General features: G+C 64.0%; 48 protein-coding genes, 1 tRNA gene and 1 riboswitch (2 of these 50 running past the window's edge). Of the genes, 30 read left to right on the top strand and 19 right to left on the bottom strand.

The window, feature by feature from the left end:
• Positions 1-28 carry the 5' end (the start) of a citrate synthase family protein gene (locus AC3G2C_RS12935; protein ID WP_488385023.1) on the bottom strand. The gene continues 1,187 nt to the left of window position 1, outside the view, so 28 of the gene's 1,215 nt are visible here — the first part of the coding sequence; the start codon lies at positions 26-28; its stop codon lies beyond the left edge, outside the window.
• A 149-nt stretch (positions 29-177) separates the two neighbouring features.
• Here AC3G2C_RS12935 and prpB point away from each other — a divergent pair, with 149 nt between their 5' ends.
• From prpB to AC3G2C_RS12900, 7 genes are all read left to right on the top strand, one after another.
• Positions 178-1,068, top strand: coding sequence for a methylisocitrate lyase (gene prpB / locus AC3G2C_RS12930; protein ID WP_488385022.1), 891 nt, complete (start codon positions 178-180; stop codon positions 1,066-1,068).
• A gap of 74 nt (positions 1,069-1,142) precedes the next feature.
• A complete protein-coding gene (gene prpC / locus AC3G2C_RS12925) occupies positions 1,143-2,288 on the top strand; it encodes a bifunctional 2-methylcitrate synthase/citrate synthase (protein WP_488385021.1) in 1,146 nt (381 codons plus the stop codon).
• Positions 2,289-2,774: 486 nt separating this feature from the next.
• The gene (locus AC3G2C_RS12920; RefSeq protein ID WP_488385020.1) at positions 2,775-3,740 is read left to right on the top strand and encodes a hypothetical protein; all 966 of its coding nucleotides are present in this window, start codon (positions 2,775-2,777) and stop codon (positions 3,738-3,740) included.
• A gap of 125 nt (positions 3,741-3,865) precedes the next feature.
• A complete protein-coding gene (locus AC3G2C_RS12915; RefSeq protein WP_488385019.1) occupies positions 3,866-4,282 on the top strand; it encodes a hypothetical protein in 417 nt (138 codons plus the stop codon).
• A complete protein-coding gene (locus AC3G2C_RS12910) occupies positions 4,279-4,965 on the top strand; it encodes a C39 family peptidase (protein WP_488385018.1) in 687 nt (228 codons plus the stop codon). The genes AC3G2C_RS12915 and AC3G2C_RS12910 overlap by 4 nt, the downstream gene beginning before the upstream one ends.
• A 9-nt stretch (positions 4,966-4,974) precedes the next feature.
• Positions 4,975-5,526, top strand: coding sequence for a hypothetical protein (locus AC3G2C_RS12905; RefSeq protein ID WP_488385017.1), 552 nt, complete (start codon positions 4,975-4,977; stop codon positions 5,524-5,526).
• Between the two features lie 108 nt (positions 5,527-5,634).
• A complete protein-coding gene (locus AC3G2C_RS12900) occupies positions 5,635-7,119 on the top strand; it encodes a coiled-coil domain-containing protein (RefSeq protein ID WP_488385016.1) in 1,485 nt (494 codons plus the stop codon).
• Positions 7,120-7,162: 43 nt separating this feature from the next.
• On the opposite strand, the gene AC3G2C_RS12895 is transcribed toward AC3G2C_RS12900, so the two are convergent.
• Together AC3G2C_RS12895 and AC3G2C_RS12890 are read right to left on the bottom strand one after the other, a co-directional pair.
• Positions 7,163-7,774 carry a glutathione S-transferase family protein gene (locus AC3G2C_RS12895; protein WP_488385015.1) on the bottom strand — a complete coding sequence of 204 codons (612 nt, stop codon included), beginning with the start codon at positions 7,772-7,774 and terminating at the stop codon, positions 7,163-7,165.
• Positions 7,775-7,834: 60 nt separating this feature from the next.
• The gene (locus tag AC3G2C_RS12890) at positions 7,835-8,521 is read right to left on the bottom strand and encodes a TerC family protein (RefSeq protein WP_488385014.1); all 687 of its coding nucleotides are present in this window, start codon (positions 8,519-8,521) and stop codon (positions 7,835-7,837) included.
• A gap of 294 nt (positions 8,522-8,815) precedes the next feature.
• Here AC3G2C_RS12890 and AC3G2C_RS12885 point away from each other — a divergent pair, with 294 nt between their 5' ends.
• The 4 genes from AC3G2C_RS12885 to AC3G2C_RS12870 all read left to right on the top strand — a co-directional run bounded on the left by AC3G2C_RS12885 (position 8,816) and on the right by AC3G2C_RS12870 (position 13,974).
• A complete protein-coding gene (locus AC3G2C_RS12885; RefSeq protein ID WP_488385013.1) occupies positions 8,816-10,267 on the top strand; it encodes a bifunctional 2-methylcitrate dehydratase/aconitate hydratase in 1,452 nt (483 codons plus the stop codon).
• A 209-nt stretch (positions 10,268-10,476) separates the two neighbouring features.
• Positions 10,477-11,586: an OmpA family protein gene (locus AC3G2C_RS12880; RefSeq protein WP_488385012.1), complete on the top strand. Its 1,110-nt coding sequence runs from the start codon at positions 10,477-10,479 to the stop codon at positions 11,584-11,586.
• Between the two features lie 409 nt (positions 11,587-11,995).
• On the top strand, positions 11,996-13,087 hold the full coding sequence (locus AC3G2C_RS12875; RefSeq protein ID WP_488385011.1) for an OmpA family protein: 1,092 nt from the start codon (positions 11,996-11,998) through the stop codon (positions 13,085-13,087).
• Positions 13,088-13,212: 125 nt separating this feature from the next.
• Positions 13,213-13,974 (top strand): pseudouridine synthase, encoded by a 762-nt coding sequence (locus AC3G2C_RS12870; protein WP_488385010.1) that lies wholly within the window; start codon positions 13,213-13,215, stop codon positions 13,972-13,974.
• 118 nt (positions 13,975-14,092) lie between these two features.
• Here the strand turns inward: AC3G2C_RS12870 and kbl are convergent, their stop codons facing one another.
• The 3 genes from kbl to tdh form a co-directional block, all read right to left on the bottom strand.
• Positions 14,093-15,286 (bottom strand): glycine C-acetyltransferase, encoded by a 1,194-nt coding sequence (gene kbl, locus AC3G2C_RS12865; protein WP_488385009.1) that lies wholly within the window; start codon positions 15,284-15,286, stop codon positions 14,093-14,095.
• Between the two features lie 274 nt (positions 15,287-15,560).
• Complete coding sequence (locus AC3G2C_RS12860) at positions 15,561-19,235, bottom strand: DUF748 domain-containing protein (RefSeq protein WP_488385008.1); 3,675 nt, start codon at positions 19,233-19,235, stop codon at positions 15,561-15,563.
• A gap of 206 nt (positions 19,236-19,441) precedes the next feature.
• Positions 19,442-20,476, bottom strand: coding sequence for an L-threonine 3-dehydrogenase (gene tdh / locus AC3G2C_RS12855; protein WP_488385007.1), 1,035 nt, complete (start codon positions 20,474-20,476; stop codon positions 19,442-19,444).
• A 140-nt stretch (positions 20,477-20,616) separates the two neighbouring features.
• Between tdh and AC3G2C_RS12850 the strand changes: the two genes are divergently transcribed.
• The 3 genes from AC3G2C_RS12850 to AC3G2C_RS12840 all read left to right on the top strand — a co-directional run bounded on the left by AC3G2C_RS12850 (position 20,617) and on the right by AC3G2C_RS12840 (position 27,468).
• Positions 20,617-22,746 carry a hypothetical protein gene (locus AC3G2C_RS12850; RefSeq protein WP_488385006.1) on the top strand — a complete coding sequence of 710 codons (2,130 nt, stop codon included), beginning with the start codon at positions 20,617-20,619 and terminating at the stop codon, positions 22,744-22,746.
• A 156-nt stretch (positions 22,747-22,902) separates the two neighbouring features.
• Positions 22,903-25,056 carry a S46 family peptidase gene (locus tag AC3G2C_RS12845; protein WP_488385005.1) on the top strand — a complete coding sequence of 718 codons (2,154 nt, stop codon included), beginning with the start codon at positions 22,903-22,905 and terminating at the stop codon, positions 25,054-25,056.
• A gap of 240 nt (positions 25,057-25,296) precedes the next feature.
• On the top strand, positions 25,297-27,468 hold the full coding sequence (locus tag AC3G2C_RS12840) for a S46 family peptidase (protein ID WP_488385004.1): 2,172 nt from the start codon (positions 25,297-25,299) through the stop codon (positions 27,466-27,468).
• A gap of 197 nt (positions 27,469-27,665) precedes the next feature.
• On the opposite strand, the gene AC3G2C_RS12835 is transcribed toward AC3G2C_RS12840, so the two are convergent.
• On the bottom strand, positions 27,666-28,106 hold the full coding sequence (locus tag AC3G2C_RS12835) for a DUF2000 domain-containing protein (protein WP_488385003.1): 441 nt from the start codon (positions 28,104-28,106) through the stop codon (positions 27,666-27,668).
• A 387-nt stretch (positions 28,107-28,493) separates the two neighbouring features.
• Here AC3G2C_RS12835 and AC3G2C_RS12830 point away from each other — a divergent pair, with 387 nt between their 5' ends.
• From AC3G2C_RS12830 to AC3G2C_RS12790, 9 genes are all read left to right on the top strand, one after another.
• Entirely contained in the window at positions 28,494-29,252 is a 759-nt protein-coding gene (locus AC3G2C_RS12830; protein ID WP_488385002.1) for a carbonic anhydrase family protein, read from the top strand.
• 54 nt (positions 29,253-29,306) lie between these two features.
• Complete coding sequence (gene miaA / locus AC3G2C_RS12825; protein WP_488385001.1) at positions 29,307-30,254, top strand: tRNA (adenosine(37)-N6)-dimethylallyltransferase MiaA; 948 nt, start codon at positions 29,307-29,309, stop codon at positions 30,252-30,254.
• A 319-nt stretch (positions 30,255-30,573) separates the two neighbouring features.
• Entirely contained in the window at positions 30,574-30,843 is a 270-nt protein-coding gene (gene hfq, locus AC3G2C_RS12820; RefSeq protein ID WP_488385000.1) for an RNA chaperone Hfq, read from the top strand.
• 154 nt (positions 30,844-30,997) lie between these two features.
• Positions 30,998-32,311 (top strand): ribosome rescue GTPase HflX, encoded by a 1,314-nt coding sequence (gene hflX / locus AC3G2C_RS12815; protein WP_488384999.1) that lies wholly within the window; start codon positions 30,998-31,000, stop codon positions 32,309-32,311.
• A 216-nt stretch (positions 32,312-32,527) separates the two neighbouring features.
• Positions 32,528-33,709: an FtsH protease activity modulator HflK gene (hflK, locus tag AC3G2C_RS12810; protein WP_488384998.1), complete on the top strand. Its 1,182-nt coding sequence runs from the start codon at positions 32,528-32,530 to the stop codon at positions 33,707-33,709.
• A complete protein-coding gene (hflC, locus tag AC3G2C_RS12805; protein ID WP_488384997.1) occupies positions 33,706-34,575 on the top strand; it encodes a protease modulator HflC in 870 nt (289 codons plus the stop codon). Before hflK ends, hflC begins: the two co-directional genes overlap by 4 nt.
• A 12-nt stretch (positions 34,576-34,587) precedes the next feature.
• Positions 34,588-34,773, top strand: coding sequence for a DUF2065 domain-containing protein (locus AC3G2C_RS12800; RefSeq protein WP_488384996.1), 186 nt, complete (start codon positions 34,588-34,590; stop codon positions 34,771-34,773).
• Between the two features lie 191 nt (positions 34,774-34,964).
• Positions 34,965-36,257: an adenylosuccinate synthase gene (locus AC3G2C_RS12795; protein ID WP_488384995.1), complete on the top strand. Its 1,293-nt coding sequence runs from the start codon at positions 34,965-34,967 to the stop codon at positions 36,255-36,257.
• A 313-nt stretch (positions 36,258-36,570) separates the two neighbouring features.
• The gene (locus AC3G2C_RS12790; RefSeq protein WP_488384994.1) at positions 36,571-39,222 is read left to right on the top strand and encodes a M1 family metallopeptidase; all 2,652 of its coding nucleotides are present in this window, start codon (positions 36,571-36,573) and stop codon (positions 39,220-39,222) included.
• Between the two features lie 280 nt (positions 39,223-39,502).
• Here AC3G2C_RS12790 and AC3G2C_RS12785 read toward each other — a convergent pair whose 3' ends face one another.
• A complete protein-coding gene (locus tag AC3G2C_RS12785; protein WP_488384993.1) occupies positions 39,503-41,098 on the bottom strand; it encodes a carbohydrate-binding protein in 1,596 nt (531 codons plus the stop codon).
• Positions 41,099-41,551: 453 nt separating this feature from the next.
• Between AC3G2C_RS12785 and AC3G2C_RS12780 the strand changes: the two genes are divergently transcribed.
• Complete coding sequence (locus tag AC3G2C_RS12780) at positions 41,552-41,983, top strand: hypothetical protein (protein ID WP_488384992.1); 432 nt, start codon at positions 41,552-41,554, stop codon at positions 41,981-41,983.
• A gap of 67 nt (positions 41,984-42,050) precedes the next feature.
• On the opposite strand, the gene gcvP is transcribed toward AC3G2C_RS12780, so the two are convergent.
• Positions 42,051-44,942, bottom strand: a complete 2,892-nt coding sequence (gcvP, locus tag AC3G2C_RS12775; RefSeq protein ID WP_488384991.1) for an aminomethyl-transferring glycine dehydrogenase — start codon at positions 44,940-44,942, stop codon at positions 42,051-42,053.
• Between the two features lie 38 nt (positions 44,943-44,980).
• A riboswitch (glycine riboswitch) is annotated at positions 44,981-45,085 on the bottom strand.
• A 200-nt stretch (positions 45,086-45,285) separates the two neighbouring features.
• On the opposite strand from gcvP, the gene AC3G2C_RS12770 reads away from it, so the two are divergent.
• Positions 45,286-45,714, top strand: coding sequence for a VOC family protein (locus AC3G2C_RS12770; RefSeq protein ID WP_488384990.1), 429 nt, complete (start codon positions 45,286-45,288; stop codon positions 45,712-45,714).
• A 16-nt stretch (positions 45,715-45,730) separates the two neighbouring features.
• Here AC3G2C_RS12770 and AC3G2C_RS12765 read toward each other — a convergent pair whose 3' ends face one another.
• The 5 genes from AC3G2C_RS12765 to AC3G2C_RS12745 are packed head-to-tail and all read right to left on the bottom strand — an operon-like array spanning position 45,731 to position 49,891.
• Positions 45,731-46,330: a cytochrome c3 family protein gene (locus AC3G2C_RS12765; RefSeq protein ID WP_488384989.1), complete on the bottom strand. Its 600-nt coding sequence runs from the start codon at positions 46,328-46,330 to the stop codon at positions 45,731-45,733.
• Positions 46,331-46,332: 2 nt separating this feature from the next.
• Positions 46,333-46,908 (bottom strand): nitrate reductase cytochrome c-type subunit, encoded by a 576-nt coding sequence (locus AC3G2C_RS12760; protein WP_488384988.1) that lies wholly within the window; start codon positions 46,906-46,908, stop codon positions 46,333-46,335.
• Positions 46,909-46,920: 12 nt separating this feature from the next.
• A complete protein-coding gene (gene napA / locus AC3G2C_RS12755; protein WP_488384987.1) occupies positions 46,921-49,416 on the bottom strand; it encodes a periplasmic nitrate reductase subunit alpha in 2,496 nt (831 codons plus the stop codon).
• Positions 49,413-49,703 carry a chaperone NapD gene (locus tag AC3G2C_RS12750; RefSeq protein WP_488384986.1) on the bottom strand — a complete coding sequence of 97 codons (291 nt, stop codon included), beginning with the start codon at positions 49,701-49,703 and terminating at the stop codon, positions 49,413-49,415. Before AC3G2C_RS12750 ends, napA begins: the two co-directional genes overlap by 4 nt.
• Positions 49,704-49,729: 26 nt before the next feature.
• Positions 49,730-49,891 carry a periplasmic nitrate reductase, NapE protein gene (locus tag AC3G2C_RS12745; protein ID WP_488384985.1) on the bottom strand — a complete coding sequence of 54 codons (162 nt, stop codon included), beginning with the start codon at positions 49,889-49,891 and terminating at the stop codon, positions 49,730-49,732.
• 171 nt (positions 49,892-50,062) lie between these two features.
• On the opposite strand from AC3G2C_RS12745, the gene AC3G2C_RS12740 reads away from it, so the two are divergent.
• Complete coding sequence (locus tag AC3G2C_RS12740) at positions 50,063-50,554, top strand: molybdopterin-dependent oxidoreductase (protein ID WP_488384984.1); 492 nt, start codon at positions 50,063-50,065, stop codon at positions 50,552-50,554.
• A gap of 222 nt (positions 50,555-50,776) precedes the next feature.
• Here AC3G2C_RS12740 and AC3G2C_RS12735 read toward each other — a convergent pair.
• Positions 50,777-50,861, bottom strand: a tRNA-Leu gene (locus AC3G2C_RS12735).
• A 145-nt stretch (positions 50,862-51,006) separates the two neighbouring features.
• Between AC3G2C_RS12735 and rnr the strand changes: the two genes are divergently transcribed.
• The 4 genes from rnr (at position 51,007) to sugE (ending at position 55,087) form a co-directional block, all read left to right on the top strand.
• Positions 51,007-53,604, top strand: coding sequence for a ribonuclease R (gene rnr / locus AC3G2C_RS12730; RefSeq protein ID WP_488384983.1), 2,598 nt, complete (start codon positions 51,007-51,009; stop codon positions 53,602-53,604).
• Positions 53,601-54,347, top strand: coding sequence for a 23S rRNA (guanosine(2251)-2'-O)-methyltransferase RlmB (gene rlmB, locus AC3G2C_RS12725; protein WP_488384982.1), 747 nt, complete (start codon positions 53,601-53,603; stop codon positions 54,345-54,347). Before rnr ends, rlmB begins: the two co-directional genes overlap by 4 nt.
• Positions 54,344-54,634: a CBU_0592 family membrane protein gene (locus tag AC3G2C_RS12720; RefSeq protein ID WP_488384981.1), complete on the top strand. Its 291-nt coding sequence runs from the start codon at positions 54,344-54,346 to the stop codon at positions 54,632-54,634. The genes rlmB and AC3G2C_RS12720 overlap by 4 nt, the downstream gene beginning before the upstream one ends.
• A 129-nt stretch (positions 54,635-54,763) precedes the next feature.
• Positions 54,764-55,087, top strand: coding sequence for a quaternary ammonium compound efflux SMR transporter SugE (sugE, locus tag AC3G2C_RS12715; RefSeq protein ID WP_488384980.1), 324 nt, complete (start codon positions 54,764-54,766; stop codon positions 55,085-55,087).
• A gap of 66 nt (positions 55,088-55,153) precedes the next feature.
• On the opposite strand, the gene phoU is transcribed toward sugE, so the two are convergent.
• The 4 genes from phoU to pstC all read right to left on the bottom strand — a co-directional run.
• Positions 55,154-55,879, bottom strand: a complete 726-nt coding sequence (gene phoU / locus AC3G2C_RS12710) for a phosphate signaling complex protein PhoU (protein WP_488384979.1) — start codon at positions 55,877-55,879, stop codon at positions 55,154-55,156.
• Positions 55,880-55,973: 94 nt separating this feature from the next.
• Positions 55,974-56,789, bottom strand: coding sequence for a phosphate ABC transporter ATP-binding protein PstB (pstB, locus tag AC3G2C_RS12705; RefSeq protein ID WP_488384978.1), 816 nt, complete (start codon positions 56,787-56,789; stop codon positions 55,974-55,976).
• On the bottom strand, positions 56,782-57,657 hold the full coding sequence (gene pstA, locus AC3G2C_RS12700) for a phosphate ABC transporter permease PstA (RefSeq protein WP_488384977.1): 876 nt from the start codon (positions 57,655-57,657) through the stop codon (positions 56,782-56,784). The genes pstB and pstA overlap by 8 nt, the downstream gene beginning before the upstream one ends.
• Positions 57,657-57,671: the 3' end of a phosphate ABC transporter permease subunit PstC gene (gene pstC / locus AC3G2C_RS12695; protein WP_488384976.1), read on the bottom strand. Its footprint extends 1,005 nt past the window's final position; only the last 15 of its 1,020 coding nucleotides appear in the window; its start codon lies beyond the right edge, outside the window; the stop codon is at positions 57,657-57,659. The genes pstA and pstC overlap by 1 nt, the downstream gene beginning before the upstream one ends.

The following is a 57,671-nucleotide window of genomic DNA, read 5'->3' as shown; positions in this document are numbered from 1 at the left end:
CGCGGGCGGTGAGGTATCGGGTGCGCATGGCGACATATTGATCGTATGGATCAAGATTGATCAATACATCGGACGGTGACAGAGTGCGCCTCGCGACGGCGCCCGCAACCTTCTTAGTGCGCCGCGACATGGCCTTGCCATGGCATCGCCTACAATATGAGGTTTAGGAGAACCCCCATGTCCCTACCCGAATCCGCCGGCGCCCGCTTCCGCGCCGCCGTTGCCGCCGAAAGCCCGCTCCAGGTCATGGGCGCCATTACGGCCTATGCTGGCCTGATGGCCAAGCACGTGGGCTACAAGGCGCTGTACCTTTCCGGCGGTGGCGTGGCGGCCAATTCGCTGGGCATGCCCGACCTGGGCATTTCCACCATGGAAGACGTGCTTACCGACGCGCGCCGCATCGTGGACGCTACGCAGATGCCGTTGCTGGTGGACATCGACACCGGTTGGGGTGGCGCTTTCAACATTGGCCGCACGATCCGCTCATTCATCAACGTCGGCGTGGCAGCGGTGCACATTGAGGACCAGGTGGGGCAGAAGCGCTGCGGCCATCGTCCCGGCAAGGAAGTGGTCGCCAAGGAAGAAATGGTCGATCGCGTCAAAGCTGCGGTGGACGCGCGCACTGACGCCGGTTTCGTGATCATGGCCCGCACCGATGCCGCCGCCGTGGAAGGTATCGACGCCGCGATCGATCGCGCCTGCGCCTACGTGGAAGCCGGCGCCGACATGATCTTCCCCGAGGCGATGAATTCGCTGGAGGACTACCGTCGTTTCCGCGCCGCCGTGAAGGTGCCGATCCTGGCCAACCTCACCGAATTCGGTTCCACTCCGTTCTTCACCACCGACGAATTGCGCTCGGCCAATGTGGATATCGCGCTGTACTGCTGTGGCGCCTATCGCGCCATGAACAAGGCTGCGCTGAATTTCTACGAGACCGTGCGCCGCGAAGGCACGCAGAAGAACATCATCGACACGCTGCAGACGCGTGCGGAGCTGTACGACTTCCTCGGGTATCACACCTACGAGGACAAGCTCGACGCGCTGTTCGCCCACCAGAAAAAGGCCTGACACGGCCAATCCGTTCGCCAGGCCGTGGCGATGCCGCGGCCGGTCGAATCGCATGCATTGAGGAGACGTATCCGATGAGCGAGCAAACCCTTCCCAAGCCCAAGAAATCCGTCGCCCTGTCCGGCGTGGCAGCCGGCAATACCGCGCTGTGCACGGTCGGCCGCAGCGGCAACGACCTGCACTACCGCGGCTATGACATCCACGATCTGGCGGCCAAGGGTTGCTTCGAGGAAGTGGCCTACCTGCTGGTGCACGGCGTGCTGCCGAACTGGGCGGAACTGAACGCCTACCGCGCCAAGCTCAAGCGCCTGCGCGGCTTGCCTGCGCCGGTGAAGGGCGCGCTGGAACTGCTGCCGGCCGCCACCCACCCGATGGACGTGCTGCGCACCGGTTGCTCCGTGCTGGGCACCGTGCTGCCGGAAAAGGACGACCACAACCAGACGGGGGCGCGCGACATCGCCGACCGCCTGATGGCTAGCTTCGGCTCGATGCTGCTGTACTGGTACCACTTCAGCCACAACGGCAAGCGCATCGAGACGGAAACCGACGACGAATCGATCGCCGGTCACTTCCTGCACCTGTTGCACGGCAAGAAGCCGAGCGAGTTGCATGCCCACTCGCTGGACAAGTCGCTGATTCTTTACGCCGAGCATGAGTTCAATGCCTCCACCTTTACCGCGCGCGTCATCGCCGGCACGGGTTCGGACATGTACTCGGCCATCACCGGCGCCATCGGCGCGCTGCGCGGCCCCAAGCATGGCGGCGCCAACGAAGTGGCGATGGAGATCATCGCGCGCTACCGCAGTGCGGCCGAGGCCGAGGCGGATATCCGTGCCCGCGTGGAGCGCAAGGAAATCATCATCGGCTTCGGCCACCCGGTGTACACCGGGTCCGATCCGCGCAACGAGATCATCAAGGAGATCTCGCGCAAGCTCTGCTCGGAAGGTGGCAACCCCACGCTGTTCGACGTCTCGGAGAAGATCGAGAAGCTGATGTGGGAGCAGAAGAAAATGTTCCCCAACCTCGACTGGTTCTCGGCCAGCGCGTACCACATGATGGGCGTGCCGACCGCCATGTTCACGCCGCTGTTCGTGATCGCGCGTACCTCCGGCTGGAGCGCGCATGTGATCGAGCAGCGCGAGGACGGCAAGATTATCCGCCCGAGCGCCAACTACACCGGTCCGGAAGATCAGGTCTACGTGCCGATCGAAAAGCGCTGAGCTGTCGAATACGGCTGAAACGGAAAAGGGAGCCCTCGGGCTCCCTTTTGCTTTCGGGGCGTGGCGATTTGCCTCTGACGCTTGAGGCAGGCCCATCTTTCGTTGTGGTTCAGGAGCCTGTACGAAATTGCTAGCAAATTGTATGTAGGGGTGTAACACGCTTGATACGCCTGTTCCAGGCGTAAGGCGAGTCGCTACAAAGTCACCCAAGCTACTGATCTGGTGGCTCATATCCGCTTGTTTATGAATGTCGCGTCGAGCGTCGCTCCGCGAGGGGTGTAACGCACATGTATCAGTCGAGCATTCTCGCGTGTTGACCACACGCAGACTCATTGGCCATGAGTCTCGTCAAGTCGCTGATTTGCGTGCTGTCGCACTGTGTCATGCGCCAATCGGAGCGGTGGCACAGGGTTTGCGTTAGTGACGTGCTGGGTCGGCAATACCAGCTACACAGGGGGTCACCGCATCGCTCCAGGAGTAATGACTATGCGTAAGACTCTTATTGCAACGGCAATCGTTCTGGGTCTTGGCTTGGCGCTGCCCGCTTTCGCAGACAGCACCTCCAATGAATCCCATGGCAGCAGCTCCATCACCAATACGAGCAACAACTCCAGTACGCACTCCAATAGCAACTCCAGTACGCACACCAAGACCTTCACCGATGCGTTCAATTCCGGTGACGCCAGCGCTTCTGGTCAGGGCGCTTCGTCAGCCAACAACGGTGGCACGTCCACCTCGTCTATTGCCAACTCCTTCAACACCAGCACCGCCGTAGCCAACAGCGAACTCGATGGCTCCGTGAGTGGCGTGTCGGTCAGTGGTATCGGCAACTGGGCGCAGAACAATGGCGACGCCAATGGCGGCCGCGGCGGTAGCGGCGGCAAGGGCATCGGTGGCAAGGCCATCGGCGGCAATGGCGGCGACGGCGGCGATGGCGGCAGCGCTCATGCCCGTAGTGGTCGTGCAGGCGGTAGCGGCGCGGCCAGTGGCGACGCCGGTGCAGCATCGCTGGCATCGGGCGGCGACAGCAATGGCGATAGCTATGCCAACGCTCGCTCGCGCAACCATGGCAGTGGCAGCAGCGGCAGTGCTACTGGTGGCAGCGGTAGCTGGACGGGCGGTGCGGGCACTTCGGGCTCGGCAAGCGCCACCAGCGGCAACCCGTCGGCAACCGGCGGCACCAGCGGTGCGGCGGATGCCACGGCAGGTATGGGCGGCGCAGGCGGTTCGGGCACCGGTGGCACCGGTGGCGCGGGCTCCGGCGGCGCAGGCGGTGCGGGCGGCGCGGGCGGCACGGCTTATGCCGACGCTGGCACGTTCGACATGTCGAACCAGATGAACGGTTCGGCAGCGGCAGCCGCCGGCGTGTCGATCCTTGCACAGAACAGTGGCGCGGCTTCGCTGATCCAGCAGAGCGTCAATGTGCAAGCCAACCTGAACTTCACTCACTAAGCCAAGGCCGCGAGTTGGCGGGAATATCCCGCCAACTCGCGTTGGCGTGAGGGCTCGGCCTTGAAGGATCGCGACGCAGAAACGTCGTGGCCGGAGGGGCCCGGATGCGCTAGGGAGACACGGCCATGCGGGTGATGGGTTGGCGAATGGGATTGCTGGTGTTGTCCCTCGTGGCGACACCTTATGTAGTGTGCGCGCAAGGCGCGGCACCCTCTTCGACTTACATGGCGGGTAGTGAGCACTCGCCGATGACGGTTTATGTTCAAGCAAGCCAGGCGCGGCCTGCACTGACGGATGATCTTGGTCAAAGCGTGGATACCGCCACGCTGGCGGGTATGACCGGCGGAACGCTGGTGATTCAGAACACCACGCTTAACGGCACGGTATCCAACAACAGCGCCACTTACGTGCAGACGGGCGACAACGTCATTATGGGTGGGTCGCTGAGCAACGCCACGGGCATTCCCACCGTCATACAGAACTCGGGAAGCAACGTTCTGATTCAGAACGCCATGGTTCTCAACGTCGAGTTCAAGCAATGAAAGCGATGGCGGCGCTGCTGGTGGTGTTGGCGGCGCTGCCGCTGGGGAGTCATGCCGAGACGCCGGTGGCGGTGACCGGTAACTCCGGTGGGCTCTATACCGTGCATCTGACCAGCCTCAAAGAGGCTCGCTACAAGAGCACGATCCACCAGCGGTACGACTTCAGCTGCGGCTCGGCCGCGGTAGCCACGTTGCTTACCTATCAGTACGGCTACCCCGTCAACGAGCAGGTGGCTTTCGAGCAGATGTACCAGCACGGCGACCAGGCCAAGATCAGCAAGGAAGGTTTTTCCCTGCTTGATATCAAGCGTTTTCTTGAAGCCAATGGATTCGAGGCCGATGGCTTCAAGGTGCCGATCGACAAGCTGGAGCAGGAGAATTTGCCGGCGATCGTGCTGATCGACGAGCGTGGCTATCACCATTTCGTGGTGATCAAGGGGCTACGCAACGATCGCGTGCTGGTGGGCGACCCGGCGCGTGGCACACGCGTCATCTCGCGCGGCAAATTCATGACGCTGTGGAGCAACGGTTTGGTCTTCGTGATTCATAACCGGCGCAATCTTGCCGTGTTCAACAGTCCCAACGACTGGAAGGTGGCGCCGCCGGCGCCGCTCAACATGGGCATCGATCGCAATGGTCTATTCAACACAGTGATGCCCAAGAAAGGGCCGGACGATCTTTGAGGGCGGGCGATGAAAGCGATCAATCGATGGATCGTGGTTGCGGTGATGGTGTCGGCGACGGCGCCCTGCTGGACGCCGGGCGCCCTAGCCCAAGATGGTGCGCCTCAGGTCGCGCCCCAGCCAGCCGCTGCCAATGATGTAACGACCTGGGTGCCGGTCAGCGAGCAAGCGCTGGATGCAACGCGTGGCGGCTTCGATCTCGGCAACGGGCTGCTGGCATCTTTCGGTATCGATCGCGCGGTTTACGTCAACGGCAACCTGGTGACCTCCACCAGTTTCAATGTGCCCGACATCGCGCATATCACCGCCGGTCAAGCGGCGGCGATGTCGGCGGCGCTCAACTCCGTATCGGTCACGCAGGTCGGGCCGAATAACACCTTTGATCCATCGTCGCTGGGCAACAAGGTATCGGCGGCGACGGTGGTGCAGAACACGCTCAATAACCAGAACATTCAAAGCGTCACCACGCTCAACACATCGGTCAACACGCTCAACGCATTTCGCCAGGCGAATTTTCAGGACGCGCTGCAGGCGGCGCAGTTGCAGTCATTGGGGCACTGAAGATGGGACGCGCACCTCCAGCGGTGGCACTCCGCTGCGAATGCGCCGCGGCTTCGGCCGCGGCGCGTTTGTTTGCGCGCAACGACAATCCGTAGGACATGGGGAAGGATGATGCGACATGCAGCGTGGCGATACGTGTGGTCGGCGGGTTGCGCAGGCTCGGTTCTGCTCGGCCTGCCGGTGGCGGCCCAGCAGGGTGGGGCAACTCCGTCGGGCGTGATTGGCGCGCAGCCGGCGGCGCCGAGTGACGTCCCCACGGCCGTGGTCGGGGCGCCCGCAGAAGCGGCTGGCGCGCCCACGGATGACCTGAAAAAGAAGGTGACGGAACAAGGTGAACGTATCGACGCAATGCGCAGCCAGATCAGCGCGCAGATCGAACAGTTAGACGCCATGAAGCGCGCGCTGGCCGCGCAGGAAGCCGACTACCAGGCCTTGCGTCACGCCGTAGGCATGGATGAGCTGGACAAGCAGAGGGCTGGCAATATTGCCGCCGGTGGCCCTGGCGCGTCGGCATTGCCGATGCCGGCCGCTCAGGCCGTGGCCGCCAGTGCGCCAACATCCGACGGCGCGGCGCCCCAGCAGCCCGTGGGTGAAGCACCCAAGCAGGACACCCGGCCGCCGGAGGTCGCGCCGATCTTCCAGCAACCAGGTGTGCTCACGCCCAAAGGGCGGTTCATTATCGAACCGGCCTATCAGTTCGGCTATTCGTCGGTCGATCGTGTGGCCCTGGTGGGCTACACGGTGATACCAGCGATCCTGATTGGCTTGATCGACGCGCGACAAGTGAAAACCACCACGCAGATCGGCTGGCTCACGGGTCGCTATGGCATCACCAATCGCCTGGAGGTGGAGCTGCGCGTTCCTTATGTGTATCAACACACCGATACCGTGAGCCGCGAGATCTTCACCGGCACCGCTACGGATAACGCGTTTGGTTCGAGCGGCCACGGTCTGGGCGATATCGAGGCCACGGCGCGCTATCAGATCAACGTGGGTGGGCCGGACAAAGCGTTTTACGTGGGCTGGTTGCGCGTGAAGTCGCACACGGGCAGGGACCCGTTCCAGGTCACGACGGACTGCATCCAGCGCTGTGTGGAGAACGTGATCAACGAGGTGGATCTTTCCGCCACGGGCACCGGTTTGCCTCTGCAGCAGCCGACGGGTTCGGGTTTTTGGTCGATACAGCCGGGCCTGACCTGGCTGTATCCCACCGACCCGGTCGTGTTCTTCGGCAACGTGAGCTATCTGTACAACGTGGCCCGCACCAATGTGAGTCGAAAGATTCTGCTGGGGGGGAATGAGTTTCTGGGCAAGGTGAAGGTGGGCGACGTGGCGGACGTGAGTGTGGGCATGGGCCTTTCGCTCAACGAGCGCGCCTCGATAAGTATTGGCTACGACCAGAGCTTCGTGGGTGTGACCAAGCAGAATGGTCAAACGGTGCCGGGTTCGGTGAAGACCGTGCTGGGGACGTTGCTGCTCGGCGGTTCGTGGCGCATGAACGATAAGCGCACTTTGAACTTCACGCTGGGCGTGGGCGTGACTCGCGACACGCCCGACGCCACGGTCACCGTGCGCGTACCCATGGTGTATTGAGCCTGTGGAAAAGGGTGCGGCCCCGGCGGCCGCACCCGGTGGTTTACATGCTTTCCTTTTGCAGCACGGCCTTGACGCCGGCGTCCTGCAGCATGTGTTCGTGGAAGCGCGCCAGGTTGGACAGGCCGGTGAGGTCGGCGCCCTTGGCCTTGGCCCAATTGATCACGACGAACAGGTAAGGGTCTGCGTAGGAGCGCGTGCCGGTCAGCCATTCCCGGCCTTCCAATTGCGCGTCCAGGCGCTCGAAATAGGCACGCAGGCGCGCGACGGCGATCTGGCGTGCCTGGGCCTGTGCTTCTTCGCCGTCGATGAAGCGCTCCGGGCGGAACACCGGGCGAAAGGTCGGGTGCACGTCGGAGTTGAGGTAGGCCAGCCAGCGATTCACCTCGGCGCGGCTGCGCGGGCTGCCATCGCCGCCGAGTCCCGCCTGCGGGTACTTGTCCGCAAGATAGTTGAGGATGGCCGCGTTCTCGGTGAGCACCCAGCCATCGTCTTCTTGCAGCGCGGGCACCACGCCCGCGGGATTGATCCGCAGGTAGTCCTCCGAGCGCAGGCCTTCGCGCGGAACGCGCTGCGCCTCGTAAGGGGCGCCGATCCATTCCAGCACGATGTGGTCGGCCAGCGAGCAGGCGCCGGGCAGGTAGTACAGCTTCATGCGGTCATTTCCCGATGATGGAGAGAGGGCGCGCAGTGTCGCCTCTGCCGGCGCAAGCGCTCAAGCCTCGGCGCGTAGGCGAAGGCGGCGTCGATTCATCAGCAACCCACCTGCACAAATGCCGATGACCAGCAGCGCGTCCAACGCATAGGCGGCCCACGCGTTCGCCTCGAACCACGGTGCCAGCCAGTGGTCCTGCGCGATCATGCGCGCTGCCGTCCAGGCAATGGCAGCGGCGCCGATGTACACGATGACCGGAAAGCGTTCGATCAGACGAAGGATCAGCGACGAACCCCACACCACCAGCGGCACGCTGATGGCCAGGCCGATGATCACCAGCCCCATATGCCCCTTGGCCGCGCCAGCAATGGCCAGCACGTTGTCCATGCCCATCAAGGCGTCCGCCACGATGATTGTGCGCATGGCCGCCCAGAAGCCGGAGGCGGCGCTTACGTCATGCGCATGCTCGGCCTGTGGCTGGAGCAACTTCCATGCGATGGGCAACAGCAGCAGGCCACCCACCAGCATGAGGCCGGGCAGATGCAGCAGGTAAACCACCAGGCCGGTCAGTACCAGACGCACGGCTATGGCGCCCAGCGTGCCCCAAAGCACGGCCTTCTTCTGTATCTGGCGGGGTAGGTTGCGGGCGGCGAGGGCGATGACGATCGCGTTATCGCCCGCGAGCACCAGGTCCAGCAGCACGATGGCCAGCAGGCTGGAGAGGAAGTCGGTACCGGTCAGTTCCATAAAAACAGTCTCTGCGCGTAAGACAAATGCAGCAGCGACGGACACGCGCGGCCCGTCGCTACTGCAAAAGTCTCGTTCGCGGCAGAGCCGCCGCGGCGCCCGGAGCGTGTTGTGCGCTCGTGATGACGATCACCGCGTAGACACGTAAAGGCACGTGTCCGGAACTACTCCCTTTTGGGATCAGTATCGTTTCATTGTCGATGTTGGCCTGCATACCAGTCAAGCCAAGTTACGGATAAGACGAGTCTTGTGCCGGTACAATCGACGCTTCGCCATTGCGATGGGGTGAGCTTCATGAGCGCGCACGACATCCGCTCCGCCAGGCGTCCGCCCCCCGATCAAGTCATGGTGGACGTGGCTGACTACGTGCTGGCCGACTCGGTCGGCTCACCGGACGCCTATGACACTGCGCGCCTCGTATTACTGGATTCCCTCGCCACGGCCATGATGGCCATGCGCTTCCCTGAATGCGTCAAGCACCTGGGACCTTTGGTGGAGGGTGCCGACTTGCCTGGTGGCGCACGTGTGCCGGGTACCCGTCACGAGTTGGACCCCGCGCAAGCCGCTTTCGCCATCGGCACGCAGATTCGCTGGCTGGACTTCAACGACACCTGGCTGGCCGCCGAGTGGGGCCATCCCTCGGACAACCTGGGCGCCATTCTCGCCGTGGCGGACTACCTGAGTCGCAAGGCCGAACGCGAGGGCCGCGAACCGCTGCGCGTGCGCGATGTGCTTGGCTGGTCCATCAAGGCACATGAAATTCAGGGCTGCTATGCCCTCAAGAACAGCTTTAATCGTATCGGGCAGGATCACGTGATTCTGGTCCGCCTGGCATCCACGGCGGTTTCTACGGCCATGCTGGACGGCTCCAAGGAGCAAGTTATCGCTGCCGTTTCCCATAGCTGGATCGATAACGGTGCCTTGCGCACCTACCGGCATGCACCCAATACGGGGCCACGCAAGAGCTGGGCGGCCGGCGACGCCTGCCGGCGAGCGGTGATCCACGCCATCAACGCGGTTCATCGAGGGGAGGAAGGGTATCCCTCGGCACTCAGTGCGCCCACCTGGGGTTACTACGATGCCGCTTACGGCGGGCGGCCGTTTGAGTTCGAACGACCGTTCGGCAGCTATGTCATGGAGAACGTGCTCTTCAAGATCAGTTACCCGGCCGAATTCCACGCCCAGACCGCCGTGGAGTGCGCGATGCAACTGCATGGTGCGGTGGCGGGCAGGCTAGGGGATATCGACCGAATAACCATCGAGACGCAGGAGGCGGGCCGGCGAATCATCGATAAGACCGGCCCGCTGGCTAACTACGCCGATCGCGATCATTGCATCCAGTACATGGTGGCGGTGCCGCTGATTTTTGGACGCCTCACGGCGGAGGACTACAGCGACGGGGTGGCCGCCGATCCGCTTATCGATGCTTTGCGGGAGAAAATGACGGTCACCGAAAATCCGGATTTCACCCGGGATTATTTTGACCCCGATAAGCGATTTATCGGCAATGCCATCCAGGTGTTTTTCAAGGATGGTAGCCAGACACCCAGGGTTTCCATCGATTACCCCGTGGGTCATCGCCGGCGTCGGGCGGAAGGCATCCCCCTGCTGATGGACAAGTTCGAGGTGGCCATGCGTGGTCATCTGCCCATGCACCGGGTCGACGCCATCCTGAACGCCGTTGCCGACCCGGTTCGAATGGATGTCTTGCCCGTTCAGGTATTTATGTCGCTCTTCACGCTTTAAAGACGGCGTGACCCGAAAATGAACGAGCGTTTGGGGTCGATTTGCATTTGTTTAACTTTTGCTAAACTACTCCGCGCCCGTTTCGGGTAAACAAGCTGCACTAGGTTTGAAATCATGCTTGCGGGTTCTTAAGGAATCGGAATCCACGGCTGATGCTTTTCCCGTCTGGGGTGAACGGACGCGTACACCAATAAACGAGGAGACACCTGATGAAACGTAAGGGCTTGTACATGCTTATTGCCCTCGTACTGGGCGGCGTCGGTGCCGTTCATGCGCAGGACAACACTTCCAGCTCCGCTCCGACCTCTACGCCGACCTACGACGGTCGTTGGTACATCGCCCCGACCGTGGGTGGCTACTACAACGACTCCGACCGCAACACCAACAGCCGCCAGTTCTATTACGGCTTGGGCGTGGGCAAGTTCTTTACCCCGAACTTCTCGCTGGATCTGTTCTTCGATCGCACCAAGCGTACTGTCGACAGCAGCCTCGGCGGCGGCACCTGGTTCAACAACAATATCGGCGTGGCCGCGCGTTATTACTTCCGCGACTGGACCGATTGGCGTCCGTACATCGTGGGCGCCGTGATGGGCAGCGACCATCACAATCCCTACGACAAGGCGTGGGAGCCGGCTGCCGAACTCGGTGTAGGCGTGTCCAAGACAGTGACGGACAGCACCGACGTTCGCGTTGAAGGTGGCTACCGCTACGACTGGGACGACAAGTCGCAGGCGAGCAAGAACGGTTACGGCGACTGGTTCCTGGGTCTGAGCATCGTGTCTCGCTTCGGTGAACCGGCCGCTGCGCCGACTCCGCCGCCGCCGCCGCCGGCCGCGCCGGACTGCTCCAAGCAGTTCCGCAACGGCGTGAACCTGTGCGACAACAAGTGCCCGGATCTGCCGGAAGGCACGATCGTCGGTCCGGACGGTTGCCCGCAGAAGGTCGTGATCGACCTGCGCGGCGTGAACTTCAAGTTCGACCGTCCGAAGAAGGGCGAGAAGGACATTGCCAAGTCGCTGGCCGAACCGACCAAGGATTCCCTGGCCGTGCTCGACCAGGCTGTGGATACCCTGCAGCGCTATCCGCAGGTGCATGTCACGGTCGCTGGCTACACCGACTCGGTGGGCAAGGACGCGTACAACCAGTCGCTGTCCGAGCGTCGCGCGAAGATTGTGTACGACTACCTCACTTCGCATGGCATCGACGCCAGCCGTTTGTCGGGCCCGGTCGGTCACGGCAAGAACGACCCGATCGACAGCAACGACACCGACGCTGGTCGCGCTCGCAACCGTCGCACGGAGCTGCAGGTCCAGCAGTAATCGGATCTGTTCGCAGTACCGAAAAGCCCGGCACAAGCCGGGCTTTTCTTTTTTATATGTGCGCGCATCGTCTGGCATGACGGCCACCATATGCAGCGAATGCGCGATGCAGGACGGCGCCATGCATCGCGCATCCGATGAGTTCTGTGTCTCGGCGCGGCATGTTGTCGCATGCGTGCATGTGTAAAACGCAGCTTGCTGAACAACGCCTCACCGGATACGTCTCGCACTACGTGCGATGGGCTTAACGGTTTTGCTACACTTCGCCGCGCTTGTGATCTTGAGACTCTAGATCGGGGCGCAAAGCTGAGGGACGGGACAAGTCCCTGGATGATGAAGTCAGTTATGACGTGCGTTTTCCGTCTGGGGTGGAACGGACGCAGATACCAATAAAATGAGGAGACATCTGATGAATCGTAAGGGCTTGTATTTCTTGATCGCCCTGGCCCTGGGCGGCGTGGGTGCAGCGCACGCGCAGGACAGCGCGTCCTCGCCGAGCTATGACGGCCGTTGGTACATCGCTCCGACCGTGGGCGGCTACTACAACGACACCGATCGCAACACCAACAGCCGCCAGTTCTACTATGGCCTGGGCGTTGGTCGCTTCATTGCGCCGAACACCTCGATCGACCTGTTCATCGACCGCACCAAGCGTGACATCGACAACAACGGTGGCACCTGGGCGAACAACAACTACGGCGTGACCGCTCGCTTCTACTACGGCGACTGGAACGCATGGCGTCCGTACGCCCTCGTGGGCGTGATGGGCAGCTACCACCGCAACCCGACCGACAAGGGCTGGTCGCCGGCGGCTGAGCTGGGCGGCGGCGTGTCCAAGACCGTCACCGACAGCACCGACATCCGTGTCGAAGCTGGCTACCGCTACGACTGGGACGACAAGTCGAACACCGCCAAGAACGGTTACGGCGACTGGTTCCTGGGCCTGTCCATCGTGTCGCGCTTCGGCGAGCCGGCCGCTGCTCCGGCAGCAACCCCGGCCCCGGTCGCTCCGGTGGCTCCGGACTGCTCCAAGCAGTTCCGCAACGGCGTGAACCTGTGCGACAACAAGTGCCCGGATCTGCCGGAAGGCACGATCGTCGGTCCGGACGGTTGCCCGCAGAAGGTCGTGATCGACCTGCGCGGCGTGAACTTCAAGTTCGACCGCCCGAAGGTTGGCGAGAAGGACATCAAGAAGGCGTTGGCTGAGCCGACCGCTGACTCGATGGCCATCCTCGACCAGGCTGTGGACACCCTGCAGCGCTACCCGCAGGTCAAGGTGACCGTTGCCGGTTACACCGACTCGAAGGGTAAGGACGCGTACAACCAGTCGCTGTCCGAGCGTCGCGCCAAGATCGTGTACGACTACCTGACCGGCCACGGCATCGCTGCCAGCCGTCTGGAAGGCCCGATCGGTCACGGCAAGAACGACCCGATCGACAGCAATGACACCGACGCCGGTCGCGCTCGCAACCGTCGCACGGAGCTGCAGGTCCAGCAGTAATCGGATCTGTTCGCAGTACTGAAAAGCCCGGCGTAAGCCGGGCTTTTCTTTTTGGGGCGCGTGAGTGACGGCAGATCGCCTACCATGGCCACCCTAACCGTTTTCTTCGCTGCATCCTCTTATTCATGCGACCGAGCCGTCCGCCAAACCGAACCATCGCCGCCCATGCTGCGCCGCGCTTTGGACTGGCGCGTGTGTTGAGCAAGCTGGGCGTGTGCTCGCGCAGCCAGGCAGAGAAGGCCGTGCGCGAAGGGCGGGTAAGCGTGAATGGAAAGGTGGTGCTCGATCCGGAGCGGCCGGCCGATGCGCAGCGCCAACGCATCCTGCTCGATGGCGAGCCGGTGGCAGCGAGCACGCGTGTCTATATCGCCTTGAACAAGCCACGCGGCATCGTGGTGAGTGCGGCCGACGAGCGCGGCCGCGACACCGTCTATGACTTGCTCAAGGATGCCGGCTTGCCGTGGCTGGGGCCGGTCGGCCGTTTGGATAAGGCGAGCGAAGGACTATTGCTGCTCAGCAACGACAGCGTTTGGGCGGCAAGGCTTACCGAACCGAAGCATCACGTGGACAAGACCTATCACGTGCAGGTCGACACCGTTCCCGACCAAGCGCTGCTCGAAGCGCTGACGCATGGCGTGGTGGAGCAGGGTGAACGATTGGTCGCTCGGCGCGCCACGTTGCTGCGTCAGGGCGAGAAGAATGCCTGGCTGGAAATCGTGCTGGACGAAGGGCGCAATCGCCATATCCGCCGCTTGCTGGCAGCGCACGGCATCGATGTGATGCGGTTGATCCGCGTGGCGATTGGATCGCTGGGGCTTGGCGAGTTGGCCAAGGGCCAGTGGCGGCACCTCAGCGAGGCCGAGGTGCGAGCGTTGGGTCAGTCGTAGACAGCGCGGCCTGACATTGTCGTCACATGGTGGCTACAACGCCGTGCGCCGTGACGGCGAAGATTGAAAGCGGTGGTGTGAAGAGGGCTCTGGACGAAGCCCTCTTCGGTGCGGTGGCTTAGATCACGCCCAGCTTCTTGCCCACCTTGGTAAATGCAGCAATCGCCTGGTCGAGATGCTCGAGCGTGTGCGCCGCGCTCATCTGGGTGCGGATGCGCGCTTGGCCCTGCGGTACCACCGGGTAGAAGAAGCCGGTGACGTAGATCCCTTCCTCCAGTAGCTCCGTTGCCATCGCCTGTGCTTTCTTGGCGTCGTAGACCATCACCGGCACGATCGGGTGCACGCCCGGCTTGATATCGAAGCCAGCCTTGGTCATCTGCTCACGGAAGTAAGCCGTGTTCGCTTTCACCTGCTCGCGCAGATCGCCCGCGCTGGACAGCATGTCGAACACCTTGGTGCCCGCGGCCACCACATGCGGCGGCAGCGAGTTGGAGAACAGGTACGGACGCGAGCGCTGGCGCAGCATCTCGATCACTTCGCGGTGGCCGGTGGTGAAGCCGCCCAGCGCGCCGCCGAGCGCTTTGCCCAGCGTGCCGGTGATGATGTCGATTTTGTCGAGCACGCCATTGACCTCGGCCGAGCCGCGGCCGGTGTCGCCGAGAAAACCAGTGCAATGGCATTCGTCGATGTGCACGAGTGCGTTGTACTTGCGGGCCAGCGCCGTGATCTGGTCGAGCGGTGCGATGAAGCCGTCCATGGAGAAGGCGCCATCGGTGGTGATCAGCTTGGTGCGCGCGCCGGCGGCGTCAGCGGCCTGCAACTGCTTCTCAAGGTCGGCCATGTCGCAGTTGGCATAGCGGAAGCGCTTGGCCTTGCACAGACGGATGCCGTCGATGATCGAGGCATGGTTGAGCGCGTCGGAGATGATGGCGTCTTCTTCGCCCAGCAGTGGCTCGAACAAGCCGCCGTTGGCGTCGAAACAGGCCGCGTAGAGGATGGTGTCTTCCTTGCCGAAGAAGTCGGCGATCTTCTTTTCCAGTTCTTTGTGCAGATCCTGCGTACCGCAGATGAAGCGCACGGAGGCCATGCCGAAGCCGTGGGTATCCAGCGCCTCCTTGGCGGCGGCAATCACTTCGGGGTGATCGGCCAGACCCAGGTAGTTGTTGGCGCAGAAGTTGAGCACTTCCTTGCCGCTGTCCAGGCGGACCTTGGCCGACTGCGGCGAGACGATGATGCGCTCGGCCTTGAACAAGCCTTGCTCGCGGATCGATTCGAGTTCAGTGGCGAAGCGGGACTGGCCGGGGTAGCTCATGGGGGTGTTCCAGCGGGACAAAGGCCTATTTTGATCGCTTGGGGCGACCGTGGGAAGGAAGCGGGGAGGGCGATGCCACAAACGCTGGAGTACGGAAGGGTCGATCACCGAGATCAGCCGGCGTCCTTTGATTTCGCAGCATGGCTGCACGCCCGGGGAGGAGCGCGGCTCTGAAAAGGGGCGCAAGCGCAGTCTTTGGCATGGGGTAAAGCTGGATGCCAGTCGCGCTTGCCGCCTCATCCGGCAAGCGCATCTCCTTGACGCAGCGCTAGCCTCAGCCCTGATGCAGGCCAAACTCCACGCGCGTGGTCTTGCCCTGGTCGTCGATACCCTTGGCATCGAGCTGGGGTGGTTTCACCGTATAGCGCTTCTCGTCCAGCTTGCCCTTCAGCCAGGTCTGGACGGCCGCCGCGCGGCGATCGGCCAGGTCGTGCATGGCCTTGTCGTCCACGGGCACGTTGGTTTCCATCAAGCTGCGCATTTCGTCCGGCTCCAGCGACTTTTTCAGGCCGATGATGTTCTTGGGCTTGCCCTTGAAGTCGTCGTCCTTGTAGGCGCGCTTGAGGTATTTCTCGTATTCGTCGGGGGTGATGTTGACGGCGGCGAGCGCGGCATCGGAGGTGTCGGCGTTCTTGCCCGACTGGTCGAGCAGCTTCGCGCGGCGGACCATCGAATCCACGGTGAACTTGCGCAGGCCATCCTGATCCTTGCTCGGGTCCACGCGGCCGATGATGTCCAGGTTCAACGAGGTCTTCTGGCCCAGCATGGCGACCACCTTGCCGAGACGCTCCTGTGCCTTGTTGTCGAGCACATCCGAGCCCGGATCGAACTCCACATAGCCGAGATCTTCGTGGTTGCTACCGCCAAAGGCGGCGCCCAGCAGGCGGAACGGGGCGGTGACGGCCTTGGCAATGAGGTTGCCGATGGCGCGCCAAATCAGGCCGCCCATGCTGAATTGCGGGTCATCCAGCGAGCCGGAGACCGGCACGTTCACGTCGATGTTGCCCTCGGTGTCCTTCAGCAACGCTACGGCCAGCTTCACCGGTAGATGCTGGATGCCTGGGCTCTCGTCGCGCTCGCCGAAGGTGAGCTGGGTGATGAAGATGTGGTTGTCGGCCTTGAGCTTGCGCTGGTCGAGCATGTAGTGCACGTCCATCGTGAGCTTGCCGGCGGTGATCGGGTAACCGGTGTACTTGGTGGAGTACGCCGTGAGACGGGTGAGCTCCACCTCGTTGGCCTTGCCCTTGATGTCGAGGAAGGCCACGGGCTGTAGCGGGTTGATGGTGCCATCAATGTCCACCGGCGAGTCATCGTCCAGAGCCGCCTGCACAGAGAGATCGGCCGGCGGGTCGCCGGGCTTGGTGCCGAACGCCCCGATCTTGCCCGTCAGTTTGGTGAGGTTGGCGGTGTAGTTGGGCTTGATGAAGTTATCGGTGTAGTTGAGCTGGCCGTTGAGCAGGGTGATGCCGCCGATGTGGATGTCCGCGGCAGGCGTGGTTTCCGCGGGGGCGCTTGCCACCGTGGCGGTGGCGACCGTACTCGCTGGTGCCGGCGTCGGCTTGGTTGCCGCGGGGGTGGGCGCTGCCGGCAACGGAGCACCTTCGGCGCGGGTCACCGATACCGGCGCCTCTTCCGGCTTGGCCACCACGTCGGAGAGATTCAGCTTGCCGCTCGCGTTGACGATCATGCGCGCATAGAAAGAACTGAGCACCAGATTGCCCACGTGCATGCGTGGCGTACCCTGGCCCATGTTCACGTCGATATTGGAGCCGCTCAAGGTGCGCCAGCGCAGGAAGTCGTCGCCGGTCAGCTTGTCCTGCACGCGTACTTGTTCCAGCGCGGCATTGCCTTTAAAGGTGAGCTTGGGCTCTTCGGTGCGGCCGTCGTAATGCAGCTTGCCCTTGCTGGTGACGCGCGCGCTGGAGATGGTGACGTTCAGCGGAACGCTGATGTACGGCGCAAAGCTGGCGATGTCCACCTGTTTGCTGGACACCTCCAGGTCCGCGATGGTGGGCGTGGGTTGCACTTTGCCGGACAGGGCAAAGCTACCTTTGCCGATGTTGCCCTCCAGCGATACCTCGCGTGGTTCATTGAGGCGGTCGCTGATGTGCTCCATGTGGCCCTTGAGCGAATCGATCTTTACCTTGGCTGGCGTGCTGCCGGCAGCGAAGTCGGTGAATTGCAGACTGCCGCTCTCCACGCCCAAGTGCTCGATGCTCCAGTGCCAGGGCGTGCTGTTGGCGGCGGCACCTTTCTTGGGTGCGCCTTTGGCCTCGAAAAGATCGAGCAGGGTGATGTATTTCTTCTCGTTGCGTCGTATGTCCAGCTGCATGTCGGTGGCGATGACCTGGCCCAGCTCGGCTTGGCGGCTGGCCAAGTCGACCTGTCGGATTTCCACGTCCAGCTTGCCCCACGCCACCGGTGCGCCCTGGCCCTTGTATTGGGGTTCCAGGGCGAAGTCATCGACGCTTGCGTGTGTATTGGCCAAGTGCACATTGACGGCCTTGCCCCAGTCGAGTTGGAGCTGGCCATCGGCATCGAGCTTGCCCTTGGTGATGCGCGCGGTCAGACCCTTATAGACGACGGCCTGCAGTGGCACCGTGTCCACCTGACTTAGATGCAGCGCGCTGTCGACCTTGCTGGCAGCAAGGTCGACGGTGCCCTTGGCGCCGATGCTGCCGCCGAACAGTTCGCCACTGAGGTCAAGCTTGGCGGGCGGCGCCTTGAGCAGGCTCAGTCCGGTAAGGCTGCCGTGAAGTTTCTCCAGGTCCAGCTTGCCCTGATCGCCGTTCGCGTAGTGCACCGTGCTGCCGTCAAGGGTGAGCGTGGCGATGCGCAAGTCGGTGGGCTCGGCCTTCTTGTCGGCTTCGGCGGGTGCGGGTGCGCTGGTGAGCGTGTCCAGGTTGGTGTGACCGTCGGCCTTCTGCGTGTAGTACACCTGCGCCTGGTCGAGCTTCAGCGCACCCAGGTGGTAGCGCGACGCCAGCGGCTGCACGTCCACGAGTTCGGCGCTGCCGTGGGCCAATTTGGCAATCGCGTCACCTTGGCTGCTATTGAGGGTGAAGTCGTCCAGTTGCAGCTTGCCGGTGAGCTGCACCTGCGGCGTGGGCTGGGCCTGCACGAAGTGCAGCTCCAACTGGCCGCTCAACTGGCCTTGCGGAATAGCGATGGGCAAGGGCTTGGGTGCGTAGCCGATGTAGCGTGAAAGGTCCAGGTGATCAAGCTGGAAGCTTATGCTGGATTCGCGACTGCTGGCGAACGGCTTGGTCTGCCCGGAGACGCGCACCGGGCTGCCATCGACGCGCATGGCCAGCAGCGGCTGCACATAGACGTCCGTATCGCTGGGCAGATTGGCGAGGAAGGGAATGCCCAGCTCCAGTTGCTCAACGCGGTGTTCAGCGTGGCTGAGCTGGTCATCGAACTGGATGTCGCCGTTGTGCACGCTGATGTTGGAGAGCGCAAAGCGTGCCGGCGGTGCCTTTGGGTCCGACGGTTGGGAGGCGTAGCGCTCGATCAGGTCGGTGAAATTGAAGCGCTGGTCGGCGGTGCGCACGATGCGGATGCGCGGGTGTTGCAGCGACAGCTCGTCGAGCACCGGCGCCATGCGAAACACCGAGCTCCACGAGGCGTTGATCACCGCCTGGTCGATATCGATGAAGGCCGATTTCCCGTCGCGATCGCCAATGTGCAACTTGTCGAGCTGCACGCGCAGGGTATAGGGGTTGAGGTGCACCGCCTGCAGCGTGACCGGGCGGGAGAGCGCCGCACTGGCTCGCTTTTCGATCTGGCTGCGCAGGATGGTCGGGGCGAGCAAGAACCCTAGCAGCCCGAACACCACCAGTGCGATCACCAGAACCAGCAGGCTCTTGCGCACGCGGTGCGAACGATAGACGGCGAGGGCGCGGTCGCGTCCAGCGGCCAAATGAGGATTGCCGAATAAGTCAGCCATGCCGACGATGCTCCAGGTGACATCGCGTGCCGACCGGTGCGGGCCGCCAGGCCCCCACCTTCACAACTCCAAAGAAACTGTCGGCCGCCCAGGGCAAGAGTTTACTCGGGCGGCCGTCGTTCAAATATGCCCTTCACCGCCAGGCGGGGGCAAAAAGGCGCGGGTCGTGACGTGCGTTCAGGAACCCGAAGGCTCCCGTTCGCCGTTTAGCTCCAGGAGCAGACCACCTTGCCGCACTTGCCGGCGTCCATCAGGTCGAAGCCCTTCTGGAAGTCGTCGATATGGATCTGGTGGGTGAGCACCTTCTGCAGCGGGAAACCCGTGAGCACCATCTGGGTCATCTTGTACCAGGTCTCGTACATGCGGCGGCCGTAGATGCCCTGCAGCGTGAGGCCCTTGAAGATCACCTTGTCCCAGTCGATGCCGGCGCCCTTGGGCAGGATACCCAACAGGGCGACCTTGCCGCCGTGGTACATGCAGTCGAGCATGTCGTTGAAGGCACGCGGGTTGCCGCTCATTTCCAGGCCCACGTCGAAACCCTCCATGTGGAGGTCCTTCATGACGTCCTTGAGCGACTGGTTGGCCACGTTGACCACGCGGGTGGCGCCCATGTCGGCAGCCAGCTTGAGGCGGTAGTCGTTGATGTCGGTGACCACCACGTTACGGGCGCCCACGTGCTTGGCGATGCCGGCGGCGATGATGCCGATGGGGCCGGCGCCGGTGATCAGCACATCTTCGCCAATCAGGTCGAACTCCAGCGCGCAGTGGGCGGCATTGCCGTACGGGTCGAAGAAGGCGGCCAGCTCCGAGGGGATCTGGTCGGGGATCGGCCACAGGTTGGAGGCCGGCATGGTCATGTATTCGGCGAAGGCACCGTTGCGGTTCACGCCGATGCCGATGGTGTTCGGGCACAGATGCTGGCGGCCGGCACGGCAGTTGCGGCAGTGACCGCACACGATATGACCCTCGGCCGAGACACGGTCGCCGACCTTGTAGCCGGTGACGCCGGGGCCGATCTCCACGATGCGGCCCACGAACTCGTGGCCAATGGTCAGGCCCGGCTTGATGGTGCGCTGGGACCAGTCGTCCCACTTATAGATGTGCAGGTCGGTGCCACAGATGGCGGTTTTCTCCATCTTGATCAGCACCTCATTGGGGCCGACCTCGGGGACGGGCACTTCTTCCATCCAGATGCCCTGCTCGGGCTTGCGCTTGACCAGGGCTTTCATCATCTGAGGCATGGGGTTTCCGTGGGGAAAGGCAGGTAATCCGACATTATATGTGGGTGAACCCTTGCCGACTTCGTGCAGTGCAGCGTTGCCGGCCCTGGCGGTTCCTTCTATGGTCGTAACTTTGTGCGTCAGCGGATAGGAATAAGTGAATGCATTTGAACAAAGTGGGCACGGCCAAGACTGCGCCGGTGGGGCAGGACCGCGTGGGTAAGCGCTCGCTCCGAGGCGCCCTGCGCCGTTCAGGGTTGGCGCTCGCGTTGGCGGTGGCCGGCCTGTCGCCGGCGTGGTCGCTGCAGGCTCAGGAGGCGGGCGCCAAGGCGCCGGTGCAGTTCCGCATCACCGAGGGGCGCATCGAAAACGCCTTCTATCAACAAGGCGACGTGGCGGCCCACTTGCTGCTCAACTCGGGCGACAAGCCCCGCGTGCTGGTGGCCTTTCCGGCCGGCAACAGCGGCACGGGCGTATGGTTCGAGCCCACCGCCAAGCCGGTGAGCTGGACCCTGGGTGAGGTCAAGGGTCTGCGCCGCACGGTGGATGGGCACGCCTGGAACGGCATCGTCGCCGAGGCGAGCGTGGCGGCGGACCAGCTGGTGGTGCAGGACGCCGTGCTCAGCAGCATCCGTGTGCTGCGCGACTACCAGCTCGAACATCACTACCCCGAACAGGTGGCGGCCAAGGCGGAGCTGTCCGAGCGCTCCGTGCAGTGGCAGCGCCAGCGCGTGGATGGCGCGCCGGGCTATGCCATCGCGCTCAGCACCGACAACGGCCGCATCACCCGCGAGAACGGCAAGATCGTCTTGCGTCCGGATCGCGCCGGCCAGCCCCTGCACCTGCGCATCGAGGCCAGCACCGGCGAGACGCCGCTTACCCCATTCACCGCGTTGCTCAACGACAAGGCGCAGGCCGATGCGCGTAGCCGCAATGCCCTGCAATTCCTGAGCTACCGCGAGAAGTTCCTCGCCGGCTCCTGGCGCTTCGATACCTACTTTGGCCGCGATACGTTGATGTCGTTGCGGCTGCTGATGCCCGTGCTGCAACCGGCTGCGGTGGATGCGGGCATTGCATCGGTGCTGGCGCGCCTGTCGCCCGGCGGCGAAGTGGCGCACGAGGAAGGCATCGGCGAGTTCGCCGTTCTGCAGCATCTAAAAGAACGGGGCAAGCCATCTGACGAGCCGATCTACGACTACGTGATGGTCGACGACGACTACATGCTGCCGCCGGTGGCGGCCGCCTGGCTGCTGGAAGATGCTCGCGGCAGCAAGGGGGCGCGCGCGTTCCTCGCCAACGGCACGCCTGGTCATCGCCAGGGCGATGCGCTGGTGCGTAACCTGCTGTTCGTGGCGGGCAGCAGCGAAGCTTTTGCCAAGCAGCCGGTGTACTCCAACCTGGTGTCACTCAAACCCAATGCCCCGGTGGGGCAGTGGCGCGACAGCAACGAAGGCATCGGCCGGGGCCGTTACCCGTACGACGTCAACGCGATCTGGATGCCGGCGGCCCTGCGTGCGATTGGCCAGTTCCTGGATGCCGGTCTGCTCAATGACTACACCACGCCCGCCCAGCGCGAGCGCTTGCGCGCCGCCGCCAGTCACGCCGATGCCTGGGAGCGTGACGCTTCCGCGCTGTTCACCGTGCACCTGAGCCAGGAGCACGCTGCCGAGCAGGTACGCGCCTATGCGGCCAAGGTGGGCGTGTCGGATAAGGCGGCCCTTGCGGCCCTGGGTAACCATGCGCTGGATTTCCCAGCGATTTCGCTGGATGCGCAGGGCAAGCCGGTGCCCGTCCTGCATTCGGATGAAGGCTTCCGCCTGATGTTCGACAAGCCCAGCGCGGCGGTGCTCGAACAGAACATCGGCAGCCTGATGCGACCGTTCCCGGCCGGCCTGATGACCGATGCCGGCATGGTCGTGGCCAACCCGGCGTATGCCGACGGCGAGGTGTGGTCGCGTTTTGGCAACAACGCCTATCACGGCACCGTGGTATGGGCCTGGCAGCAGGCGATGATGGCCGCCGGCCTCAAGCGCCAGCTAGCCCGCAACGACCTCCCCGCCGATACCCGCGCGCATCTGCAGCAGGCGCAGGCCACGCTGTGGCGGGGCATATGCGGTGCGAGTGCGGTGCGTACCTCGGAGTTGTGGTCCTGGTCGTATGCAAACGGCCATTACCGCATCGAGCCGTTCGGCGCCGAAGGGGCGCACGAGGACGAATCCAACGCCGCCCAGCTGTGGAGCACCGTCTTCCTGGCCCTGCCGCCGCCGGCGGGCATGCCAGGCTGCCGCTGAGTAGAGCCCGCTACCCGTCGCGCGCAAGCGGCGGGTAGCGGATCGGCCGGGTTCCGCCGCCGTTTTGCGGCGATTCTTGTGTGCGGTGCAGCGTTGCCGCACCGGGCGCTTCGTTCTAATGTCGCAAGTTTCTGCGAACACCCATAGGAACGACGAATGCGCTTGAAGACGATGGGCCTGGCGATGGCCATGGCGCTGGCGCCGGCCGCGCAGGCCGACGAAGGCATGTGGATGCCTTCCCAACTGCCCGATATTGCCCACCAGCTGCGGGCAGCCGGCTACCAAGGCAATCCGGCCGATCTGGCCGACCTCACCAAGGCGCCGCTCAACGCGGTGGTGAAGGTGGGTGGGGCCACCGGCGCGTTCGTCAGCGCCGATGGCCTGGTGCTGACCAACCACCATGTGGCCTTTGGCGTCATCCAGTACAACAGCAACGCGCAGCGCGACCTGATCCAGAACGGTTTCGTCTCGCACAGCCGCACGGAAGAGCTGCCGGCCAACCCGGATTTCCGCCTGCGCATCACCACCGGTTTCGACAAGGTCACCGATCAGGTGCTGGCCGCGGCCCAGGGCAAAACCGGACGCGCCTATTTCGATGCCGTGGACGCCAGCAGCAAGGCGCTGGTCGCCGAATGCGAGCGCGAAGCTGGCATGCGTTGCAGCGTGGTCAACATGTTCTATGGCCGCGACTTCTACCTGGTGAAGCAGCTGGAGTTGCGTGACGTGCGCCTGGTGTATGCGCCGCCGCGCGCCATCGGCAATTACGGCGACGAAGTGGACAACTTCGTGTGGCCGCGCCATGCCGGTGACTTCACCGTGCTGCGCGCCTACGTTGGCAAGGACGGCAAGCCGGCCGACTACGCCAAGGACAACGTGCCCTATCGCCCGCCGGCGTTCCTGCCTCTCGCCAAGCAGGGCGTGCACGAGGGCGATTTCGTGATGCTGGCCGGTTATCCGGGCATTACTTATCGCCATCGCACCGCGGCTGAATTTGCCGATCAGGTGCAGTGGCGCCTGCCGGCCTCGGTGCAGGTGATGCAGCAGTTGCAGCACGTCATTGAAGAAGCCGGCCGCGACGATCGCCAGGCGGCCATTCGCTACGCCTCGCAGTTGCAGTCGCTCAAGAACGGCATCAAGCGCTTCAGTGGCGAGCTCGAAGGCCTCAAGCGCAGCGACGCGGTGAGCACTCGCCGCAAGGACGAAGACGCCATGATGGCTTGGCTGGCGTCCCAGCCGCAGGCGGCCAAACTGCGCCCGCAGATCGATCAGGTGAACACCCTCATTGCCGCCGGTAATGCCAATCGCGAGCGCGATCTATTACTCGGACTATTGCAGAGTCAGACGCAGCTGATGCGCTCCGCCATCATCTTGCAGCGCCTCGCATTGGAGCGCGGCAAGCCCGATGCTCGGCGCGAAAGCGGTTATCAGCAGCGTGACGAGGAGTTGATGGCTGGCACCTTGCGGCAGGTGCAGCGTCGCTACGATGCCGGCGTGGAAAAGCAGCTGGTCACCGCACTGCTGACGCGTTACCAGAAACTGCCCGACACGCAGCGCCTGCCGGAAGTCGACGCCGCCTTTGGCCGCACGCCCGCCGAACTCGCCGAGCGCCTCAATCGCCTTTATGGCGCCACCAAGCTGGGCGACGAAGCGCAGCGCCTGGCGTGGCTGAACGCCGAGCCGGCCGCCGTAAGCAAGGCCGACGACGCCATGCTGGCGCTGGCGGCGCAGCTGCAGCCCGCCCTGTTGCGGCTTGAGGAAGCGCGCAAGGAGCGCGAAGGCGAACTGCTGCGGCTTCGCCCTGCTTACATGGATGCCCTCATCGCCTATCGCGAAAAACAGGGCCGCGCGGTGTATCCGGATGCCAACTCCACCCTGCGCGTGAGCTACGGCAAGGTCGCCACGCTCAAGGCACGCGATGGCGTGACCTACGAAGCCGTCACCACCACCGCTGGCATCGTGGAGAAGAACACCGGGCAGGAACCCTTCGATGCACCCAAGCCCCTGCTGGATGCCATCGCCAAGGGTGATTACGAAGGCTACGCGGACAGCAAGATCGGCGCCATGCCGGTGGATTTCCTCAGCAACCTCGACACCACCGGCGGCAACTCCGGCTCTCCCGTGGTCAACGCCAAGGGTGAGCTGGTGGGCCTCAACTTCGACAGCAACTGGGAGGCGGTGAGCGCCAGTTGGATGTACGACCCGCGTTACAAGCGCGCCATCCATGTCGACATGCGCTACATGCGTTGGCTGATGGACAAGGTGTATCCCGCACCCGAGCTGCTCAAGGAGCTGGGCGTGCCTGCGCGCTAAGGATGCGCTGACTTTGACCGTCATCCCAGCGAGCCCCAAAAAGGGGCGAGAGCTGGGATCCAGCGCCTGCCAATCTTTGGACGTAAAGACGCTGGATTCCTGCGCTCGCAGGAATGACGAGCAAAACACCGCGTAGTCAGTGCTTCGCTAAGTCGGCTCCATCACATGCCGCGTCCCCGTATGCGGGGCGCGGCCCTCGTTCTTGCCCGCTCTGGCGGGTCGTTTCACCAGGAGATTTTCGTGCGTCGTCTGCTTCTTGCCGCAGCCGTGTCTGTCGGCCTTGTTTCAACCGCCCATGCCGTGGAAGGCATGTGGCAGCCCGCCCAGCTTCCCACCATTGCCGCCACGCTCAAGCAGCATGGCCTGAAGCTGGACCCCAATACGCTCACCGACCTTACCGCCTACCCGATGGGCGCCATCGTCAGCCTGGGTGGCTGCACGGCGTCGTTCGTTTCGCCGCAGGGCCTGGTGGTGACCAATCATCACTGCGCCTACGGTGCGCTGCAGTACAACTCCACGCCGCAGAAAAACCTGATCGTGGACGGCTTCCTCGCCAAGAACCATGCCGAGGAGCTGCCGGGCGATCCGAACATGCGCGTCTACGTGACCGAGGAAATCCGCGACGTCACCAAGGACATCACCGGCAAGCTCACCGACGCCATGAATGGCGCCCAGCGACACGAGGCGATCGAGCAGGCCATCAAGGCCCAGGTGAAGTCGTGCGAAACCGATGGTTATCGTTGTGATGTCTACACCTTCCACGGTGGCTACAGCTATCAGCTGATCCGCCAGCTGGAAATCAAGGATGTTCGCCTGGTCTACGCGCCGCCCGAGTCCATCGGCAAGTTCGGTGGCGACGTCGACAACTGGATGTGGCCGCGCCACACCGGCGACTTCAGCTACCTGCGCGCCTATGTGTCCAAGGACGGCAAGTCTGCGCCGTACGCCAAGGACAACGTGCCTTACCAGCCTAAGCACGTGCTCAAGCTCAATCCGCAGGGCCTGGAAGAGGGCGACTACGTGATGGTCACCGGCTACCCGGGCCGCACCAATCGCTATCGCCTCGCCGATGAAGTGCAGAGCGCTATCGACTGGACCTATCCCACCCAGATCAAGGTGTACGAGGACACCCTCGACATCATCAACACGGCCGGCAAGGCCGACCCCAAGGCGGCGGTGAAATACGCCAGCATGGTGGCCAGCCTCAACAACTACCTGAAGAACTTTGGTGGACAGTTGGAAGGCCTGCGCCGCGCGGATGCGGTAGCCGTCAAGCGCGAGCAGGAGACTCAGCTGGAAGGCTGGCTCAAGCAGCAGGGTGGTGCGCAGAACCAGGCGCTTGCCGCCGATATCGGCAAGCTGCGTCAAGCCATCTCGGACGAGAAGGCCACGCGCGAGCGCACGCTGGACATCGGCCTCATCACCCGCAGCGCCATGCTCGGCAATGCGGTGCGTGTGGTGCGCCTCTCCAAGGAGCGCAGCAAGCCGGACATGGAGCGTGCCGCCGGCTACCAGCAGCGCGACGAAGTGCGCATCGAAGGCGCACTTAAGCAGATGGAGCGCCGCTACGATCCGGCCGTGGACCAAAAGCTGCTGGCCTATGGCCTCAAGCGCTACCTGTCACTGCCCAAGGCGCAGCGCCTGCCCGCATTGGATGCATGGCTGGGCGACGCCACCAGCGATGCGCAGATTACCCAGAAGGTGGCGGACCTGTTCGCCGGCAGCCAGTTCGGCAACACCGATGAGCGTCTGAAGTGGCTCAAGGCCGATACGCAGACCATCGCGGCGAGCAATGACAGCCTGCTTAAGCTCGCCATGGCCCTGCAGCCTCAGCTGCAACAGCTGGAAGACGAGCAGGACGCGCGTGCCGGCGACATGAGCAAGCTGCGTCCGCGCTACATGCAGGCCATGATCGCCTGGAAGAACGCCCAACACCTGCCGGTCTATCCGGATGCCAACAGCTCCTTGCGCGTCACCTTTGGCAACGTGCAGGGCGTGGCTCCGCGCGATGGCGTGAACTACGCGGCCTTCACTACCGCCAAGGGCATCGCGGAAAAGGCCACCGGCAAGGAACCGTTCAACGCACCGCAGGCGGAGCTTGGCGCCATCAAGGCCAAGGCATTCGGCAGCTACGCGTCCAGCAAGCTCGGCACGTTGCCGGTGAACTTCCTCGCCGACCTGGACATCACCGGTGGCAACTCCGGGTCGCCGGCGCTCGATGCGGAAGGTCGCCTGGTTGGCCTCGCTTTTGACGGTAACTGGGAATCGGTGAGCGGCGACTGGCTGTTCAACCCCTCGCTCAACCGCTCCATCCAGGTGGACGTGCGCTACATGCTGTGGGTGATGCACCAGCTCGATCACGCCGACAATCTGCTGATGGAAATGGGTGTGCCGGCGACGCCTCCCAAGTAATACATGGGACGTGGCGTGCGCAGCCTATAGGGTGCGCACGCCTTTTCTCGGCCATCAGCAATGGCGGGTGACAACCCGTCCTGGCCGGGAGCAAGGCTGATCGAAAAGCGAGCTGCCGGTTGGGCGTGCCTGGGACGGGCCCCTTCACGCACTACATGAAACGATCCCTGAGCACGCCGGGTGGAGATCTATTGCGCTTATGGCTTGGCGGAGCGTCCCCATAGCGACAATCCGCGAGTCAACGTCTTTATTCGCTCCGTCGGGCCGTACAGGGCGACGCCGAGGTGAGTGATCTGGTCAGACGACTTGTGGCGAATGGCCTCGCGCAGATCGTCATCACTCTCGGTATGGAGCATGTCCTCTGTAAAGTGGGCAAACAAGACATCACCGTGCTCCTGCGCGAGGCGGGCGATGCTGTTGGTTTTGCTCGGGTTGGCAACCAGGGTGACGATGGCGTACTTGATGATCGCGGGACAAGCGACCCCATCGGAACTCGCGGAGGCGTTGCCCATGTCCTCATGGTCGAGTCGGTAGCCCAGCGAAACGGATAAATGCGCACAGGCGTTCGAGGCCATGCCCGCGGGCATGGCGGACGAAAGCACGATGGCCATTTTTCTATCTGAGTATGTATAGGTCATTGGCGAGTCCAGCTTGGACGGTTTGCGATGCCGCTATCCCTGCCACACCGTTGTGCGACGCAATCGCCATCGCTTCTTGGTATGCGGGTTTCGATGCGGGCGAGTGGATCGGGCATTTTGACTGCGGGACACGCGCCGGTGCAAAGCAGCTACCACCTGTGCCAGGCGGGGGTTATCCCGATTGCGAGTAAGCCCTGTTGGGTCAAACGCACTGGGTAGGGCATGTCCAACGGGCGCTTGGCCGGGCCGGTGCTGTCGTCCATTTGCCGAACGTCGCCATCCGACGCGACCCGGCGCCCGCGTGCGGATCGGCTTCACACGTGTTTCATGCCGCTTGGGCTGGAGTCGCGCCACCCGCGTTGCGGGTTATTTCACAGGAGAGCTGCCGTGACCACCTCGAACGACGAATGCTGCGGTTCCTCGCACACCGATTCCAAGCGCCGCACCGTGCTCAAGTCGGCACTGGGGCTTGCCGCGCTTGGCGTCGTGGGTGCGCTGCCCTCGGCCTGGGCGGAGCAGGTGCGCCTGATGTCGCTGACCAAGGAGCAGCGCGACCAGCTCACCCCGGATCGCATCCTTGCCCTGATGAAGGAGGGCAACGAGCGTTTTCGCAGCGGCAAGATGCAAGTGCACGACTATCTGGCGCAAAAGCGCAGCAGCGCTGGTGGGCAGTACCCGGCGGCGGTGATCCTTGGCTGCATCGACTCGCGCGCGCCCGCTGAGATCATCCTCGATACCGGCATTGGCGATACCTTCAATGCCCGCATCGCCGGCAATATCGTCAACGACGATCTGCTTGGCAGTTTGGAGTTCGCTTGTGCGGTAGCCGGCGCGAAGGTGGTGCTGGTCATGGGGCACACCGCTTGCGGCGCCATCAAGGGCGCCATCGATGGCGCCAAGCTGGGCAACCTCACGGGCTTGCTGGACAAGATCAAGCCCGCGGTGGAAGCCACCACCTTTGCCGGCGAGCGCAGCAGCAAGAATCCTGAGTTCGTGGATGCCGTGGCCGCCACCAACGTGCGCCGCACGATGGAGGAGATCCGGCGCCGCAGCGAGGTGCTGGCTGGGTTGGAGAAAGACGGCAAGATCAAAATTGCCGGCTCGATGTATCACCTGGTGGGCGGTAAGGTGGAGTTCTACGACTGAGCCCGTCGCGCGCGCTGTCTTGGGATGACGCGCGCGGCCTCTTACAATGGGCGGATGCCGATCGATCAGCGTCCGCTCGCCGTATTCCTGATGGGCCCGACCGCGTCGGGCAAGACGGCGCTTGCGTGCGAACTGAGCGAGCGTTTTGCGGTGGACCTGATCAGCGTGGACTCCGCGCTGGTCTATCGCGGTATGGATATCGGCACCGCCAAGCCCGACGCCGCCACGCTGGCGCGTTACCCGCATCGCCTGATCGATATCCGCGATCCGGCCGAACCCTATTCGGCAGCCGATTTCCGCACAGACGCCCTGGTCGCCATGCGGGACATCACGGCGCAGGGGCGGGTGCCTTTGCTCGTGGGTGGCACGGGGCTGTATTTTCGCGCGCTCCAGCAGGGGCTTTCGCAGCTCCCGGAGGCGAATGCGGCCATTCGCGAACGCTTTGCGGCGGAGGCGAGTTCGCTCGGTTGGCCTGCGCTGCATGTGCGGCTGGCCGCGAGCGACCCCGTCGCGGCGGCGCGCATTGGGCCTAACGATGCTCAGCGTATCCAGCGCGCGCTGGAGGTGATCGAGCTCACCGGGCGCCCGCTTTCCGAGCAGCAACAGGGTGGGGCAGGGCAGCGGTTTCCCTGGCGGGTGCTCAAGCTGGCGTTGCTGCCGGTCGATCGGGCACCGTTGCACGCGCGCATCGCACAGCGTTTCGACGCCATGCTGGCTGCCGGGTTCCTCGACGAGGTACGCGCGCTTCGCGCGCGCGGCGATTTGCACGCCGATCTGCCGGCGATACGTGCCGTGGGTTATCGCCAGGCCTGGGAGTATCTGGACGGCCAGACGGATGCGGCCACCTTCCGCGATCGCGGCGTGTTCGCCACGCGTCAGCTCGCCAAGCGCCAGATCACCTGGCTGCGCAGCGAGATGGATGCGCGCGTGATCGATCCCGATCGTCCGGGTTTCCATACCTTGGCCGCCGACGCTTTGGCGTTGTTCCTTGGTCGTACCTGAGTACGTTTGAGCGGCCGTTGATGAGGAAACTCTGATTTTGCTCGCAATTTTCGCGATGGAGGCGTGCGCATCTTTCCATGCCGCAAGGCGAGTCATCCAGCGCCGCCGGTTGCAGAAGCTTGACCACACGGCATCGCGGCATTCGCGCAGATGATGGCGATGGTTCCGCGTATTCGTGAACGTCTTTTTCACACATGCACAAAGCGTGCATGTGCCCTTTCATCAACGATTTAAAAGTGGTTAATATTCCTCAATCTTGGGCCGGGGCGCCGCGTGCGTCTTTTCTCCGGCCTGTCCGTTTTCGAGGGGAGAAGAAGAAATGTCCAAAGGGCAATCGCTGCAAGATCCGTTTCTGAACGCACTGCGCCGTGAGCGGGTCCCGGTCGCCATCTACCTGGTTAACGGCATCAAACTTCAGGGCACGATCGAATCGTTCGACCAATTTGTGGTGCTGCTGCGCAATCAGGTCAGCCAAATGGTCTACAAGCACGCCATCTCCACGGTCGTGCCCAGTCGCAATGTGCGGGTCGGCAACGGGCAAGATGGCCACGGCGACGCGCCGCTGGGCTCCACCGACACCGAAGGTTGAATCGGTCGGCCTGTCGACCCATCTGAGTAGGGAGCCCCGGGCAACGCCATCAGCGCGCCCGGCGTCGTAACGACTTACACTTCCCCACTCCGGCCAGTGGTCGCGAACAGTCGTGTTCGCGGCCTGGCGTCTTGATACAGGTCCTTCCCACCTCGTGTTTGATCGTCAAAAGAAAGGCGAGCGTGCGCTCCTCGTGCTTCCGCATTCGCGCGGCGAGGGCGATGCCCAACGGCGCGCGGATGAGTTCGGCGAGCTGGTGCGCTCGGCCGGCGCCGAGATACTTGGCAGCATAACGGCACGCGTCGACGTGCCCAATCCCCGCTATTACATCGGTACCGGCAAGGCCGATGAGGTCGCCGAGGCTGCCCGCGCGCTCGGCGCTGACCTGGTGCTCATCGATCACCTGCTGTCGCCAGTGCAGGAGCGCAACCTCGAAAAGCATCTCGCCATTCGCGTGGTGGATCGCGCGGGGCTGATCCTGGACATTTTCGCCCAGCGCGCCCGCTCGCACGAAGGCAAGCTGGAAGTGGAGCTGGCCCAGCTCAAGCACTTGGCCACCCGTCTGGTGCGCGGCTGGACCCACTTGGATGCCCAGCGCGGTGGTGCCATCGGCAACCGAGGCCCGGGCGAAACCCAGCTGGAAACCGACCGCCGCCTGCTGGCCGAGCGCGTGAAAATGCTCACCAAGCGCCTGGAAAAGGTGCAGACCCAGCGCGGCCAGCAACGCCGCGCGCGCTTGCGCAACACCGTGCCGCGCGTGGCCCTGGTGGGCTATACCAACGCCGGCAAGTCCACCTTGTTCAACGTGTTGACCGAAGGCGAGGTATTTGCCGCGAACCTGCTGTTCGCCACGCTGGACCCCACCGTACGCAAGCTCGATGGGCTGGCCTGTGGCCCGGCCGTGCTGGCCGACACGGTCGGCTTCATCCGTGAGTTGCCGCATGATCTGGTGGCGGCCTTCCGCGGCACCCTGGCCGAGGCTCGCGACGCCGATCTCCTGCTGCATGTGAGCGACGCCGCCGACGAAGAGCGTGAGCGCCTGGCACGCGTGGTCGACGAGGTGCTGGAGGAGATCGACGCCGGCGACCTGCCGCAGCTGCGCGTGATGAACAAGATCGACCTGGCCGGCGCCGAGCCGCGCATCGACCGAGACGACCAAGGGCGGCCAACCGCCGTATGGTTGTCGGCGGCTACCGGCGTTGGCCTGGACCTGCTCCGGCAGGCCCTGGGCGAGCTGCTGGGGGGCGATCGCGTGCAGTCCGAGCTGCGCCTGCCGCTGTCGGCGGGCCGGCTGCACGCCCGCCTGAAAGCCGCGGGCGCCATCGTGGGTGAAGAGGTGGACGAGGAGGGCTGGCGCCTGAGCATCGACGCCCCGCGTAGTGTCATTGCCCCGCTGAGCGGTGGCGGCGCGGCGGAAGCGGCCCTGCTGCGGGCGCTGCTGGGCACGCCGGAAGAGCCGGCGTTCTGAACGCCAACCTGTGCACCCGATTACAAACGGGTGCCTTGAGTCGCCATTGGTGAGGAATCGTCGCACGGGTCTGGTAGAATCCCCGGCGTTTGTGCGGCGATCCGGTGCCGCGGCGGCACACTTGCCACGAGACGCCCTCGCCACCATGTCCAAACCCGTTCAACGTGCTTTCCGGCCAATGTTGCCGGCCTCCCCGCGGCCTCAAGGAGACTGACCATGGCCTGGAACGAACCCGGTAATAACGGGCAGCGTGATCCCTGGGGCAAGAACCGACAGACCGGCGGCAAGCCGGGGCTGGAGGAGATGCTCAAGCAGCTTCGCAACCGTCTTGGCAAGTTCGGCGGGGGCGGCACCAACGGCCTGTTCACCATCGCGCTGGCCCTCGTGCTGGCCTGGGTACTGTTGAGCAGCTACACCATCGTCGACGCCCGCCAGGCTGGCGTGGTGCTGCGTTTCGGGCAGTACGCCCGCACCTTGCAGCCGGGCTTCCACCTCAAGCTTCCGCGTCCCATCGAGACTGTCACCAAGGTCGGCACCACCGAGATCCGTTCGGTGTCGGACAAGGTACGCATGCTGACCAGCGACGAGAACATCATCTCGGTCGACTTCAACGTGCAGTACCAGGTTTCGGATGCTCGCAAGTACCTGTTCTCGTTGAGTGGTCCGCCGGAAGACACCCTGCGCCAAGCCGCCGAGGCCGCCGTGCGCACGGTGGTGGGCGCCAACGTGATGGATAACATCCTCACCAGCCAGGCCAACGAGCCGGTGGCCGCCGCCGCTCCGGCAGCAGCAAGTAGCGTGGCTGGCGCGTCGTCGGTTGCGACGCCGGCTACCCCGGCCGTTGCCGGCAAGGTCGCCGAAACGCGTGACACGCTGCAACAGCAGACCCGCGAGATTCTCCAGGCCACGCTCAACGAGTACGACGCGGGTCTGATGGTCACCGACGTGAGCTTCCAGAACGTGGCCCCGCCGCAGGAAGTGAAGGACGCCTTCGACGACGTCAACGCCGCCCGCGAAGACAAGCAGGCCACCGAGAACGACGCCCGTGCCTACGCCAGCAAGGTCGTGCCGGTGGCGCGCGGCGACGCGTCGCGCATTCTCGCCGAGGCCCAGGGCTACAGCGCCCAGCGCACCGCCATCGCCACCGGCGACGGTGCCCGCTTCAATCTCATCCTCAAGGAATACAAGGCCGCGCCCGACGTCACTCGCCGCCGCCTGTGGCTGGAAACGGTCGAAGATGTCATGTCCAACAACCCCAAGGTGCTCGACGGTTCGGGTGGTCGCAACATGATCTACCTGCCGCTTGATCGTGCCACCGGCAAGGACCTGCAAGGCGTGGGTTCGGTGATGCAATCCGCAGGCAGCGATGGCCTGGCCGGCAAGGAGAAGCAGCCATGAAGTTCATCTCTGGCATCGTGATCGTGCTGCTCGTGCTGTTCGGCTTCAACAGCCTGTTCGTGGTGCACGAGGGTGAAACCGCCCTGGTACTGCAGTTCGGCCGCATCGTGCGCACCGGCGACAAGCCCGGTCTGCACGCCAAGCTGCCGTTCGTGCAGCAGGTGATGACCTTCGACAACCGCATCCTCACCCTGGAAGCGCCGCCGGAGCGTTACTTCACCTCCGAAAAGAAGAGCGTCAACGTCGACTTCTACGTGAAATGGCGCATCGCCGACAACGCCGCCTATTACCGCGCCACCGCCGGCGACGAGTTGCAGGCGGCCGCGCGCCTGTCGCCACTGGTGAAGGACGCCCTGCGTTTCGAGTTCAATGCGCGCACCCTGCAAGAGCTGGTTTCGGCTGGCCGCAAGGACGTAACCGAGCGCGTGCGCAAGCAGACCGACCTCGCCGCCAGCAAGAACCTGGGTATTACCGTGGTGGATGTGCGCATCAAGCGCATCGATTTGCCGGACGAAGTGAGCGAGTCGGTCTACAAGCGCATGCGCGCCGAGCGCGCGCAGCTGGCCAACGAGCTGCGCTTCACCGGCCAGCAGCAGGCCGAAACCATCAAGGCCGATGCAGACCGCCAGGCTCAGGTGATCAAGGCCGAGGCCGAGCGCGACGCCGCCAAGGTGCGCGGCGAGGGCGACGCCCAGGCAGCCGCCATCTACGCGCAGGCGTACGGGCAGGATCCGGAGTTCTTCGCGTTTTACCGAAGCCTGTCGGCGTACCGTAAATCGTTCCAGGACGGCAAGGGCGTGCTGGTGCTCAAGCCCGACTCGGAGTTCCTGAAGTATTTCAACGACGGCGCGTCGTCTAGGCGCTGACGGGTAGGGCCCATGTCGCGTGATTTGTGGGCGGCACTGTGCCTGGTGCTGGTGATCGAGGGTCTGGTGCTGTTCGCGGCGCCGCGTGGCTGGCAAGCCACAATGCGCGAGGCGGTGAAGCTCAGCCCGCGCATGTTGCGCGTGTGCGGTGCGGTGGCCATAGGGATCGGGCTGGTCGCCTTGCAACTGGTGCATTGAGTTAATGCGGTGGATGGGCCGCTCAAAGCCATCGGGAACAAGTGCGGCGCCTTGCCGTTGTTCCAGCGGAGGCTGGGGCCTGGGTTGAAGGCGCTCGATTCCCGCGTTTGCCGGAATGGCGAGCAAGGGTTTCCAAAGTTATCCGCCCCCTGGGGCAACCGATTCTTCAAATTGACGAGAGCAACATCATCATGGGCAAGTCAGTAGTCATCCTTGGTGCGCAGTGGGGCGACGAAGGCAAGGGCAAGATCGTCGACCTGCTGACCGAGCAGGTCAAAGCCGTGGCGCGTTTCCAGGGCGGCCACAACGCCGGCCACACGCTGGTCATCGGTGGCAAGAAGACCGTGCTGCACCTCATTCCCTCGGGCATCCTGCGTGACGATGCGCTGTGCCTGATCGGCAACGGCGTGGTGTTGTCGCCGCAGGCCCTGAAGCAGGAAATCGAGGAACTGGAAGCGCAGGGCGTGGAAGTGCGTTCGCGCCTGAAGATCAGCCCGGCGACGCCGCTGATCATGCCGTACCACATTGCCGTGGATAAGGCGCGCGAAGCCGCCGCCGGCAAGTCGGCCATCGGCACCACCGGTCGCGGCATTGGCCCGGCCTACGAAGACAAGGTGGCCCGCCGCAGCGTGCGCGTGGCCGACCTGATGTACCCGCATGAGCTGCCGGAGAAGATCAAGGCCGCCGTGGAGTACCACAACTTCATCCTCACGCAGTGGCTGAAGGCCGAGCCGGTGGACTTCCAGCAGGTGCTGGACGATGCGCTGGCCTATGGCGAGTTCATCCGCCCGATGGTCGACGACGTCGCCACCATCCTGCACGACGTGCGCAAGGAAGGCGGTCACATCCTGTATGAAGGCGCCCAGGGCGCGCTGCTGGATATCGACCACGGCACCTACCCGTACGTGACCTCGTCCAACACCACCGTGGGTGGTGCGCTGGCTGGCACCGGCGTGGGCGCGGGCGACATCGACTACGTGTTGGGCATCTGCAAGGCCTACGCAACCCGCGTGGGCGGCGGTCCGTTCCCGACCGAGCTGCACGACGAGATGGGCGAGCGCCTGCGCAAGGTCGGCAACGAGTTCGGCGCCAGCACGGGCCGTCCGCGCCGCTGCGGCTGGATCGACCTCGTCGCGCTCAAGCGCGCCGTGCAGATCAACGGCATCAACGGCCTGGCCATCACCAAGCTGGACGTGCTCGATGGCCTGCCGACCATCAAGGTCTGCATTGCCTATGAGTACCGTGGCAAGCGCCGTGAGCTGGCGCCGCTGGATGCGGACGGTTGGGCCGAGTGCAAGCCGGTCTACCTGGAGTTCCCGGGCTGGGACGAGTCCACCGCGGGCATCCGCGAGTGGGACAAGCTGCCGGCCGCGGCACGCGCTTATCTGCGCGCCGTGGAGGAGTTGTCCGGTTGCAAGCTCTCGCTGGTCGCCACGGGTGCGGACCGCGACGACACCATCGTGCTGGACGACCCGTTCGCCTGAGTCGGTAGCGCTTGAGTTGTACAAAGGAGCCCCGCCATGCGGGGCTTTTTTGTGGGCGTAGGGAAGGGCAGGGGCGCCCATCCACAGGGTGCCTCTGCAAACACGTTGTACGGCTGCGCGGCGGCGCCCTGTCGCGATGGCCTATGCGTGCCGATACCCCGACCCGTTGGGTTCTGGCCTCCCGGCCGTTTCCTCCGCCCGTTTCCGTCCATGACTTTTGGCGGTGTCTGTGCCGATCGGCATATCCGACCATCGACCTGTTTTGCGTCACTTCGGGGTCGCGCCGCTGGCCTCGCCTAACAGGGAAAACGTTATGCGTACTCGTTTGGTCTCCGCTATCGCGCTGGCTCTCGCCGGCGTTTCCTTCACCGGTGCAGCGTTGGCTGCTGCTGCCGCGCCGGCCTCCCAGGTCATTACCCAGTTGCCGCGCGAGGTGCGCCCCACGCATTACACAGTGTCGGTGACGCCGCATGCCGACCAGCTGAACTTCAACGGCAAGGTCAGCATCGATGTGGAGGTGCTCAAGCCCACCACCAGCATCACCCTCAACGCCATCGACATGCAGTTCAGCGATGTGGCGCTGGCGCCGGTGAGCGGCAAGCTGGCTATCGCCGCGCCGAAGGTGTCGGTGGATGACAAGGCGCAGACCGCGACCTTTACCTTCAGCCAGCCCCTGGCTGCGGGCAAGTACCGCCTCTCGATGAGCTACACCGGCAAGATCGGTACCCAGGCCAATGGCCTGTTCGCCATCGATTACGACACCAAGGACGGCAAGAAGCGCGCGCTCTACACCCAGTTCGAGAACTCCGACGCACGTCGCTTCATTCCCTCCTGGGACGAGCCCAACTACAAAGCCACCTTCGACTTGCAGGTCAGCGTGCCGTCCACGCAGATGGCGGTGAGCAACATGCCGGTGGCTTCCAAGCGCGACCTGGGCAACGGCCTCAGCGAAGTCACCTTCAAGACCTCGCCCAAGATGTCCACCTACCTGCTGTTCTTCGGCACTGGTGAGTTCGATCGCGTGACCACCATGCAGGACGGCACCGAGATCGGCGTGATCACACAGAAGGGCCTGACCGACCAGGCCGCCTTTACGTTGGAATCGGGCAAAGCGGTGCTCAAGGAATACAACGACTACTTTGGCGTGAAGTACCCGCTGCCCAAGCTGGACAACGTCGCTTCGCCGGGCAGCAGCCAGTTCTTCTCCGCCATGGAGAACTGGGGCGCCATCTACACCTTCGAATACGCCTTGCTGCTCGATCCGTCGATCTCCACGCTGTCGGACAAGCAGGAGGTGTTCAACACCGCCGCGCACGAAATGGCGCACCAGTGGTTCGGCGATCTGGTGACCATGCGCTGGTGGGATGACCTGTGGCTCAACGAAGGCTTCGCCTCGTGGATGGCCGCGCGCACCACCGAACGCCTGCATCCGGAATGGAACACGCGCCTGGATGCGGTCGGCGTCCGCGAAGGCGCCATGTCACGCGATGCGGTGGAAACCACGCATCCGGTGGTGCAGCACGTGGAAACCGTGGAGCAGGCCAGCCAGGCGTTCGACTCCATCACCTATTCCAAGGGTGCCTCGGTCATCAGCATGCTCGAAGCGTACGTGGGCGCGGACAACTGGCGCACCGGCGTGCGCAATTACATCAAGGCCCACGCATACGGCAACACAGTGTCCGACGACCTGTGGCACGCCATGGACGCCGTGGTGCCTAGCAAGCAGGTCACCACGATCGCACACGACTTCACCTTGCAGCCGGGCATTCCGCTGATTCGCGTGGAAGCGGGCGCGTGCAGCAACAACAGCACGTCGATCAAGCTGACCCAGGGTGAGTTCACCAAGGATCGCCCCAACAAGACGCCGTTGCGCTGGCACGTGCCGGTGATCGCGCAGACCGATGGTGGCAAGCCGGTGAGCACCATCGTGGATGGCGAGGCGACGCTCGCGGTGCCCGGTTGCGGCACGTTGCTGGTCAATGCCGGCCAGAGCGGTTATTTCCGCACGCTCTATGCCCCGCAGCAGTTCGCGGCGATCAAGGCAGGCTTCGCCAAGCTCGCGCCGATCGACCAGCTCGGCGTGATGGGTGACACCTGGGCGTTGGGCATGGCCGGCCTGCAGCCGGCGTCGGACATCCTCGACCTGGCCAAAGCCGCGCCCGTCAATGCCGATCCGCAGATCTGGGACGAAGTGGCCAGCAGCCTGGCGGGCCTGGATCAGTACTACCGTGGCGATAGCAAGCGCCAAGCGGCCTTCCGCACCTATGCGATCAAGCAACTCGCTCCCGTGTTCGCCCGTGTCGGCTGGGAAGCCAAGCCGGGCGAGAGCGTGCCCACCGGCATCCTGCGCACACACCTGATCTCTACGCTGTCGAGCCTGGGTGACACCACGGTGATCGCCGAGGCACGCCGCCGTTATGCCGCGCAGGCTACCGATCCCAAGGCCGTGCCGCCGGCACTGCGCAAGACCATCCTTGCCGTGGTCGCCAGCCACGCCGACGCGGCTACCTGGGACAAGTTGCATGCCGAGGCCAAGGCGGAGAAGACCCCGCTGGTGAAGGATCGCCTCTACGCCTTGCTCGCCGCTGCCGAGGACGAAACGCTCGCCAAGCGCGCGCTGGATCTGGCCCTTACCGACGAGCCGGGCGCCACCAATAGCGCCGGCATGATCAGCTCCGTCGCACGTCGCAACCCGGATCTTGCCTTCGACTTTGCGCTGGCGCATCGCGAGCAGGTCGAGAAGGTGGTGGACGGCAGCTCGCGCAGCCGTTACTTCCCGATGCTGGGCAACAGCTCGTTCAATCCGGCGATGATCGACAAGATCAACGCCTATGCGAACGCCTACCTCGAACCCAGCGCCCGCCGCGACGCGGAAACGGCCATCGCCAACATCAAGTACCGCATCATGGTTCGCAACGAACGCACCCCGACGGTGGATGCGTGGCTGGCTAAGAACGGCGGCTAAGGAAGGTCTGATCGATCGACTTCTTGTCCGTCATTCCTGCGGACCCCAAGAAGGGGGCAAGAGCAGGAGGGGCTTTGCAACAGCCGAAGGCTGGTCATCCAGTGCCCTTACATTCAGCGATTTACAGGCACTGGACCCCAGCTCTCGCTGGGATGACGATCAAAATCAGCGTTTCCCTAAGCAAACGCTTCTTCGTGTAGCGATATGCAAAGGCCCGCGCCATGGCGCGGGCCTTTGTCTATGCCGGGCAGGAGGATGTCCTCCTGCCCGGTGTTTCGCATTACCGCCCCAAATCGCTCAAGAACCGCTTGGTGTATTGCAGCGGCGTGGTCGAAGGCACGGAGTTGCAGGTGGGCGAGGCGGTGCTCTGGCTACACGGTGTGTCGCGATCCAGTGACCAGAAGTGCAGACCGGCGAGGCCGTTGCTCACCGCGTAGCTGGTGATGGTGTCGGCATTGGCCACGCTGAAATTCTCGCTGGAGACATCGTTCACGCCGATCATCGGGGTGAGCTCGATCTTGTTGGGCGATATGCCGTAGGTGTGTTCCAGGTTCACCGCCGCCTGGATGGCCGACTGGCCCATGTCGCACACGCCACCGGACACCACGCAAACCGCGCTGCTCGGGCCGCCGAAATCCATCACCATCAGGTTGATCGTGTAGTTGGTGAGTGAAGAGGCCTTGATCGCCTTCACCACCATGTCGCCCAAGCTGTTCACGCCGCCGTAGCTGCCATCGGATGCGCCCAGCGTGGCGAGGGTGAAGGAGAAGCGCAGGTTGGGATACAGCGACTGGCCATAGACCGCCGCGGCCACCAGATTGTTGATGTCACTCTGGCTCTGACCGCCCTCGATGTCGAAGTCCACGCCCACCATTTGCGGCGACATGTAGCGCGAAAGGAAGTTGGCAAAGCCCGACGTGCTGCCGCAGGTGAACGTGCCGGCTTCGCCACCGGTGGAGACCACATAGGGCAGGCCGGCGCTGGAGAGCGCGGAGATGTTGGCGGTGGCGAAGTTGGCGCCCGGAATGCCACCCCAGTTCTCGCTGCCGCATTCGCCGGTGGCGAAGGCGAGGGTGATCGCGCTCAGGTTGCTGACATAGTTGGCCTTGAGGCTGCCCGTGCCCACCACCGGAATGGCCGAACCGGTAGCGGCGGCCGTCTGCATCACGTTGGTGTTCCAGTTGAGGTTCACCGTGACGTCCTTGTAGGGACTGAACAGCAAGTTGGCGCCGGTGCCAGGCGGGTTGGTGGTGCCGCCACCCGAACCGCCTCCTGAGCCGCCGCCGCTGCCACCACCCGAGCCGCCGCCCGAGCCACCACCGCTGGAGCCGCCACCGCTGCTGCCGGTGCAGCTGCCCTGCGAGGTCCACGGTTGGCCCGAGCCGGTGGGGCCGCTGCTGGTCGCCGGGTCGTTGCCCTGGGTCCACCAGTTGGCGACGTAGTTGATGCTGTTTTCGCTGACCACGGCGCCACCGTTATAGGCCTGCGTGGAGACCCAGGCGGCCGCGCAGGTGCCGCCCGAGCCGCCCGAGCCACTGCCGCCGCTGCCGGAGCCGCCACCCGAGCCGCTGCTGCCACCGCAGGCGCCTTGCGAGGTCCAGGGTTGGCCTGAGCCGGTAGCGCCATTGTTGGTGGCCGGATCGTTGCCCTGGGTCCACCAATTGGCGACGTAGTTGATGCCGTTCTCGCTCGCTACCGCGCCACCGCTGTAGGCGGTGCTGGCGCTCCAGGCCGCCGCGCAGGCCGGTGTGCTTTGCGCATGTACCGTTTGTACCGGTGCTATCGCCACCAGACTCATTGCCATCGCGCCGCCGGCGGCGCTACCAAGGGCGTGCATGGCTGTCCGCAGCCACATCACCGATTGCTTGACTCGCATAGGGGTGTCTCCTGGTCGTTGTGCAAAGTGGTTGGTCGAAAGGCGACTGGCCGCATCCATGCGGCCACCGGGATAAGGACGTTCCTGGCATTCCTGCGAGCCGTGCCTGGACGGCCGGAGCGGTGTCGTCGTGTGTCCCGTAATGACAACGTTGTCTCCAATGACTGTCACAAACTGTGACGACGCGCGAAAAATCGGCACGGCGAGAATTTGCGAAGTTGTAGGGCGAAGTGGTCGCCGTTTCCCTTATTGCGATGCAGCAAGCGCGCTATGCGCTTGGTGGGGAGCTTGGCATCGGCTCGTCATGGCGAAGAACAAATGTCATGACAACGTTGACAACAAAGGCATGCGGAAGGTGCGGGGCAGCGTGTTTGCGGCGGGCAATGCAGCTAGCATGGTCAGCGATCGCTCGTGCGGGGGTACGAGCGACATTCGTCGACACAGGGGAGTGACATGGCAAGGGACAACACACCAGTGCGTTGGTACTGGCCGCAGATCGGCAATGTGGCCGATGCCGAGCAGGCATCCAATGCGGGCATGTGGGCGGCGCTGTTCTGCGCGGGCGTGACCACGGTGTTCGCTACCGTGGCGGTGTTCAATCACGGCGCGATCATGGGCATCAACGGCTGGGCTTATGTGGATGCCTTGCTGTTTGCGCTCATCGCATGGCGCATTCGCGCGCGCTCCAAGGTGTTTGCGGTGATCGGCCTGGGCCTGTTCGTGCTGGAGAAGGTCTTCCAGTTCGCCACGCAGCCGAAGGCGGGCGTGGGCATCTTTCTCGCCATCGTGCTGCTGTTCGCCTTTATCAGTGGCGTGCGCGGCACGTTCGCCTACCATCGCCTGCGCGATGCGGGCGTGCGAGGCCCGGCACCGTTGGACGCCTGATCACGTTGAGCAGATAAAAAAGGGCTCCGCATGCGGAGCCCTTTGGGTTACCCGAACAACGAGTGGCTTACGCCACGTTGGGTTCGCTGAAGGCTTCGATCTCGCCCTTGAACGCTTCCACCGGCACGCAGCTGCAGAACACGTTCTTGTCGCCGTAGACGTTGTCCACGCGCGCGACCGGCGACCAGTACTTCTGGAACTTCAGGCTGGGCAGCGGGAAGGCGGCCAGTTCGCGCGGATAGGCATGCGTCCACTCCGTCGCCGACACCATGGTGGCGGTGTGCGGGGCGTGCTTGAGCGGGTTGTCCTCCGGATCGAGCTTGCCTTCTTCCACGGCGCGGATTTCGTTGCGGATCTGGATCATCGCGTCGATGAAGCGGTCCAGCTCGTACTGCGATTCGCTTTCCGTCGGCTCCACCATCAAGGTGCCGGCCACCGGGAAGCTCAGCGTCGGCGCGTGGAAGCCGAAGTCGATCAGGCGCTTGGCCACGTCCTCGGCGCCGATGCCGGTGCTGTCCTTGAGCGGACGCAGATCGAGGATGCACTCATGGGCCACCAGGCCGTTACGGCCGGTGTAGAGCGTCTCGAAATGCGGCGCCAGGCGCTTGGCGATGTAGTTGGCGTTGAGCAGGGCCACCTGGGTGGCGCGACGCAGGCCGCTGGAGCCCATCATGGTGATGTACATCCAGCTGATCGGCAGGATCGAGGCCGAGCCGAAGCTGGCGGCCGACACCATGCCCACTTCGCCCTCGCCACCAAAGGTGCGCGGCAGGAACGGGGCGAGGTGCGACTTGACCGCGCACGGGCCCACGCCCGGGCCGCCACCGCCGTGCGGGATGCAGAAGGTCTTGTGCAGGTTGAGGTGCGAAACGTCCGAACCCCACTTGCCCGGCTTGGCCAGGCCCACGAGCGCGTTCATGTTGGCGCCGTCGGTGTACACCTGGCCGCCGTGCTTGTGCACGATCTCGCAGATTTCCACCACCTCTTCCTCGAACACGCCGTGCGTGGAGGGGTAGGTGATCATGATGGCGGCGAGGCGGTCGCTGAACTTCTCGGCGGCGCGGCGGATGTCGTCCACGTCCACGTTGCCGTTGGCGTCGCACTTGGTCACCACCACCTGCATGCCGCACATCTGCGCGGAGGCGGGGTTGGTGCCGTGCGCCGATTCCGGAATCAGGCAGATGTCGCGATGGCCTTCGCCGCGCGAGCGATGGTAGGCGCGAATGGCCAGCAGGCCGGCGTATTCGCCCTGCGCGCCAGAGTTCGGCTGCAGGCTCACCGCGTCATAGCCGGTGCACTCCACCAGCATGGCTTCCAGCTCGTCGATGAGCTGCTTGTAGCCGGTGGCCTGGTCGGCCGGGGCCAGCGGATGGATGTTGGCGAACTCCGGCCACGTCACCGGGATCATCTCAGCGGTGGCGTTGAGCTTCATGGTGCAGCTGCCCAGCGGGATCATGGTGCGATCCATCGCCAGATCCTTGTCGGCCAGCGAGCGCATGTAGCGCAGCAGTTCGTGCTCGCTGTGGTGCGTGTTGAAGGCCGGGTGCGTCAGGAACTTGCTCTTGCGCAGCAGTTGGGGCGGCAGGGCGTCATGCACGCTGGCATCGAGTGCGTCGATATCGGTGATGGACGCGCCGAACACCGTGGCGAGCGCGATGACGTCCGCGCGCGTGGTGGTTTCATCCAGGCTGACGCCGACGCTGTTGGCGTCGATGGCGCGCAGGTTGAAGCCCGCGGCACGTGCCTTGGCATGCAGCGCGGCGGCGTCCACGCCGGTGACGCGCAAGGTGTCGAAGAAGTGCGTATCCGCAGCAACACCGGCCTGGCGCAGCGCCGCGAACAGGATCGCCGCCAGGCGATGCACGCGGCGGGCGATGCGGGTGAGGCCTTCCGGGCCGTGGTACACGGCGTACATGCTCGCCATCACGGCCAGCAGCACCTGCGCGGTACAGATGTTGGAGGTGGCCTTTTCGCGGCGGATGTGCTGCTCGCGCGTCTGCAGCGTGAGGCGGTAGGCCGGCTTGCCTTCGGCGTCGACGGACACGCCGATCAGGCGACCCGGCATGGAACGCTTGTAGGCATCGCGGCAGGCCATGAAGGCCGCGTGCGGGCCGCCGAAGCCGAACGGCACGCCGAAGCGCTGGGTGTTGCCCACCACGATGTCGGCGCCCCATTCGCCCGGTGCGGCGATCAGGGTGAGGGCAAGCAGGTCGGTGGCCACGCAGACCACGCCATGGCGCGCATGCACGGCGTCGGCCAGGGCCTTGTAGTCGTTGATCTGGCCGAAAGTGTTGGGGTACTGCAGCAGCACGCCGTAGCTGTCGACGTTGAGCGCGTCGCTGTCTTCACCCACATGCAGCGCGATGCCCATGGCTTCGGCGCGGGTCTTGAGGACTTCCAGCGTCTGCGGGTGCACGGCGTTGGAAACGAAGAACGTGTTGGACTTGGACTTGGCCGAGCGCTTGGCCAGCGTCATCGCCTCGGCGGCGGCGGTGCCTTCGTCCAGCAGCGAGGCGTTGGCGATTTCCATGCCCGTCAGGTCGGCGCACATGGTCTGGAAATTGATCAGCGCCTCCATGCGGCCCTGCGAGATTTCCGCCTGGTACGGCGTATAGGCCGTGTACCACGCCGGGTTCTCCAGAATGTTGCGCAGGATGACGTTGGGAGTCAGGGTGCCGTAGTAGCCCTGGCCGATGAAGCTCTTGAGCACCTGGTTCTTGTCGGCAATGGCGCGAATCTTGGCCAGCGCCTCCACCTCGGTGATCGGGGAGGGCAGCGCCAGCGGCGCCTGCGACTTGATCTTGCCTGGCACGATGGCGTCGGTCATCGCCTCCAGCGAGTCGTAGCCGACCACGCCCAGCATCGTGGCGATTTCCGCGTCGTTGGGGCCGATATGACGCTCGATGAAGGCGTCGTGGTGCTCGAGGTCACGCAGGGAGGGGTTGGCGTTCTGACTCATGGCAGGGGCGTCCGAAAGAAACGTGCAAGCCGCACGCGAAGCGCCCCTCTGTCCTTTTGCCTGAGAGTTTGGAAGCGAAGGGATGTCCCTTGCTTCGTGCCCCTTCGGCGCCGGATTGAACCGGTCTCTCCAGAGTGTTTATGCGCATGATGGTATGGGGCCTGAGCGATTACGGGCGTTGCGCCTTCGGCAGCGGCTCGCGCCGCTTCTCCCACCACACGCTAAACGACAATTATAAGGCCGTTCGGGCGCGTTTGGCGCGCGGGAGGGTCGGGGCTTCAGGCGCGGTGCCGTAGGGGTCTCAATCGGCATAAGATCGGGGTTTCCGTTGCATCGTGCGCCCATGAACAAGCCTCCTTTCCAACTGGCCCGCATCGACCACGTGGTGCTGCGCGTACGCGACCTGCCGGCCATGCAGCATTTCTATGTGACCGTGTTGGGCTGCCGCGAAGAGCGGCGCCAGGACGAGCTTGGCCTGGTGCAACTGCGTGCCGGCGACTCCCTGATCGACCTGGTGTCGCTCGACGGCAAGCTGGGCCGCCATGGCGGCGCGGGTCCGGGGGAGGAGGGGCACAACATGGACCACCTGTGCCTGCAGGTGGAGGGCTACGACGAGGCGGCCATCGTGGCCCACCTCAAGGCCCACGGCGTACGGGTGGGTGAGATCGGCTCGCGCTATGGCGCCAAGGGCGAGGGGCCGTCGATCTATCTCTACGACCCCCAGGGCAACATGGTGGAGTTGAAGGGGCCGCCGGCCGCGTCTTCGCAGTGAGGCGGCGCGCAGCCCACTATCCCTGTGGAATGCCCGTCATGTCCGGCAGGTGATGGGCGATGCCCTTGTGGCAATCGATGCAGGTCTTCTCGCCGGTGCCCAGCCAGCGCTTGTGGATCTCCGCGGCGCGGGTGGCTTGGCGCGTGAGGTCCATGGACGCGTAGTTGTGGCAGTTGCGGCACTCCAGCGAATCGTTGGCCTTTAATCGCGCCCATTCGTGCTGGGCCAGTTCCAGGCGGTGGTCCAGGAACTTCTCGCGCGTGTCGATGGTGCCGAATACCTTGGCCCACACCTCCTTGGAGGCCTGCATCTTGCGCGCGATCTTGTCCGTCCATTGATGCGGCACGTGGCAATCGGGGCAGGTGGCGCGCACGCCGGAGCGGTTGCTGTAGTGGATGGTGGTTTTCAGCTCCTGGAACACGTTGTCGTGCATTTCGTGACAGCCGGTGCAGAAGGCCTCGCTATTGGTGGCCTCCAGCGCCGTGTTGAAGGCGCCCCAAAAGATCACGCCGGCAATAAAGCCGCCCAGGGTGAGAAAGCCCAGGCTGTAGTGCACGCTGGGGCGTCGCAGGGTTTGCCAGAACGCGATGGCCCACGTCTTGATGCGCGAGCCCATGGTCAGTTCGCCTTCTTCTCGGTCGAATCGGCCTGCTCGGACAGCACCGTGTCGATGTCCTTGAACTGGTTGGCGACCAGCGGCTTGGCATCGGTCTGCACCACGTGGCATTGGTTGCAGAAGTAGCGGCGTGGCGAGATGGTGGCGAGGAACTGGTCGTCGCGGTCCATGTAATGGGTCACGCTCACCGGCGGTGCCTGGAACTTGTCCGCATTGGCGCGGGCATGGCAGAGCAGGCAACGGTTGGAGTTCTTGTCGATCGGATAGTTGTCGATCGAATGAGGGATGGTCGGCGGCTGCATGGGATACGCGCGGTTGCGCTTGATGTCCGCGTTCTCCACGCGGGCCAGCAAGGGCGGCGTGGTTTCCTGATCGATGGGCGTGCCGCGGCGAATGGCGTCGATCTGGCCGCCAGCGGGCGGGGCCTCGCTGCTGGAGGATGGCGTCGGCGACGCGGGCGCGGTGGCGATGGCCTGCGGAGTTGCCGGTGGCGCGGATCGCCGACCCACGGCATAGCCAATGGCGGCGACCACCAGCACCACCAGCAAGGCGACGGCAATGAGCGGCTTGTCACGCATGGGCATGCCCTCTTAGACGGCCAGCACCTTGACGGCGCACTTCTTGTAGTCGGTCTGCTTGGAGATCGGATCGGTGGCGTCCAGCGTCACCTTGTTGATCAGCTGGCCGGCGTCGAACCACGGCACGAACACCACGCCGGGCGGCATGTGATTGCGGCCGCGCGTTTCGATGCGAGAGCGCATTTCGCCGCGTCGCGAAACGACCTTGACCGGGTCGCCGCGCTTGAGGCCGCGCGAGCGCGCATCGTCGGGGTTCATGAACACCACCGCTTCGGGGAAGCTGCGATACAACTCCGGCACGCGCATGGTCATCGAGCCGGAGTGCCAGTGTTCCAGTACGCGCCCCGTGACCAGCCACAGGTTGAACTCATCATCGGGTATCTCCGCCGGCGGCTCATACGGCAGGGCCCAAATCACCGCCCGGCCGTCGGGGTTGCCGTAGAACTGGAAGCCGCTGCCCGCCTTGACGTACGGGTCGCTGCCTTCGCGATAGCGCCAGCGCGTTTCCTTGCCGTCCACTACGGGCCAGCGCAGGCCGCGCGCCTGGTGATAGGCGTCGAACGGCGCCAGGTCGTGCCCATGGCCGCGACCGAACTCGGCATATTCCTCGAACAAGCCCTTCTGCACGTAGAAACCGAATGCCGCCGATTCGTCGTTGTCGTAGCCGGCTTCGATCTGGCTGGTGGGGAACTTGTCCACCTTGCCGTTGCGATACAGCACCTCGAACAGCGTCTTGCCCTTGAACTGCGGGTTGGCGGCCAGCGTCTCCGCAGGCCAGCATTCGTCCGTGGTGAAACGCTTGGAGAATTCCATCAGTTGCCACAGATCCGACCTGGCCTCGCCGGGCGCTTTCACCAACTGGTGCCAGAACTGCGTGCGCCGCTCGGCGTTGCCGTAGGCACCTTCCTTCTCCACCCACATGGCGGCCGGGAGAATCAGGTCCGCCGCCTGCGCGGTAACGGTGGGGTAGGCGTCGGACACCACGATGAAGTTGCGCGGGTCGCGATAGCCGGGGTAGGTCTCCTGCATCAGGTTCGCGCCGGCCTGCATGTTGTTGTTCACCTGCACCCAGTAGGCGTTGAGCACGCCATCGCGCAACTTGCGGTTCTGCTCCACCGCATGGAAGCCGGGTTTGGGCTGGATGATGCCGTGGGGAATCTTCCAGATGTCCTCGGCGTGCTCGCGGTGTGCCGGATTGGTCACCACCATGTCCGCCGGCAGACGATGGCTGAAGGTGCCTACCTCGCGGGCCGTGCCGCAGGCCGAGGGCTGGCCGGTGAGCGAGAACGGGCTGTTGCCGGGCGTGGCGATCTTTCCGGTCAGCAAGTGCAGGTTGTAGACCATGTTGTTGGCCCACACGCCGCGCGTGTGCTGGTTGAAGCCCATGGTCCAGAACGACACCACCTTGGTGTTCGGGTCGGCGTAGAGTTCGGCCAGCTTCTCCAGCCAGCCCTTCTCCACGCCGGTCATTTCCACCGCCTTTTCCAGCGTGTACGGCGCCACGAAGGCGGCGAACTGCTCGAAATCGATGGCGTCGCCGGCGTTGGGGTCCTTGGCGTTCTTGGCTTTCAGTTCCAGCGGGTTGTCCGGGCGCAGGCCATAGCCGATATCGGTGACACCGCGCTTGAAGCTGGTGTGCTGGGTGACGAAATCCTTGTTGACGCGGCCGCTCTTGATGATGTGGTTGGCGATGTAGTTGAGGATCACCAGATCCGTCTGCGGCGTGAACACGATCGGTATGTCGGCCAACTCGAAGCTGCGATGCTCGAAGGTGGAGAGCACGGCGACTTTCACGTTGGGGTTGGACAGCCGGCGATCCGTCACGCGCGTCCACAGAATGGGATGCATCTCGGCCATGTTCGAACCCCACAGCACAAACGCATCGGCCGCCTCAATGTCGTCGTAGCAGCCCATGGGTTCGTCCATGCCAAACGTGCGCATGAAGCCCATCACCGCCGAGGCCATGCAGTGGCGTGCGTTGGGGTCGAGGTTGTTGCTGCGAAAGCCTGCCTTGAACAGCTTGTTGGCGGCGTAACCTTCCCACACCGTCCACTGGCCCGAGCCAAACATGCCGACGGCTTCGGGTCCTTTTTCCTTGAGTACGCGCTTGAACTGGGCGGCCATCACGTCGAAGGCTTCGTCCCAGGAGACGGCCTCGAACTCGCCGTCTTTCGCGTAACTGCCGTTCTTCTTGCGCAGCATCGGCTGGGTCAGCCGGTCGGCGCCGTACATGATCTTGGAAAGGAAATAGCCCTTGACGCAGTTGATGCCACGATTGACCTCGGCGAGCTGGTCGCCGTGCGTGGCCACCACGCGCCCGTTCTTCACGGCCACATTGACGCCGCAGCCGGTGCCGCAGAAGCGGCAGGGCGCCTTGCTCCACTTGAGCTGGGTCAGATCGCCTTCCAGTAAGACGTTGCTGGCGTTCAAGGCGAGCGGCAAGCCGGCCACATTGGCAGCCAACGTCATTGCCGTATTGCGGATGAACTCGCGTCGCGTCATGGTCATGCGTGATTCCCTCCATGAGCCGGCAGGGGGCCGATGGGCTCATCCAGTTCCGCGGCCGATTCGGCGTGGTGATAGATCAGCAATACGTTGATGACGCCGGCCAGTTGCTCCAGCGCATCGATGTGTTCCATCAAGGCACGCTGGCCCTGCGTTTCGCACAGCAGCACCATGCGGTGCTCGCCGCGCGCGGCGATAGCCAGCGCCGGGCGATCGGCAACGAGCGCCACTAAGGCAGGCTCCGCCTCAGCCCGATGCATGACCACCAGGCTGGCAATGTGTTGTTCCATGGCGACCGCATGCTCCCCTGGCATGTTCAACCCCTCGGCGGACCGCTCACCAGCATTTGCCAGATCCACACGGCAAAGCCATAGCCGGCCACCAGCGTGATGGCGAGGATGGGAAACAGCGCCACGGTCAGCAGCAGGAACGCGTTCCGCTCGCTGCGCTTGCGATGAGCCTCCGGCGACGCGGCCATGATCCCCCCTGAAGATGGAGTCGGTCGAAGCTGGATATCGGTGGCAAGCTAGCACCGCCGAGGTGGGGCATGTGTCAATGCGAGCTGTCACCAGAGCTGGCTTCGGCTACCGTTATCGGGGGATGGCGCGGCAAAGCGTCAAGCGGGCGTGAAAATCATGGGAGGATGGCGATGCGGCAGGGTCTGGCTTCGATCATGTTCGTCGTGTTGATGGCATTGGCCTGGGCGGCTGGCGCAACGGATGCCGTGCGCGTGAGCGTGCCCGGCCAGCCCACATGGCAAGCCAGCCGACAAGGGCTATCCGCGCTGGCGCATACGGAGGTTTCCGCCAAGGCACACGACGAGGCGCCATCGACATGGCGTGGCGTGGCGTTAGTGGATGTACTCAAGCGAGCAGGCCTGCCGCTGGACAAGTTGCGCGGTCGCGCGCTGGCCCAGTACGTGCGGGTGACTGCCGCCGACCACTACCAGGTGGTCTTTGGCCTGGGTGAACTCGCCCCCTCGCTGGGTCATGCCAACGTGATGCTGGTGGACGAACGCGACGGCAAACCCTTGGGCGAGGATGGCCCATTCCGTCTATTGGTGCCCGGCGATACCCGCCCGGCACGCTGGGTGCGCAATGTCACTGCCATCGAAGTGGTGGACGGTGCAGCGGCGCCTTGAGCGCCAAGTTGTGCGAGCTGGCGAGGTGACTACGACCTCGAGGTTTTCTCGGAGGCGGGTGGCGATCTCGACGTCACCGCGTGTCTCACGGCGGCGCAATGTGCATGTCGTCAGCGCTCGCGTTGCGCGGGCTGCATCGATCGATCGTGGCCGAATCGACGTGTGCGATGAGCAAACTCCAGAAACAACAAAGCCCGCATCGCTGCGGGCTTCGTTTACAATTGGTGCCCAGGAGAGGACTCGAACCTCCACGGTTTTACCCGCTAGTACCTGAAACTAGTGCGTCTACCAATTCCGCCACCTGGGCAGGTGTCACGCGCTTAGTTAGCTGCGTGAGCCGCGTAATTTAGGGGTGTTGCGGGAGGTTGTCAACTATTCTTTCACTGATTTTTCATCGGATCGCCGCAGACGCGCTCCGCCACCCTCATAAGAACAAAATAAAAGGCAAGGAAGTGAGCAAAAAGAAAGAACCCCGTCAGAAGCGATCGGATACCGCGCGCGGCCCCAAGGCGCCGTCCAAGGCAGCCCCGCGCGCCAAGCGTTCCGCGCTCGACCCGTCGCTGGGCCGTGTCGGCACGGTGGCTGACCCTCAGGCCGAGCGCGAAGCACAGCGCTACGAACGCCCCATTCCCAGCCGCGAGGCCATCCTGGCCTTGCTTGAGGCGCGCGGCGAATTGCTGACCGAGGCGCGTATTGCCGAGGCGCTCTCGCTGCACGACGAATACGACCTCAGTGCACTGCGCAAGCGCCTGGGTGCCATGGTGCGCGATGGCCAGTTGCTGCTGGGGCGTCGCGGCGGCTATGCGCCGGCCAACAAGCTCGACCTGATTCCCGGCGTGGTGCTGGCCAATGCCGAAGGCTATGGTTTCCTGCGCCCGGACGATGGCGGCGACGATCTCTATCTGTCGCCGCAACAGATGCGCCCCGTGCTGCACGGCGACCGCGTGCTGGCCAGCGTGGTCGGCATCGACCGGCGTGGTCGCAAGCAGGGCGCCATCGTCGAGGTACTGCAACGCCGCTCGCCGCGCCTCGTGGGCCGCGTGGTGCAGGAAAACGGCGTGGTGCTGGTGGCGCCGGATGATCGCCGCCTGCACCAGGATGTGATGATCCTGCCCGGCCAGGACATGGGGGCGCGCTCGGGCCAGATCGTGGTGGTCGAGATCACCGACCCGCCCACGGCGCATCGTGGCCCCATGGGCGCGATTCGCGCGGTGCTGGGTGAGCGTCTGCAGCCGTCGTTGCTGGTGGAAATGGCCATCGCCAGCTACGACCTGCCGCACGAGTGGCCCGATACGGTCATGCGCGAAGCTGCCCAGGTGGAGCCGCAGGTCACCGCCGCCGAGCGGGAAGGGCGTGTGGATCTGCGAGCGCTGCCGCTGGTCACCATCGATGGCGCCGATGCGCGCGATTTCGACGATGCCGTTTTTGCCGAACCCAAGCGCGGGGGCGGTTATCGCCTGGTGGTGGCCATCGCGGACGTGTCGCATTACGTTCAAGTAGGCACCGTGCTCGACAAGGAAGCCCGCGAGCGCAGCACCTCCACCTATTTCCCCGGTTTCGTGGTGCCGATGCTGCCCGAGACGCTCTCCAACGGCATCTGCTCGCTTAATCCCAAGGTCGAGCGCCTATGCATGGTGTGCGATATGCACATCAATGCCGAAGGCGAGGTTACCCGCTCCAAGTTCTACGACGCGGTGATGCGCTCGCATGCACGCCTCACCTATGACCGCGTATGGCAGGCCATTGGCCTCAACGATGCCGATGCACGTCAGGAGCTGGCCGACGTACTGCCGCACGTTGAACATCTGCATGCGCTGTACAAGTTGATGGCCGCGCAACGCAAGCGTCGTGGTGCCATCGATTTCGAAACACCGGAAGTGAAGTTCCGCCTCGACCAGCGCGGCGAGGTGGAGGCCATGGGCGCCACCGAGCGCAACGACGCACACAAGCTGATCGAGGAGTGCATGATCGCCGCCAACGTGCAGGCGGCCTTGTTCCTGGAAAAGAAGGGCATTCCCGCGCTGTTCCGTGCGCACGAGCCGCCGCCGGCCGAAAAGTACGAAGACCTGCTGCAGTTCCTGCGTGAGTTCAAGCTGCGCATGCCGCCGGTAGAGCAGGTGACCCCGGCCGATTTCTCTAACGTGCTTCGCCAGGTGCAGGATCGCCCGGAGCGCGAGCTGATCCAGTCGGTATTGCTACGCGCGCAGAGCCTGGCGGCCTATCAGCCGGATAACCGCGGCCACTTTGGCCTGGCGCTGGAAGCCTACGCACATTTCACCTCGCCCATTCGCCGTTATCCGGACCTGCTGGTGCACCGTGCCATTCGCTACGCGATAGGTGGTGGCAAGCCCTCGGCCTATGCGTACAGTGCGGGGGAAATGGCCTCCATGGCGGTGCACTGCTCGCAGCGCGAGCGGCGCGCGGAAGAGGCCGAGCGTGATGTGGACGAGCGCTTCAAGTGCGCCTGGATGTCCAAGCATGTCGGCAGCGAGTTCGCCGGCACGGTGACGGGCGTTACATCGTTCGGCCTGTTCGTGGAGCTGGACGAGTCCAAGGTTTCCGGTTTGGTGCATATCAGCCAGTTGTCCAACGACTATTACCACTTCGATCCGGTGCGTCACCTTTTGAAGGGTGAGCGCAGTGGCGCCCAGTTCCGCTTGGGCGATCACGTGCATGTGCAGGTGCTGCGTGCCTCGCTGGAAGATCGCAAGATCGACTTCCGGCTCGTTTCGCCGCGCAAAGAGAAGGCCGAGGCGCCACCCCGTACCGAGCGCCGCTACGACTATGCTGCCGCTGGCGACCGCTATTCCCTGCCCAAGCGGGGCAAGGCGACGGCACCGGCGTCCGCGCGCGATAATGCCGCGCCGGCGGCGTCCCGCTCGTGGGGTGCGCCCAAGGACACGGTCGCGGAGCACAAGGGTGCCAAGCCCAAAGGTGTGTTCGGCAAGGTAAAGGCCGCTGCCAAGGGCAAGCTCAAGGCCGCCAAGGCCGCCGCCGTCAAGGCAACTTCCAAGGGCCGCAAGGCCGACAAGAACAAAGGTAAGCGATGAGCGAGAGCTGGATCGTCGGGATCAACCCGGTCGAAGGTGCATTGAGCAATGACGCTTCGCGCGTGCGCGAAGTGCTGGTGGAGAACGGGCAGCGCAACGCGCGCGTGCAGGAACTGGCCGCACGGGCCAAGGCCCTCAACATTCCGGTGCATCACCGTCCGCGCGAGCAGTTGGATCGCGTGGCCGGCGAGGCACGCCATCAAGGTGTGGTGGCGCGCTACGAGGCGCCGCCGATGGGTTCGGAGAACGATATTCCCGCACTACTGGAGGCCGCGGGCAGTGACGCATTGGTGCTCGTGCTCGATGGCGTCACCGATCCGCACAATCTCGGCGCCTGCCTGCGCAGCGCGGCCGCCGCGGGTGTCACGGCCGTGATCGTGCCGAAGGATCGCGCGGTCGGTTTGACGCCAGTGGTGCGCCGCGCCTCGGCCGGCGGTGCCGATCGCGTGCCCTTGATCGCCGCTACCAACTTGGCGCGCGCGCTGCGCACGCTCAAGGACGCGGGCGTGTGGATCACGGGCCTGGCCGGCGACACCGATTCCACCATCTACAACATCGATATGCGCGGGCCGGTGGCGCTGGTACTGGGAAGCGAAGGTGAGGGCATGCGCCGACTCACCCGCGAAACCTGCGATTTCGTCGCACAGATTCCCATGCCGGGCGCCATGGAGAGCCTCAACGTTTCCGTGGCCACTGGCATTGTGTTGTTCGAAGCATTGCGCCAAAGGAGTGAAAAGCGATGACCTTCATGTGGCATGACTGGGCCGGCTACATCGGCGTGGTGCTGGTGCTGTTGGCATTCCTGCTGTTGCAGGCGCATAAGTTGCACGGCAATGGCCTGGTCTATCAGCTGATGAACGTACTGGGCGCGCTGGGTGTGGCTTTGTCCTTGGTGTTCGGCGTGGCGCCGATGAATTGGCCGGCGTTCCTGATGCAGGTGGCATGGGTTGGCATTGGCATCTACGGCATCGTGCACTCCACGCGCGCGCGCCGCGAAGCGCGCGAGTTGGGCAGCAAGTTCACGCCTTGACGGGGCATTCAGCCTCGTCCGATACAATAGGCAGACTGGCCCTGCAACGGGGTTAGTCTGCGGGGACGACCCCGCATGCATGTTGGTACTGCGGGGACGACCCTGCTCTTCTTCCAGAGGAGTCGCGTGATGCCCTGGATCTATCTGATACTCGCCGGCCTGTTTGAAATCGTCTGGGCGGTCGGCCTGAAATACACCGAAGGCTTCAGTCGTTTGTGGCCCAGCGTCATCACCGTATCGGCCATGACGGCCAGCATCATCCTGTTGGCGATGGCGGTGAAGTCCCTGCCCATCGGCACGGCGTACGCCATCTGGACCGGCATTGGCGCGGTGGGTGCTGTCATTCTCGGCATCGTGCTGTTCGGTGACTCCGCCTCGCCGTTGCGCCTGGCCTGCGTGGGCTTGGTAATGCTGGGCATGATCGGCCTCAAGCTCACCAGCGGTACGGCCTGAAATCTCGGTCTTCCAACGACAAAGCCCCGGCATGCCGGGGCTTTGTCGTGAGCTATGTGCAGGCTGTCAGTCCTGCTTGTGACCTAGCTTGGTCAACTCCGGGTTGGAGGTGAAGTCGCGCTTGGCGCGCTGCGCGGTGAGCGGCTCACCGTTGACCTGATACCAGATGTTTTCGGCAATGTTGGTCGCGTGGTCGCCGATGCGCTCGATGTTTTTGGCCATGAACAGCAGGTGGGTGCATGGCGTGATGTTGCGCGGGTCTTCCATCATGTAGGTGAGCAACTGGCGGAAGTAGCCGGTATAGGCCTCGTCCAGTTCGGCGTCGTCCTTCCACACCTGATAGGCGCGCTCGGCGTCACGGTCGCGGTAAGCCACCAGTACGTCGCGCACTTCCTGCGCGGCCAGTTCGGCCAGGTAGCCGAGGCCGCTGGTGGGGGCAATGGGCGCCACCATCGAGAGCGGAATGGAGCGCTTGGCCACGTTGGCGGCGTAATCGCCGATGCGCTCGATATCGGCGGCGATACGCAGCGCCGCGAACACGTTGCGCAAGTCGCCGGCGATGGGCGCGCGCAGGGCAAGCAAGCGCACCACGTCGTGGCTGATTTCCTGCTCCAGCAGGTCGATGGCGTCGTCGTTGTTGACCACGTGCTGCGCAGCGCGCTCGTCACGGCGGTCGATCACGTCGATGGCCGCCTCCAGCTGGCTCACCGCGAGCTCGCCCATGCGGACGATTTCACCGGTGAGGCGGGTCAGCTCGTCGTCGTAGCTCTTGATGATGTGTTCTTTGCTCATGGATTTCTCGGGAATAGAGAATCGGGAATAGCCCATGGGGCGGTCGGCGGGCGTTTGACGATACCCGACACACCATTCCCCATGCCATGCCTGATCAGCCGAAACGACCGGTGATGTAGTCTTCGGTCTGCTTCTTGCCGGGCTTGGTGAAGATCTGCTCGGTACGGTCAAATTCGATCAGCTCGCCCAGGTACATGAAAGCGGTGAGGTCGGAGCAACGCGCCGCTTGCTGCATGTTGTGGGTGACGATGACGATGGTGTACTGGCTCTTGAGTTCTTCCACCAACTGTTCGATGCGGCCGGTAGCGATGGGGTCGAGTGCCGAGGTGGGTTCGTCGAGCAACAGCACCTCGGGCTTGAGGGCGATGCCACGGGCGATGCACAGGCGCTGCTGCTGGCCGCCGGAGAGGCCCAGCGCGCTCTGCTTGAGCTTGTCCTTCACCTCGTCCCACAGGGCGGCGCTGCGCAGCGCCTGCTCCACGCGAATTTCCATGTCGGCACGCGACAGCTTTTCGTGATGGCGAATGCCATAGGCCACGTTCTCGAAAATGGTCATCGGGAACGGCACCGGCTTCTGGAACACCATGCCGACCTTGCTGCGCAGGCGATTCATGGAATAGCTGGCGTCGAGGATGTTCTCGTCGTCGAGCACGATCTCGCCCTTGGCTTCCAGCTTGGGGTAGATCGCATAGATGCGGTTGAAGATGCGGAGCAGGGTGGACTTGCCACAGCCGGAGGGGCCGATGATGGCCGTGACCTTCTTCTCCGGGATATCCATGTTGATGCCTTTCAGCGCATGGAACCCGTTGTAGTAGAAGTGTAGGTCGCGCACCTTGAGCTTGGTGGGCGCGATCGGCGCAGGCGTGGCCGCGGACTGCGGGTGGATGCCAGCGGCGGCGGACTCAGTCATGGGACACCTTGTTGCGGGAAAGGACCAAACGGGACGACAGGCTCAGCAGCAGCACGAACATCGTGAGCACGAAAGCGCCGGCCCAGGCGATGGCATGCAAGGCCTCGCCCGGATCGTTGGCGTACTGGTAGATCATTTGCGGCAGGCTGGACATCTTGTCCGAGGGGTTGAACGTCATGTAGTTGTTGCCGAAGGCGGTGAACAGCAGCGGGGCGGTTTCACCGCTGATGCGCGCCAGCGCCAGCAATACGCCGGTGATGATGCCCGAGCGTGCGGCACGAATCAGAATCTGCGTGGTGAGCTTCCACTGCGGAATACCCAGAGAGAGCGCGGCCTCGCGCAGGGTGGAGGGCACCAGACGCAGCATTTCGTCGGAGGTGCGCACAATCACCGGCAGGGCGATGAGTGCCAGCGCCACGCCACCGGCCCAGCCGGAGAAGGTGGTGGAGCCGCTGGTCAATGATGTGGTGGGCAGCACCACGATGGTGTAGACGAACAGGCCCAGCACGATCGACGGCGCCGATAGAAGAATGTCATTGAGAAAGCGGATCGACTCGCCCAGCTTGGTGCCATTGGCATACTCGGCCAGCCAGGTGCCAGCCAGCACGCCGATCGGCGTGGCGATCAGGATGCCGATCAGGTTCACGATGAGGCTGCCGACCATGGCGTTGGCCAGGCCGCCGTCTTCGCCGTAGGCAGTGATCTTGGTGAACAGCTGCGGATGCAGCGCGCCGATGCCCTGGCGCAGCGTTTCCCACAGGATCCAGGCGAGAAACATCAGGCCGATCAGCGTGGCCAGCATGCTCATGCCCAGCGCAACCATGTTCTTGATGCGCCGACGGGTGTACAGGAAGCTGTTGGTGGCCATCAGCGACCCTCCTT

This window comes from Frateuria sp. sgz306004 (assembly GCF_057750885.1).
The sequence above is the reverse complement of the archived record's forward strand: the minus strand, read 5'-3'. Positions and strand labels throughout refer to the sequence as shown.

Coding starts and splice junctions, on each gene's coding strand:
- prpB (WP_488385022.1), top strand. CDS start 178: ATGTCCCTACCCGAATCCGCCGGCGCCCGCTTCCGCGCCGCCGTTGCC.
- prpC (WP_488385021.1), top strand. CDS start 1,143: ATGAGCGAGCAAACCCTTCCCAAGCCCAAGAAATCCGTCGCCCTGTCC.
- AC3G2C_RS12920 (WP_488385020.1), top strand. CDS start 2,775: ATGCGTAAGACTCTTATTGCAACGGCAATCGTTCTGGGTCTTGGCTTG.
- AC3G2C_RS12915 (WP_488385019.1), top strand. CDS start 3,866: ATGCGGGTGATGGGTTGGCGAATGGGATTGCTGGTGTTGTCCCTCGTG.
- AC3G2C_RS12910 (WP_488385018.1), top strand. CDS start 4,279: ATGAAAGCGATGGCGGCGCTGCTGGTGGTGTTGGCGGCGCTGCCGCTG.
- AC3G2C_RS12905 (WP_488385017.1), top strand. CDS start 4,975: ATGAAAGCGATCAATCGATGGATCGTGGTTGCGGTGATGGTGTCGGCG.
- AC3G2C_RS12900 (WP_488385016.1), top strand. CDS start 5,635: ATGATGCGACATGCAGCGTGGCGATACGTGTGGTCGGCGGGTTGCGCA.
- AC3G2C_RS12895 (WP_488385015.1), bottom strand. CDS start 7,774: ATGAAGCTGTACTACCTGCCCGGCGCCTGCTCGCTGGCCGACCACATC.
- AC3G2C_RS12890 (WP_488385014.1), bottom strand. CDS start 8,521: ATGGAACTGACCGGTACCGACTTCCTCTCCAGCCTGCTGGCCATCGTG.
- AC3G2C_RS12885 (WP_488385013.1), top strand. CDS start 8,816: ATGAGCGCGCACGACATCCGCTCCGCCAGGCGTCCGCCCCCCGATCAA.
- AC3G2C_RS12880 (WP_488385012.1), top strand. CDS start 10,477: ATGAAACGTAAGGGCTTGTACATGCTTATTGCCCTCGTACTGGGCGGC.
- AC3G2C_RS12875 (WP_488385011.1), top strand. CDS start 11,996: ATGAATCGTAAGGGCTTGTATTTCTTGATCGCCCTGGCCCTGGGCGGC.
- AC3G2C_RS12870 (WP_488385010.1), top strand. CDS start 13,213: ATGCGACCGAGCCGTCCGCCAAACCGAACCATCGCCGCCCATGCTGCG.
- kbl (WP_488385009.1), bottom strand. CDS start 15,286: ATGAGCTACCCCGGCCAGTCCCGCTTCGCCACTGAACTCGAATCGATC.
- AC3G2C_RS12860 (WP_488385008.1), bottom strand. CDS start 19,235: ATGGCTGACTTATTCGGCAATCCTCATTTGGCCGCTGGACGCGACCGC.
- tdh (WP_488385007.1), bottom strand. CDS start 20,476: ATGCCTCAGATGATGAAAGCCCTGGTCAAGCGCAAGCCCGAGCAGGGC.
- AC3G2C_RS12850 (WP_488385006.1), top strand. CDS start 20,617: ATGCATTTGAACAAAGTGGGCACGGCCAAGACTGCGCCGGTGGGGCAG.
- AC3G2C_RS12845 (WP_488385005.1), top strand. CDS start 22,903: ATGCGCTTGAAGACGATGGGCCTGGCGATGGCCATGGCGCTGGCGCCG.
- AC3G2C_RS12835 (WP_488385003.1), bottom strand. CDS start 28,106: ATGACCTATACATACTCAGATAGAAAAATGGCCATCGTGCTTTCGTCC.
- miaA (WP_488385001.1), top strand. CDS start 29,307: ATGCCGATCGATCAGCGTCCGCTCGCCGTATTCCTGATGGGCCCGACC.
- hfq (WP_488385000.1), top strand. CDS start 30,574: ATGTCCAAAGGGCAATCGCTGCAAGATCCGTTTCTGAACGCACTGCGC.
- hflK (WP_488384998.1), top strand. CDS start 32,528: ATGGCCTGGAACGAACCCGGTAATAACGGGCAGCGTGATCCCTGGGGC.
- hflC (WP_488384997.1), top strand. CDS start 33,706: ATGAAGTTCATCTCTGGCATCGTGATCGTGCTGCTCGTGCTGTTCGGC.
- AC3G2C_RS12800 (WP_488384996.1), top strand. CDS start 34,588: ATGTCGCGTGATTTGTGGGCGGCACTGTGCCTGGTGCTGGTGATCGAG.
- AC3G2C_RS12795 (WP_488384995.1), top strand. CDS start 34,965: ATGGGCAAGTCAGTAGTCATCCTTGGTGCGCAGTGGGGCGACGAAGGC.
- AC3G2C_RS12790 (WP_488384994.1), top strand. CDS start 36,571: ATGCGTACTCGTTTGGTCTCCGCTATCGCGCTGGCTCTCGCCGGCGTT.
- AC3G2C_RS12785 (WP_488384993.1), bottom strand. CDS start 41,098: ATGCGAGTCAAGCAATCGGTGATGTGGCTGCGGACAGCCATGCACGCC.
- AC3G2C_RS12780 (WP_488384992.1), top strand. CDS start 41,552: ATGGCAAGGGACAACACACCAGTGCGTTGGTACTGGCCGCAGATCGGC.
- gcvP (WP_488384991.1), bottom strand. CDS start 44,942: ATGAGTCAGAACGCCAACCCCTCCCTGCGTGACCTCGAGCACCACGAC.
- AC3G2C_RS12770 (WP_488384990.1), top strand. CDS start 45,286: ATGAACAAGCCTCCTTTCCAACTGGCCCGCATCGACCACGTGGTGCTG.
- AC3G2C_RS12765 (WP_488384989.1), bottom strand. CDS start 46,330: ATGGGCTCGCGCATCAAGACGTGGGCCATCGCGTTCTGGCAAACCCTG.
- AC3G2C_RS12760 (WP_488384988.1), bottom strand. CDS start 46,908: ATGCGTGACAAGCCGCTCATTGCCGTCGCCTTGCTGGTGGTGCTGGTG.
- napA (WP_488384987.1), bottom strand. CDS start 49,416: ATGACCATGACGCGACGCGAGTTCATCCGCAATACGGCAATGACGTTG.
- AC3G2C_RS12750 (WP_488384986.1), bottom strand. CDS start 49,703: ATGGAACAACACATTGCCAGCCTGGTGGTCATGCATCGGGCTGAGGCG.
- AC3G2C_RS12745 (WP_488384985.1), bottom strand. CDS start 49,891: ATGGCCGCGTCGCCGGAGGCTCATCGCAAGCGCAGCGAGCGGAACGCG.
- AC3G2C_RS12740 (WP_488384984.1), top strand. CDS start 50,063: ATGCGGCAGGGTCTGGCTTCGATCATGTTCGTCGTGTTGATGGCATTG.
- rlmB (WP_488384982.1), top strand. CDS start 53,601: ATGAGCGAGAGCTGGATCGTCGGGATCAACCCGGTCGAAGGTGCATTG.
- AC3G2C_RS12720 (WP_488384981.1), top strand. CDS start 54,344: ATGACCTTCATGTGGCATGACTGGGCCGGCTACATCGGCGTGGTGCTG.
- sugE (WP_488384980.1), top strand. CDS start 54,764: ATGCCCTGGATCTATCTGATACTCGCCGGCCTGTTTGAAATCGTCTGG.
- phoU (WP_488384979.1), bottom strand. CDS start 55,879: ATGAGCAAAGAACACATCATCAAGAGCTACGACGACGAGCTGACCCGC.
- pstB (WP_488384978.1), bottom strand. CDS start 56,789: ATGACTGAGTCCGCCGCCGCTGGCATCCACCCGCAGTCCGCGGCCACG.
- pstA (WP_488384977.1), bottom strand. CDS start 57,657: ATGGCCACCAACAGCTTCCTGTACACCCGTCGGCGCATCAAGAACATG.